A 57,671-nucleotide genomic window follows, 5' to 3' on the forward strand; every position below is an offset into this window, starting at 1 on the left:
ACGGACTTCACGTCGGTCCAGGTCTCGGCGTCGTCGGACACCTGGATCACGTACGTCTTCGGGTAGGCCGACTCCCACAGCACGGCCACGCGGTCGAACTTCCGCACGGAGCCGAGGTCGACCTGGATCCACTGGTCGTCCTCGTAGGCGGAGGACCAGCGGGTGGCCGGGTCGCCGTCGGTGGCGTGGGAGGCCGGGTGGTCGGACTCCTCGGTGGAGGCGTTCGCCGTCCGGCGCAGGGCGAGGTCGGTGCCCGGGGCGGCGCTGTCGATGACGCCGAGGGACCACAGGGAGTTGCCCCAGCTGGTGTTGCGCACCCCGCAGGCGAGGCGCACATAGCGGGCGCTGCGTGCGGCGAAGTCCTCCACCTGGAGGCTGGCGTTGCCGCTGTTGAAGGGCAGGGGGACCGCGCTGTGGTCCACGGACGCCACGTCGTTCCAGGTGGTGCCGTCGGCGGAGACCTGGACGACGTACGTCTTCGCGTACGCCTGTTCCCAGACCAGGTCGACCCGGTCGAAGGACTGCACGGACCCCAGGTCGACCTGGATCCACTGGTCGTCCTCGTAGGCCGAGGACCAGCGGGTGGCCGGGTCGCCGTCGGTCACGTTGGCCGGGCCGTGGTCGTCGCCGTCCTTGCTCGACGCGTCGGTCGCCGCGTGCAGGGCGAGGTCGGTGCCCGGCCGGGCCGTGTCCAGCACGGACAGGGACCACAGCGAGCTGCCCCAGCCGGTGGCGCGGGTCAGGCACGTGATCCGTACGTGTCGGGCCTGCTGCCGGTCGAGGTCCACGGACTCGGTGTACGCGTCGCCCGTGGCCTCGAAGGGCAGCGGCACCTCGTACTCGTAGCCGAACTGGCGTATGCCGAACCGGGAGTTGCGGCGGTCGCTCTCGGTGCCGCCGACCGACGCGACCAGGGTGAGGTCGTGCAGGACGGGGTCGCCGAGCCCGTTGGGCCACCACAGCTGCGGGTCGCGCAGCCGGAGCCGGCCGAAGGCGCCGGGGGTGAACGTGACGTCCGTGCTCCCGCCGGCCGGCACGGTGACGACCTTGCTGACCCGTACGTCGCCGAAGGCCGCGGAGACCGTCGTCCGGTGGTCGGCGGAGTCGGCGTTGCGGACGGGCACGACGACGGTCAGCTCGGCGACCGACACATCGGGCAGGTCGGGGAGCACGGTGTCGACGCGCGGGTCGCCGATCACGACATGGCCGGTGGATCTGAGCCGGACGTGGTTCCAGATGCCGGCGGACCGGTCGCGTACCGCTGGCATCCAGTCCCAGCCCGAGGCCGCCAGGTAGGTGGGCGAGTTGAGGTTCATCTGGCCGGCGCCCGCGTCCACCCAGGCCTCCCCGGCGGGTCCCTTGTCGCCCGGGCTGCCGGGCACCGGGATCGGCGTGATCCGTACCGCGAGCGCGTTCGCTCCTCGTGTGGAGAGCAGTTCGGTCACGTCGTGGGCCGAGCGGGCGAAGGGGAAGGTGAGATCGCCGACCCGACGGCCGTTGAGCCAGATGTCGGCCGTGTGGTTGATCCCGTCGAACTCCAGCCAGATCCGTCGGCCGGCACCGGTGCGCAGCCCGCGCGGGACCTCGAAGTCCCGCTTGTACCACCAGGAGTGCCGCGACAGGGCCTCGGGGACATGGAGGTTGTTGAGCCCGGCGACGGGGTCGGGGAGCTTGCCCTGGTCCACGAGCGAGGTGAGCACCGTGCCGGGAACCGTGGCGGGCAGCCAGCCGCTGGTGTCGACGGACGTCCTGGAGAGGCCGGCGCCGTCGGCGCCCGCCCAGTCGTCCAGGGTGAGCCGCCAGCCGGACTCCAGCGGGACCGTGCCGTCGTCGGCGACCGTCAGCCGCGGTGCCGGCTCGCGATGGGTGCCCCAGTCGGTCCAGCCGGTGGCCGAGGGCCGGTGGCCCCCGGCGGTGCCGTACACCTCGAAGGCGTTCAGCCCCAGCGGCAGCGGGCTGGAGCGTCTGCGGGAGGTCATGCGCACCCAGCGGGCCGGCACCGGGCGGGTGGGCTCGATCTCCACCACACCGCCGGTACCCGCGGTCGTCCGGTGCACGGTCGTCCAGGACTTCCCGTCCAAGGACGCCTCCACCACGAAGTCCACCGAGTAACTCGACCGGATCTCCTTGCCGGTGGTGCCGCTGTGCACATTGCCGCTGGTGGGAGGGGTGTACACCGGATCGCTCGCGTCCCCCTCGAAGGTGAGGCGGATCGCGGTGACGGTGCAGGCGGCCTCAAGGTCGACGGCGATCCACTGCGGGTCGCCCGCCTCCGCCCGCCATCCGCTGCCCCGCACGCCCGGCGAGGCGAGCCGGTCGACCACGAACGAGCCCGGAGTGGGGGCGTAGTCGGTCGACGAGACCGAGACCGGGCGGTGGAGCGCGAGTTCACGGGGTGCGGAGGACGCCGCCGGGGTGTCGGCGCCGGCGGCGGAGGCGGTGGACACGGGAAGCAGGGAACCGAGCCCGAATCCGGCGAGCAGAGTGGAGCCGGTGGTGACGACGGAACGGCGCGACGGGCGCGGTGAACTCGACTGATCTGTCATGCGTGGTGATGTCCCATCAGAACACAGCGTCGCGGGCCGGTGAGTGCGGGTGCGCGTGACGCCAACGGAATGACAACGTTGCCAAAGGCTCGGACGCGGGGGAAGCTGTGTCAACCCCCGAGGCGGGAGAACGGCGGCCGCGCGGCCGCCGCCTTCGGCGACTTCGGGGAACGGGGACAGCCAGGTCGGCCCTGGGGATGACGGCCGACCACGGCCCCCTCCCGGACGGCGCCCCCATCGCGCACCTCCCGGACCTGCCGGAGGACGAGGGGTGGCGACGGGCGACCAGGACCGTCGGCCGGCAGGGGCGCGGCGCCCGACAGCGCCGCACCGGGGACCCGCCGCGACCGATCGCCGTCACCCTCGCCACGCCACGTCCTCGCGACACGGCACCCCCGGGCCGTGCGCGGACCTGGCTTCGTTCGACCAACCGGCCCAGGCATACTCGGGCTCTGCGCGCGCACCGGCGTTCGCACGAAGCAGGAGGTGGGCGATGGTGCCGACATCGGGGACGGAGCCCCGGAAGATCACGATCAACGACGTCGCCAGGTCTGCCGGAGTGTCCCGTCAGACCGTGTCACGGGCGCTCAACGACAAGGGCGAGATCGACAGTGACACGAAACAGCGTGTGCTCGACGCCGCTCGGGCGCTCGGCTACCGGCCGAGCCGCTTCGCCCGCGGTCTGGTCCGCCAGGACACCATGACCATCGGGCTGGTCATCCCCGACCTGCTCAACCCGTTCTTCACCGAGGTCGCCGCCGCCGCGCTGGAGGCGGCCCGGACCCGCGGCTGGCACGTGGTGGTGTACGACACCGCGGACCGGGCGGAGGAGGAGCGCGGCACGCTCCAGGTGATCAGTTCGCAGGTGGACGCGGTCATCGGCTACTTCAGCTGCTCCGAGAGCGAGCTGGAGGCGTCCACCCGCGGCATGCCGGTGGTCCTGATCGGCCGGGAGGGCGGCAGTACGCGGTTCAGCTCGATCCGGATCGACGGCGAGGAGGGGGTCCACGCCGCGGTCGCGCACCTGGTCGCGCAGGGGCACACCCGCATCGGCATGCTCGACCACCACACCCGCGCCGAGCCGAGCATCCGGTACGAGTGGTTCACGGCGGCCGCGGTGGCGCACGGGATCGACGCCGGTCTGGTGGTCGGTGCGGATCAGACGGCCGACGGCGGAGGAACCGCGCTCAGGACCCTGCTCGCCGCTCATCCCGAGGTCACCGCGGTCTTCACCTTCAACGACATCATCGCGATCGGCGTGCTCCGCGAGGCGCGCCGGCTCGGCCGGAGCGTCCCGCGGGATCTGGCGGTGATCGGCTTCGACGGCCTCCAGCTCGGTGCGCTCGTCGAACCCCCGCTGTCCAGCGTCGCCCTCGACACCCGGCAGCTCGGCGCGCTCGCCGTCGAGCAGGTCGCCCGGCTCCTGTCGGGGCTGGAGACACTCGGCGCCGAGGACCTCGTCGTCCGCGCCGAGCTGCGGCTGAGCGGGTCCGCCTGAGGTGACGCACGGGCATCCGATTCGCATGTCTTGACATGGGACCGCGCCGGAGCGCAAACTTCCGAACATTCCGCCCCGCACTTCGAGATCAACCCGTAAGAACCCTTTTGAGCAGTACCGTGAGCGCTCCCGTGAACGTTCACGGGAGCGCTCACGGAAGCCGCGCGAAGGGTCCCTCTCCCCCGGAGGGCCGCCAGCCCGAGGGAACAGCATCGAGCCGCCTAGCACCGTCGCTAGTCGTTGTCTGGAACGGAAACCATGAGCAGCACAGTCACGCGTATGCGCCTCGCCGCCGTCGCCACGGCCGCCAGTGTCGCCGTCCTCGCCGGATGCTCGTCGCCCGCACCGGCGGACGGGACATCCGCAGCGTCCTGCGAGCCCGCGAAGGGCAAGGTCACGCTCCAGTACTGGAACACCGTTCCGGGCATGGACAAGGTCGTCGACCTGTGGAACAAGAAGAACCCGGACATCCAGGTCGAGACGAAGAACATCTCCAACGACCAGTACGGCACCCTCGGCAACGCCCTCAAGGCGGGCAAGGCGCCGGACCTCGCCCAGGTCGGCTACGACGAACTGCCCAACCTGCGCACCCAGAACGCCTTCGTCGACGCCTCCGCCTGCTCGGCCGCCACCGCGGCCAAGTCCAAGTTCGTGCCGTGGACCTGGTCGCAGACCAGCTTCGGCGGCACCGGCGTGTTCGCCCTCCCGCAGGACACGGGCCCGATGGCGCTCTACGTGCGCAGCGACCTCTTCGAGAAGCACGGCATAGCGATCCCCACGACCTGGGACGCGTACGCGGCGGCCGCCCAGCAGCTGCACAAGGCGGACCCGGACCTCTCCATCACGTTCTTCGACCCGAACAACGCCGAGTGGTTCAACGGGCTCCTCTGGCAGAACAGCTCCGAGATGTACAGCTACTCCGGCGACCAGTGGCACGTCACCGTCGAATCCGACCAGAGCAAGCAGGTCGCCGGGTACTGGCAGAAGCTGATCTCCGACAAGCTCGTGCGCACCGACCTCGCCAACGGTTCGACGCAGATGTACGCCGCGTACCAGAAGGACCAGGTCGCCAGCTACGTCGGCGCCGCCTGGGGCTACAGCATGTTCCGCGACAACCTGCCCAAGCAGGCCGGCAAGTGGTCGATCGTCCCGATGCCGACGTGGGGCTCGAACGGTGCTTCCGGTGACTGGGGCGGCTCGACCGTCGCGTTCATGAAGGGCGGCAAGCACCTCCACGAGTCGGTGAAGTTCAACACCTGGCTGAACAGCGACCCCGAGGCCCTCGCGATGGAGAACGAACTCGGCGGTCTCTACCCGGCCGCCGACGCCGGCCTCCGGCTTCCCGCGCTCTCCAAGGGCGTGCCGTACTACAACAACGAGAAGATCTTCGACGTCTTCGCCGACTCGTCCAAGAAGATCGACACCAGTTTCACCTGGGGTCCCACCCAGAAGACGGTGAACCTCGCCCTCCAGGACGCGATGGCCAAGGCGGCCGCGGGCGACGGCACGCTCGACGACGCGCTGGCAGCCGCTCAGGCGGCCGCGCTGAAGTCGATGAAGGACCAGGCGATCCCGGCCGCGGCGGGCAAGTGACCGCGGGATGACCGACACCGCAACCCGCGCGGCCCGCGTGGTGGCTTCGACCGGGGCCCGCCGTCGTCCAGGCGGCGGCCCCCGGGCGGGCACCATCACCGCGTTCGTGACCCCCTTCTTCCTGCCGTTCGTGCTGTTCTACCTGGTACCGGTCGGCTACGCACTCTGGCAGAGCTTCCTCGCGGTACGCCGCACCGGCGGACAGTACGGCACCTCCTACACGACCTTCGGCGGCTTCGAGCAGTACGAGAAGGTGTTCCAGAACACCGAGTTCTGGTCCAGCATCGGGCGCATCGCACTGTTCGGCATCGTGCAGGTGCCGGTCATGCTGTTCGTCGCCCTGATCATGGCGCTGCTGCTGGACACCCCCCTGCTGAAGCTCAAGTCGGTCTTCCGCATCACCGCGTTCATGCCGTACGCCGTACCCGGAGTCATCGCCGCGATCATGTGGTCGTACCTCTACTCCCCACAGCTCAGCCCCCTCGTCGAGCTGCTGAACGCCATCGGCCTGCGACCCGACTTCCTCGGCCCCGGCGCCGTGCTGTGGTCGGCGGCGAACGTCTCCACCTGGCTGTGGACCGGCTACAACATGCTCATCATGTTCTCGGCCCTGCAATCGATCCCGCAGGAGCTGTACGAGGCCGCCAAGCTCGACGGCGCGAGCAACTGGACGATCGCCTGGCGGATCAAGGTCCCGATCATCGCCCCGTCGATCGTCCTCACCACGGTGTTCTCGATCATCGGCACCCTCCAGCTGTACGCCGAGCCCGCCGTGCTGCGGCAGATCTCGTCGAACATCTCGAGCACCTTCACCCCGAACATGCTCGCCTACGCGGTGGCCTCCGGGAACAACTACCAGCAGGCCGCGGCCATCTCCGTGGTCATCGCCGTCATCACCTTCGTCCTGAGCTTCGGGTTCATGCGACTGACCTCGAAGAAGGCAGGACTGTGAGCACCCCCTCCGTGAACCGGGAAAGCGGCCTCAGCCGCACGGCCGCCATGGCCGTGATGCTCCTCCTGGCGGTCTACTTCCTGCTGCCGATCTACTTCCTGATCGTCGCGGCCACCAAGCCGCAGGGAGACCTCGCCTCCACCAACGGGCTGACGTTCTCGCACTTCGACCTGTTCGACAACCTGCGCGTCCTGTTCACCCGCAGCGACGGCATCTTCGGCCGGTGGGCCGTGAACACCGTGCTCTACGCCGTGCTGGGCGCCGCCGTCGGAACCATGATCTCCGCGCTGTGCGGCTACGCGCTCGCCAAGTTCCGCTTCCGCGGCCGCGAGTTCCTGTTCTCCGTCATCCTCGGCGGCGTCCTCGTCCCCACCACCGCGCTCGCGCTGCCGTTGTTCCTGCTGTTCTCGGCGACCGGGATCGTCAACACGTACTTCGCGGTGTTCCTGCCCAGCATCGTCAGCCCGTTCGGCGTCTACCTCGCACGGATCTTCGCCAACGCCGCCGTCCCGCAGGAACTCATCGAGTCGGCGCGCCTGGACGGCGCCGGCGAGTTCCGCACCTTCTTCTCGGTGGCGTTCAAGCTGATGACGCCGGCGCTGGTGACCATCTTCCTGTTCCAATTCGTCGCCATCTGGAACAACTTCTTCCTGCCGATGGTGATGCTCCAGAAGGAGTCCCTCTTCCCGATCACCCTCGGCCTGTACCAGTGGAACGGCCAGACCGCCCGCGCCCCGCTCCTCCAGGAGTCCGTGATCACCGGCTCACTGGTGTCGATCGTGCCCGTGATCGTCGTGTTCGTCCTCCTCCAGCGGTTCTGGCGCACCGGGCTCGCCGCCGGCTCCCTCAAGTGACCACCCCTGTACAGAAGGTGCCTTACGCCATGCCCAACTCCGCCGTCTTCGTGCCCCATTTCCACTGGGACCGGGAGTGGTACGAGCCGTTCCAGGTGTTCCGGCACCGGCTCGTCGCCGCCCTCGACACCGTGCTGGAGACGGCCGAGGCGAACCCGGACTTCCGGTTCACCGTCGACGGGCAGATGGCCGCGGTCGAGGACTACCTGGAGATGCGCCCGGAGAACCGCGACCGTGTCGCGGCCCTGGTCGCCGACGGACGCCTCGCCGTCGGCCCGTGGCTCATCCTGCTCGACGAGTTCCTCTGTTCCGGCGAGACCATCGTGCGCAACCTCCAGATGGGCTGGGCGGCCGCGGCCGAACTCGGCGGCGCGATGCCCGTCGGCTATCTGCCGGACATGTTCGGCCACGTCGCACAGATGCCGCAGATCCTGGCGCGCGCCGGCATCGAGCACGCGGCGCTGTGGCGCGGTGTCCCCGGCACGGTCGACGGCCATGCCTTCCGCTGGCGCGCGCCCGACGGCTCCGAGGTGCGCACCGAGTTCCTCTTCGACGGTTACGACAACGGCCTCGACGTCCTGCTGGTACCCGACCGGATCGGCCGCGCGCTCGGCGAGTACGCCGAGATGACGGCCGGCCGATGGGGCGGCGACCCGGTACTGGCGATGGCCGGCACCGACCACCACGCGCCGGACCCGCGCCTCGCCGATGGGCTGCGGCGCGCCTGCGGCGAGGGCCGCGCCATCACCATGGCCACGCTCGACGAGTATCTCCGCGAGTACGTCCGTGACGAGGTGTCCGCCGTCGTCACCGGTGAGCTGCGCAGCCATGTGCGCGGCAACATCCTCCCGGGTGTGCTCTCCGTGCGGCTCGGGCTCAAGCAGCGGATGGCCGTCGCCGAGCGCACGATCGACCACGCCGAGCGCATGAACGCCCTCTGGTCCGGCCGCGACGACGCGCCGTTCCTCACGCTCGCCTGGCACAAGATCATCGAGTCGACCGCACACGACTCCGTCGTCGGCTCCGGCACCGACGAGACCTGCGACCAGGTCGCCGCACGGCTCGCCGAGGCCGCGCAGACGGCGCGTGCCGTACGGGACGCGGCGCTCGCCGAGCCCGCCGCCCGGATGCCGAGCGACGGCCACCTCGTCGCCAATCCGCTGCCGTTCGACCGCACGGCACTGGTCGAGGTGGACGTCGCCGCCCCCGGCGGGGGAACGGCCCTGGTCGCGTCCGCCGCCGACGGTTCGACGCGTCCCGTCCAGCTGATCTCCGAGGCGCCCACCGTGCTCAGCGACGAGCGCATGGACGCCTCGCAGCTCGAACGCGTACTGCGCCGCATCCACCGCCGAGAACTCTTCGGCCGGCTGATCGACCACTACGAACTCACCCCCGGCTCACTCGTCTTCCATCTCGCCGAGGTGCCGGCCGGGGGGCCCTTCGACCTGCTGATCCTGCGCCGCGAAGTCGCCGCCGCGGCCGCCGCGCACCCCGGTGAGTGGCGGGTACTGACCCTGGAGGAACCCCGGGCCACCGCACTCGTGGCCGTGAACGTTCCCGCCTGCGGACTGACCGGCTTCCGCGTCGGGCCGGGCGACCGCACCGCGCCCGCGGTGACGTCGCGGGCGCCGGCGACGGCGACGGAGAGCACGCTCGCGAACGGGCTGGTCGAGGTCACGGTCGCCGCCGACGGCACCCTGGACCTGACCGGGCCCGACGGCACCGTGCTGTACGGCGTCGGCCGCCTCGTCGACGGCGGTGACCGCGGCGACAGCTACAACTACGCGCCCCCGGCACAGGACGTCCTCGTGTCGGAGCCGACACGGATCACCGTCGAACGGCTCGAGAGCGGCCCACTGCGCGCACGGCTGCGCGTCACGCGCGTGTACGCATGGCCCACCGGGCTCTCCGGCGACCGCGATCTGCGCGACGACCGGACCGCGCCGACACCGGTGGAGACCGTCGTGGAAGTACGTGCGGGGGAGCCGTTCGTACGGATCTCCACCTCCTTCCTGAACCGGTCCGCCGACCACCGCCTGCGCTTCCATGTGCCGCTGCCCGAGCCCGTGGCCACGTCCGCGTCCGCCGGACAGTTCGCCGTCACCGAGCGCGGACTCACGGCCGAGGGCGGCTGGGGCGAGTATCCGCTGCCGACCTTCCCCGCCGGGACGTTCGTGTCGGCAGGCGCCGCCACCGTCCTGCTGGACCACTCCTGCGAGTACGAAATCGTCGGCGACGGCTCCGAACTCGCCGTCACCCTGCTGCGCGCGATCGGCTCGATCAGCGTCAACATCCATCCCCTCCGCGACGAACCCGCGGCGAGCGAGATCCCCGTCCCGGGCGCGCAGGATCTCGGCATGCGCGTCGAGAACCGGTTCGCCGTCGTCCCCTCGGCGACCGGCTGGCAGGGGGCGAACGCGGTCGCTCTCGCCGAGGAGTTCCGCAACGACGTCCTCGTCACCCGCGGGACCGCGCCCGCCGGAGCCCCCCTGCCGCCGGACACGGCCGGCGTGCGGGTCGACGGCGAGGACGTCCTCGTCTCGGGCCTGCGCCGGGTCACCGACGACGAGCGCGGGGCCGGTACCGAGCTGCGGTTGGCCGCGATGCGCGACACCGCGTCGACCGTCCGCGTGACGGGTGCGTTCACCGAGGCCACCACCGTCGATCTGCTCGGCCGGCCGATCTCCCGCACCCAGGTCCGCGACGGACTCGAACTCGCCCTCGGCCCCTGGGAGATCCGCACCGTCGTCCTCCGGTGACCCGTACCGCCCTCGCCCGCACCGCCCGCACCCGGGTCGGCGGACCGCCGCCGGCATCCGGTCCCGTTCGCCATCAAGAAAGTGTCGTGACCTCTTGCACACCGAGTTCTCCCCCCATGTTTCGGACACCGCACCCGGGCGTGGCGCGCTCCGCCCGGCCCGCTCGTGGCTGCACTCCGACGCGCCGGCCCGCTCGCTGAACGGCCCCTGGCGATTCCGGCTGTCACCCACGGCGTCGGTGGCGGAGGACTTCGCGGCCGAGGGCTTCGACGATCACCGCTGGGACAGCATCCCCGTGCCCTCCCACTGGGTACTGGAGGGCGAGGGGGCCTACGGCCGCCCGATCTACACGAACATCCAGTTCCCGTTCCCGATCGACCCCCCGCACGTCCCGGACGAGAACCCCACCGGCGACTACCGCCGCCACGTCGACCTCCCCGCCGACTGGGCGGACGCCGAGCGCGTCGTGCTGCGGTTCGAGGGCGTCGAGTCACTCTTCAGGGTGTGGGTGAACGGCGTGGAGATCGGCAGCGCCGCCGGCAGCCGCCTCGCCCACGAGTTCGACGTGACGTCCGCCGTACGCCCGGGCGACAACGTCGTCGCGGTGCGGGTGCACCAGTGGTCGGCGGCCAGTTACGTCGAGGACCAGGACCAGTGGTGGCTGCCGGGCATCTTCCGTGACGTCACCCTGATCGCCCGGCCGGCCGGGGGCATCGAGGACGTCTGGCTGCGGACCGGGTTCGACCACGGGCGCGGCCGCCTCGACCCGGAGATCACCGCCGACCCGGCGGCGTACCCGGTCACCCTGCGCATCCCCGGACTCGGCGTCGAGCAGGTCTGGGCGACACCGGCCGACGTGGCCCCGCTCGACGTGGCCGACGTGGAACCCTGGTCGGCCGAGCGGCCTCACCTGTACGACGCCACCGTGTCGACGGCGGCGGAGACCGTCACCCTGCGCGTGGGTTTCCGCACGGTCGAGATCCGCGGGGACCAGTTCCTGGTCAACGGCCGCCGCGTCGTTTTCCACGGCGTGAACCGCCACGAGGCCCATCCGCTGCGCGGCCGCGTCTTCGACGAGGAGCACGCCCGCGAGGACCTGGCCCGCATGAAGCGGTTCAACGTCAACGCGATCCGCACCAGCCACTACCCACCGCACCCACGGCTGCTCGACCTCGCCGACGAACTCGGCTTCTGGGTCGTCCTCGAGTGCGACCTCGAGACGCACGGCTTCGGAAAGGTCGACTGGGTCGGCAATCCCAGTGACGACCCGACCTGGCGCGAGGCGTACCTCGACCGCATCGAGCGCACCGTCGAACGCGACAAGAACCATCCCAGCATCGTGATCTGGTCGCTCGGCAACGAGTCGGGAACCGGCGGCAACCTCGCCGCCATGTCGGCCTGGGTCCACGCCCGCGACGCCGAACGCCCCGTGCACTACGAAGGCGACTACACCGGCGAGTACACCGACCTCTACTCGCGCATGTACGCGTCGGTACCGGAGATCGAGCGGATCGGCGCCGACGGCTCACGCTCCGCACTGCTCCACTGCACCCCGGCGCAGAGCGCCCGGCAGCGCACCAAGCCGTTCCTGCTGTGCGAGTACGCCCACGCGATGGGCAACGGGCCGGGTGGGTTCGACCAGTACGAGGAACTCGTCCACCGGTACCCGCGGGTGCACGGCGGCTTCGTCTGGGAGTGGCGCGACCACGGCATCCTGACCACGACCCCGGACGGAACGCCGTACCACGCCTACGGCGGCGACTTCGGAGAGGTCGTGCACGACGGCAACTTCGTCATGGACGGCATGCTGCTGAGCGACGACGTCCCGACCCCCAGCCTCCACGAGTTCAAGGCCGTCGTCCAGCCGCTCCGCTTCACCTTCGACGGCGACAAGCTGGCGATCGCGAACCTCCGGCACAGCTCCGACACGTCCGACCTGCGCTTTCGCTGGCGCGTGGAGCACGACGGGACGCCGGTCGACTCCGGGGACCTGGAGGTTCCCGTCGTGGCGGCGGGCGACTCGGGACGGGTGCCGCTGCCGAGGATCCCGGTGTCGCCGGACGCCGAGACCTGGCTCACGATCGACGCGGTGCTGGCGGCCGGGACCGCCTGGGCAGGTGCGGGACATGTGGTCGCGACCGCCCAGCTGGACCGCTCGCTCCCCTGTCCCGTGCCGGGTGTCCGGGCCAGGACCGGCTGGCGGCCCGGCGACGGAACACTGACTCTCGGCATCGCCGAGTTCGTCGACGGTTCCCTCGTCCGCCTCGGCGGCCGTGACGTGACGGGCCCGCGGCTGGAACTGTTCCGCGCGCCGACCGACAACGACGAAGGCGCGTCGGACGAGGTCGGGGAGAGCGACGCGAGCGTCGCCGGAGTGGCCAACGCCGAACTGTGGCGGCGCGACGGACTCGACCGGCTCACCACGCGCCGCGTGACCGTGGAGCGCACCGAGGCGGCCCTGCGCACCGTCGACAGGGTCTCCGCCGCGAACTCCGGGCAGTGGGTGACGGTCGAGTCCCTCTGGTCGCTGGAGGGCGACGAGCTGGAACTGCGCGTGGAGATCGAGCCCTCCAGCGGCTGGCGGACCGTGTGGCCGAGGATCGGCGTCCGCTTCGAACTGCCCGACGGGGACGCCCCCGTCGACGGCGCTCAGTGGTTCGGCCTCGGCCCGCACGAGTCCTACCCCGACAGCCTGCGCGCGGCCCGCACGGGCCGCTTCTCCGCCACGGTCCGCGACCTGTCGGTCGACTACGCGCGCCCCCAGGAGACCGGGCACCGTTCCGGTCTGCGTCGGCTGGCCCTGACGAGCGCCGACACCGAGGTGCTGCGCGTCGAGGCGCTCCCCGACCGGCACGGACGCCGCCCCGGCTTCACCCTCGGCCGGCACACCCCCCAGCAGATCGCCCGAGCCGCACACCCCTTCGAGCTACCGGATTCGACGACCGGTCACCTGATCATCGACGCCGCCCAGCACGGGCTCGGCTCGCGGGCGTGCGGTCCGGACGTGTGGCCCGAGTTCGCGCTCCGCCCCGAATCCCGCACGATCAGGCTGCGCATCACGGCGGGCGGCCCGGGCGACCCCACGGATTCCGGCCGCACGGGCATCGGCTGATCCACCACGGTCGGGGCACGCCCTCCGCCGGCGTGCCCCGACCCCGGACGGACCTTCGACGTCCCGCCGCCGGTGCGGTGGTCCCGCGCCGGGCGGCCCGTCGCTCGATGTCCCTCCCGGTCGCCGTGTGCGCGTCGGCACGTCCTAAGGTCATCCGGTGACGACGAGCCGCGCGCCCCGTTCCCCCGTTTTCGACGGCACCCCCGCGAGGACCGTGCCCCGCGACTGGCCTGGCCGGCTGCGCCTGTTCGGGTACACCGCAAGCCGAGGGGCCGAAAGCCCCGGGCCCGGAGTCCGCGAGCGCCTGGTCCCGCCCTTCCCCGAGCCGTCGACCCGCCTCCTGGAGCGCATGGGCCTCGGCCCCGCACCGGCGTACCGCGTCGCCGGGGCGATGGGCTGGCTGGGGCCGCTGCTCGTCGCCGTCCTGGCCGGAGCGCTCCGCTTCTGGCGCCTCGGCCGGCCCCGGGACCTCGTCTTCGACGAGACCTACTACGCCAAGGACGCCTGGTCCTTGCTGCGGCTCGGCTACGAGGGCACCTGGCCGGACCGCAAGATCGCCGACCCGCAGGTCCTGGCGGACCCTCAGGTCGTCCCGCTCTCCGACGCCGGAGCCTTCGTCGCACACCCGCCGACGGGCAAGTGGGTCATCGCCCTCGGCGAGTGGATGTTCGGCCTCACCCCCTTCGGCTGGCGCTTCATGACGGCGGTCCTGGGCACGCTGTCCGTCCTGATGCTGTGCCGCGCGGGACGCCGCCTGTTCCGGTCGACGGCGCTGGGCTGCCTGGCCGGCGCGCTGCTGGCGGTGGACGGCCTGCACCTCGTGATGAGCCGCTCCGCCCTCCTGGACCTCGTCGTCATGTTCTTCGTCCTGGCGGCGTTCGGATGCCTGCTCATCGACCGGGACCGTGCGCGCGCACGCCTCGCCGCCGCCCTGCCGACGGACGAGGACGGTCACACGCGCCCGGACGGGCACACCGGCGACCGCGCCGGGACGGGGTTGCGTCCATGGCGGCTCGCGGCAGGCTTCTTCCTGGGACTGGCGGCCGCGACCAAATGGAACGGCCTGTACTTCCTGGCCGCCTTCATGCTCCTCACCCTGCTCTGGGACGTCGGCGCCCGCCGTGTCGCGGGCGCGCACCGCCCTTACCTGGCGGTGCTGCGCAAGGACCTCGGCCGGTCGGCGCTGTCCGTCGCCCCGGTCGCCGCGGTGACCTATCTGGCGACCTGGACCGGCTGGTTCCTGTCCGACGACGGCTACGGCCGCCACTGGGCGGACGGCCGCGGCGGCACCTGGTCGTGGATACCGGCCCCGCTCCGCAGCCTGTGGCACTACGAGTACCTGGTCTACCGGTTCAACGTGGGGCTGCACACTCCGCACAAGTACGAGTCCAACCCGTGGAGTTGGCTGGTCCTCGGCCGCCCCGTGCTGTTCTCCTACCAGTCGCCGAAAACCGGGCAGGACGGCTGCGACACCGCGCGTGACTGCTCACAGGCGATCCTCGCCCTCGGAACACCGTTGCTGTGGTGGTCGGCCTGCTGCGCACTCGTCTTCCTCCTCCACCGCTGGGCCCTGCGCCGCGACTGGCGCGCGGGCGCCGTCCTGTGCGCGGTCGGCGCCGGCTATCTGCCCTGGTTCCTCTACCAGGACCGCACGATCTTCTCCTTCTACGCGGTCGTCTTCGTGCCGTACCTGTGCCTGGCCGTCACGATGATGCTGGGAGCCCTCCTGGGTTCTCCACGGGCGTCCGAGAAACGCCGCATCGGGGGTGTGGTGGCGGTGGGCGTGATCGTCCTCCTCATCACCTGGAACTTCATCTACTTCTTCCCGATCTACACGGGCCTGACGATTCCGTATCCCGACTGGGGCGCCCGGATGTGGCTCGACAGCTGGATCTGAGCACCGGCTCCGGCGGATGGCGGCGCCGTCCCCCGGCCTTGACCGGTCGTCGGCGCTCCACGATGCTTGTTGCGACACATGAGATGTGTGCCGTAATGAGCAACATCAGACTCAGGTCTCGCACCAACCGAGGAGTGGTCATGGCTCACCAGGTCCGTGCTGTCGTCGCCCGGGGGAAGGGCGCCCCCGTCAGCCTGGAAACGATCGTCGTGCCCGACCCGGGGCCGGGTGAGGCGCTGGTGAAGGTCGAGGCCTGCGGGGTCTGTCACACCGATCTGCACTATCGCGAGGGCGGCATCAACGACGACTTCCCCTTCCTGCTCGGCCATGAGGCCGCGGGCGTGGTGGAGTCGGTGGGGGAGGGGGTCACCGACGTGGCACCCGGAGATTTCGTCATCCTCAACTGGCGTGCGGTGTGCGGGCAGTGCCGGGCCTGTCTGCGCGGACGGCCGTGGTACTGCTTCGACACCCACAACGCCAGGCAGAAGATGACCTTGGCCGATGGGACCGAGCTGTCGCCCGCCCTCGGCATCGGTGCCTTCGCGGAGAAGACGCTGGTGGCGGCGGGGCAGTGCACGAAGGTCGACCGGGCGGCCTCGGCGGCCGTGGCCGGTCTGCTGGGGTGCGGGGTGATGGCGGGCATCGGCGCGGCCATCAACACCGGCAACGTCGGACGCGGCGACAGCGTGGCCGTCATCGGCTGCGGCGGTGTCGGCGCGGCGGCGGTCGTCGGATCGCACCTGGCGGGCGCGGCGAAGATCATCGCCGTGGACATCGACGGCCACAAGCTGGAGACCGCCGCGAAGCTGGGCGCGACCCACACCGTCAACTCCAGGGAGACCGATCCGGTCGAGGCGATCCGCGAGCTGACCGGCGGGTTCGGTGCCGACGTGGTCATCGAGGCGGTGGGCCGCCCGGAGACGTACAAGCAGGCGTTCTACGCCCGAGACCTGGCGGGCACGGTCGTCCTCGTCGGTGTGCCGACCCCGGAGATGAAGCTGGAGCTGCCGTTGCTGGACGTCTTCGGGCGGGGCGGCGCGCTGAAGTCCTCCTGGTACGGCGACTGCCTGCCCAGCAGGGACTTCCCCATGCTCATCGACCTCCACCTCCAGGGCCGGCTGGACCTCGACGCGTTCGTCACGGAGACCATCGCCCTGGACGAGGTCGAGAAGGCCTTCGAGCGGATGCACCACGGCGACGTGCTGCGCTCGGTGGTGGTCCTCTGATGGCCGGTGCCCGCATCGAGCGTCTCGTCACCTCGGGGACGTTCTCGCTGGACGGCGGTACCTGGGACGTCGACAACAACGTCTGGATCGTCGGTGACGACAGTGAAGCGCTCGTCATCGACGCCGCGCACGACGCCGAGGCCATCGCCGAGGCCCTGGGCGGGCGCACCCTGCGGGCCGTCGTGTGCACCCACGCCCACAACGACCACATCGACGCCGCACCGGAACTCGCGGCGCGCACCGGTGCCCCGATCCTGCTCCACGCCGGCGATCTGCCGTTGTGGAAGCTGACCCACCCGGAGCGGGCCCCCGACGGCGAACTGGCCGACGGCCAGGTGCTCGCGGTGGCCGGTGTCGAGCTGACCGTGCTGCACACTCCGGGACACGCGCCGGGTGCCGTCTGCCTGTACGCGCCGGCCTTGACGGCGCTCTTCGGCGGCGACACGCTCTTCGCGGGCGGGCCCGGGGCGACGGGAAGGTCGTACAGCGACTTCCCCACCCTCGTCGACTCGATCCGGGACCGGCTGCTGACCCTGCCGGGCGACACCGTCGTGCACACCGGACACGGGGAGGCCACCACCATTGCCGCGGAGGCCCCGCACCTTCAGGAGTGGATCGACCGAGGGTTCTGAACCGCCCGGCACGCCCCGGTCGGCGCGCGCCCGTCTCCCGGCCCCGCAGGGGCCCCGAGGCGGGCCGCCTTCATATGTTCCGCGCGGGCCCGAACCCTCCCGTCGTGTTCTGCATGACGCACTGCGTTGCGCAGACAGAAACAGCTTCCCTTGCGTCGCCCCGGCCCGTGAACACCTTGACAAGGGGTTCTGGGCAACTCCAGACTGATGTTGCGCTTACCGCAATCCGTTTCGCTATACGCACCGAGGTGTCATGATGATTCCCGCGTGCCGTCTCGCGGATCTCCCGCGAGGCGAGGCCCTCCGGCTCGACATCGATCCGCCGGTCTCGGTGTTCCATACCGACGACGGCGAGATCTTCGCCATCGACGACACCTGCACCCACCAGGACGCCTCGCTCGCCGACGGCTGGCTGGAGGGCTGTGAGGTGGAATGCCCGCTGCATGCCTCGAAGTTCGACCTGCGGACCGGCGCCGTCGACGCCCCGCCCGCCAAGCTCCCGGTCCGGACGCACGAGGTCCTCGTCGAGGACGGCATGATCTACGTCCGGGTCTCCACGCAGGCTCCCAACCTGCCGCCCTGCGTCGCGGCCCGGCTCGCCGGGGGTCCCGCGTGAGGACGGTGGCCGTGGTGGGAGCCTCGCTGGCCGGCCTGTCGGCGGCGCGGTCCCTGCGGAAGCAGGGCTACGACGGACGGCTGGTCGTCATCGGCGACGAGCTGCACCGCCCGTACGACAGGCCGCCGCTGTCCAAGGAGTTCCTGGCCGGCACCGTCGGCGAGGCGGAACTCGCGCTGGAGGCGGACGGCGAGGATCTGCGGGCCGAGTGGCTGCTCGGCTCCCGCGCCACGGGCCTCGGCCGCGCCGACCGCGCCGTCCGGCTGGCCGACGGCCGGGAGGTCCGCGCCGACGGCGTCGTCATCGCGACCGGCGCCGCCGCGCGCACCCTGCCCGGCAGCGAGGGCCTCGCCGGAGTGCACGCCCTGCGCACCCTGGACGACGCCCGCGCCCTGCGGGACGAACTGGCCCGCGGCGGGCGGCTGGTGGTGATCGGCGGCGGGTTCATCGGCGCCGAGGTCGCGTCCACCGCGTACGCCCTCGGCCTGGAGGTGACGGTCGTCGAGGTGGCCGCGACCCCGCTCGCCGGGCCCCTCGGGGAGGCCATGGGCGGCGTCGTCTCGGCGCTCCACGCGGACCACGGCGTACGGCTGCTGTGCGGGGTGGCGGTGAAGGGGCTGAGCGGCGAGACCCGGGTCGACGCCGTCCTGCTCGAGGACGGCCGCAGCATCCCCGCCGACATCGTCGTCGTCGGCGTGGGAGCCCGGCCGTGCGTCGAGTGGCTGGAGGGATCCGGCGTCCTGCTCGACAACGGCGTCAAGTGCGGCGCGGACGGGCGTACCAGCCTGGCCGGTGTGGTCGCGGTGGGCGACTGCGCCAACTGGTACGACCCGCGCGCGGGCGCCCACCGCCGCGTCGAGCACTGGACCGGCGCGCGGGAGCGGCCCGACGCCGCCGTGGCCGCACTGCTGGCGGGCGGCGCGGTGGAACCGGGCGTGCCCCGGCCGCCCTACTTCTGGTCGGACCAGTACGGCGTGAAGATCCAGTTCGCCGGTCACGCGGCCGGCGCCGACAGCGTGACCGTCGAAGAGGGCGCCGCGGGCGACCGCAACGTCCTGGCCGTCTACCGGCGTGCCGGACAGCCGGTCGCCGTGCTCGGGATGAACCAGCCCCGGCTGTTCACCCGCTGGCGCAAACAGCTCGGCGCTCCGCTGTGAGGACCGTGACGGGCCGTTGTCGCTCCGCGGCGCCATCACGGCCGGCCGCGCCCCGCGGCGGAGCCGCATGTCGATACAGGCCCGCGCCCCTGTAGGGCGCTTTCTCAAGCCGGCTGCGCATGCACACGGCACGCAGCGCCGCCCCCTCCACGACGTCTCCCGAGGAGTGCAACGTGACCTCGACCAGCCTGCCGGACAGCCTGATCGCCACCCTCCCCGGCACCTCCTACACCGATCCCGGGATCTTCGCCCAGGAGCAGGAGCACATATTCGAGACCATGTGGTTCTGCGTCGCGCGCTCCTCCGAGCTGGCGAAACCCGGTGCCTTCCGCACCGTCGACGTGGGCCGCGAGAGCATCCTTCTCACCCGCGCCCGCGACCACTCGATCCGCGCCTATTTCAACGTCTGCCGGCACCGTGGGGCCAAGCTGTGCACGGAGGAGTCCGGCGAGGTCAAGCGGGCCTTCCAGTGCCCGTACCACGCCTGGACCTACGGTCTGGACGGCAAACTGGTCGCGGCGCCCAACCTCACCAAGATGCCCGACGTCGGCCGCACCGAGTACGGCCTGGTGAGCGTGGCCACCCGCGAGTGGCTCGGCTATGTGTGGGTCTGTCTGGCGGAGAACCCGCCCTCCTTCGAGGAGGACGTCGTCGGCGAGGTCGTCGGCCGCCTCGGGGACGTCGAGTCGATCGAGCACTACGACATCGACCATCTGTCGGTCGGCCGGCGGATCGTCTACGACGTCAGGGCGAACTGGAAGCTCATCATCGAGAACTTCATGGAGTGCTACCACTGCGCCACGATCCACCCGGAACTGACGGAGGTGCTGCCGGAGTTCGCGGACGGCTACGCCGCCCAGTACTACGTCGGTCACGGCGCGGAGTTCGGCGAGGAGGTCCAGGGGTTCACCGTCGACGGCTCGGAGGGCCTGGACCGCATCCCGGGCGTCGCCGAGGACCAGGACCGCCGCTACTACGCGATCACCGTCAAACCGCAGGTGTTCATCAACCTCGTGCCCGACCATGTGATCTTCCACCGGATGTACCCGGTGGCCGTCGACCGCACGATCGTCGAGTGCGACTGGCTCTACCTCCCGCACGTCGTCGAGAGCGGCAAGGACGTCAGCCGGTCCGTGGAGCTCTTCGACCGGGTCAACCGGCAGGACTTCGAGGCGTGCGAGCGCACCCAGCCCGGAATGAGCTCCCGGCTCTATGCCAAGGGGGGCGTACTGGTGCCGAGCGAGCATCACATCGGCGCCTTCCACGACTGGGTGAACGAGCGCCTGGGCATCGCCCAGCCGTAGCGGGGGAGCCGGTCAGCCCAGGTAGCCCATCCGGTGGCTGATCTCCTCCGCGCCCGTGAGCAGCACGGGAGCGAGCTCGTGCAGCCGCTCCTCGGTGAACCGGTACGAGGGCCCGGAGGCGCTCAGCGCCGCGATGACTTGGCCGTCCCGGTCGCGGACCGGCGCGGCCATGGCGTGCAGGCCGATCTCCAGCTCCTCCAGGGTCCAGGCGTAACCGCGCTCCCGTGCCTCGGTGAGGTTCTTCTCGAGCTTCGTGCGGGCGGTGATGGTGTGCGGGGTGACCTTCTTCAGGCCGGCCTCGGTCAGCAGCGCGGTCCGCTCCTTGGCGGGCAGATGGGCCAGCAGGATCTTGCCGCTGGACGTGGCGTGCAGCGGGGTCAGCTGGCCGACCCAGTTGTGCGCGGTGACGGCTCCCGGCCCGCGCACCTGGTAGAGGTTGATCGCGTAGTGCTCCTGCATCACGGCGATGTTGACGGTCTCGCCGATCTCCTCCGCGAGGCGCTCGCAGATCGGGCGGCCCTGCTGGGTGATGTCGATACGGCCCGTGACCGCGCCGGCCAGGCGTACGATGCCGAAGCCGAGCCGGTACTTGCCGCGCTCGCCCGCCTGCTCCACCAGACCGCGCGCCTCCAGGGCGCCCAGAAGGCGGAAGGCGGTGGACTTGTGAACATCGATCTCGGCCGCGACCTCGCTGACGCCCGCCTCGCCGCGCTGGGCGAGAATCTCCAGGACGCTGATGGCCCGGTCCACCGACTGGACACCGCCGGCCTGCGGATTCGACGTTTCTGTGTCAGTGCTGTAGTTGCTCACAGTGAAACTATACGCGTAGTAAACAACGCGATCGCAAGTAACCGTGCCGAAATGAAGTACTTGCAAGTTGCGTGTTCCGCAACCTAGTGCACATAGCGATACCGGTACTAGCATGCCTCGCGTATCTACGGCGCGAGTGAGACGAGGCACCATGGCTCCCTTGCAGTACGACTTCGTCATCGTCGGCGGCGGATCGGCCGGCAGCGCACTGGCGAACAGACTCTCCGCGGACCCCGCGAACCGGGTGCTGGTCCTGGAAGCCGGCCGGTCCGACTACCCGTGGGACGTCTTCATCCACATGCCCGCGGCGCTGACCTATCCGATCGGCAGCCGGTTCTACGACTGGAAGTACGAGTCCGAGCCCGAACCCCATATGGGCGACCGGCGCATCTATCACGCACGCGGCAAGGTGCTGGGCGGCTCCAGCAGCATCAACGGCATGATCTTCCAGCGCGGCAACCCCATGGACTACGAGCGCTGGGCGGCCGACCCCGGCATGGAGACCTGGGACTACGCGCACTGTCTGCCCTACTTCCGGCGGATGGAGAACTGCCTAGCGGCCGACCCCGACGACGAGTTCCGCGGCCACGACGGCCCCCTCGTCCTCGAACGCGGCCCGGCCACCAACCCCCTCTTCGGCGCCTTCCTCGAAGCCACCCGGGAAGCGGGCTACGCCCCCACGGACGACGTCAACGGCTACCGGCAGGAAGGCTTCGCCAAGTTCGACCGCAACGTCCACCGCGGACGCCGGCTGTCGGCCTCCAAGGCCTACCTCAAGCCCGCGGCGAAGCGCCCCAACCTGACCGTGCGGACCCGTGCCCTCGTCACCCGCGTCCTCTTCGAGGGCAAGAAGGCGGTCGGCGTCGAGTACCGGCGCGGCAAGGGGGCGCCCCAGCAGGTCCGCGCGAGGGAGGTCATCCTCTGCGGCGGCGCGATCAACTCCCCGCAGCTGCTCCAGCTCTCCGGCGTCGGCAACGCGCAGGAGCTGAGCGCCCTAGGCATCGACGTCGTCCACGACCTCCCGGGCGTCGGCGAGAACATGCAGGACCACCTGGAGGTGTACGTCCAGTACGCCTGCAGACAGCCGGTCTCCATGCAGCCGTACATGGCGAAGTGGCGTGCCCCCTTCATCGGGCTCCAGTGGCTGTTCCGCAAGGGCCCGGCCGCCACCAACCACTTCGAGGCCGGCGGGTTCGCCCGCAGCAACGAGGACGTCGAGTACCCCAACCTGATGTTCCACTTCCTGCCCATCGCGGTCCGCTACGACGGCTCCTCGCCGGCCGGCGGCCACGGCTACCAGGTGCACGTGGGACCGATGTACTCCGACGCCATCGGCTCGGTGAAGATCAGGAGCAGGGACCCGCGCGAGCACCCGGCGCTGCGCTTCAACTACCTCTCCACCGAACAGGACCGCCGCGAGTGGGTGGAGGCGATCCGGGTGGCCCGCAAGCTCCTCAACCAGCCCGCGCTCGCCCCCTACAACGACGGCGAGGTCTCGCCCGGCCCGCAGGTGGAGACGGACGAGGAGATCCTCGCCTGGGTCGCCAAGGAGGGCGAGACGGCCCTGCACCCGTCCTGCACCTGCAAGATGGGCACCGACGAGATGGCCGTCGTCGACCCGGCCAGCATGCGGGTCCACGGGCTGGAGGGCCTGCGGGTCGTCGACGCGTCGGTGATGCCGTACGTCACGAACGGCAACATCTACGCGCCCGTGATGATGATCGCCGAGAAGGCCGCCGACCTCATCCTCGGCAAGGAGCCCCTCGCGCCGTCCAAGGCCGCGTACTACCGCCACCGTGACGCCCGGCAGCAGGCGGACTAGGCGTTGGCCGCCGGACTCCGGTCGCTGCTGAGCAGCGTCCGCTACGAGGTGCTGCCCGCGAGGACGACCGAGGAGAAGGTGCTCGCGCATGTCCCGCGCGACGTCGTCGTCACCGTGACGGCGTCGCCGGTCAAGGGCCTGGAGCCGACCCTCGTCCTCGCCACCCGGCTCGCCGCGCACGGCTACCGCGTCGTCCCGCACGTGCCGGCGCGGCTGCTGCGCGACGACGCGCATCTGAAGGAGGTCGCGGGCCGGCTCCGCGAGGCGGGCGTGGACGACGTCTTCGTCCCGGCGGGCGACGCCGACCCGCCGGCCGGGGCCTACGACGGGGCGCTGCCGGTGCTGCGCCGGCTGAGCGAGCTGGGCAGGCCCTTCACCCACGTCGGCGTCACCGGCTATCCCGAGAGCCATCCCCTCATCCACGACGACGTCACCATCCAGGCGATGTGGGACAAGCGCGAGCACGCCACGTACGTCGTGAGCAACCTCTGCTTCGACCCGCGGGTGCTGGGGGAGTGGATCGCCCGGATCCGGCGGCGGGACGTCGCCCTGCCGCTCCACCTGGGCGTGGCCGGGCCCGTGCAGCGGACGAAGCTGCTGGCCATGGCGACGAAGATCGGCGTGGGGGAGTCGACGCGCTTCCTGACGAAGCACGCCTCCTGGTTCCTGCGCTTCGCGGCCCCCGGGGGCTACTCGCCCGAGAGGCTGCTGACCCGCACCGAGGAGGCGCTCACGGCGCCCGCGGCGGGAGTGGCGGGCCTGCACGTGTTCACGTTCAACCAGATCGCGGAGACGGAGGCGTGGCGCCGGGCGCTGCTGGAGCGGCTCGGCGGCTGAGCGCGGCGTCCCGGCCCGCCGGCCGCACCACCGGCCGATCTCCGGCAGCGGCCCGGCAGGCGGCCGCCGCCCCCCGGCGCCCGCCTCGACCGTCGTGCGGCGACCGGGTCCGCACACACACGCCGGACGGGCTGATCCAGCCCGTCCGGCGTCCGTATACGACAGGGGTGCTCAGCGGAAGACCACCGTACGGTTGCCGTCCACCATCACACGGCTCTCGCTGTGCCACTTCACCGCGTGCGCGAGGACCTGTGCCTCCACGTCCCGGCCGACCGTGACCAGCTCCCCGGGGTCGAGCGAGTGGTCCACCCTGACCACGTCCTGCTCGATGATCTGCCCCTCGTCCAGCTCCGGCGTCACGTAGTGCGCCGTGGCCCCGACGAGCTTCACCCCGCGGTCGTAGGCCTGGTCGTAGGGCTTCGCGCCCTTGAAGCTCGGCAGGAAGGAGTGGTGGATGTTGATCGCGCGTCCCTCCAGCTGCTTGCACAGGTCGTCGGAGAGGATCTGCATGTAGCGGGCCAGCACCACCAGATCGACGTCCAGGTCGCGCACCAGCTCCAGCAGCCGCGCCTCGGCGTCGGCCTTGGTGTCCCGGGTGACGGGGAGGTGGTGGAAGGGGATGCCGTAGCTCTCGGCCAGGCCCTCGAAGTCCCGGTGGTTCGAGACGATCGCGGGGATCTCGATGTTGAGCGCGCCGGCGCGCCGACGGAAGAGCAGGTCGTTCAGGCAGTGGCCGAACCGGGACACCATGATGAGCGTCCGGGTCGGGGTGGACGCGTCCCGCAGGCTCCAGGAGATGCGGTAGGCCTGGGCGACGGGACCGAACCGGTAACGCAGATTTTCCAGATCGACGTCCGGATCGGAAACGTCGAAGTGAACCCTCATGAAGAAGCGGCCCTGGAGCCGGTCGTCGAATTGCTGGCTTTCCAGGATGTTGCCGGAGTTCCTGACGAGAAAGCCGCTCACAGCGTGGACCAGTCCGGCGCTGTCGGGACAGGAGAGGGTGAGGACGTACTCGCGGCCGGGCTGCGGTCGAGGGGAGTTAGGGGACACGTCGGCCTCCGTCGGTGCGTATTGCACAACATGGTGAGCGATACGCAACATGGTCGGGTCGACTCCGCTCGCGGTCAAGGGTGGCCGGGCAAGTCCTCGCATGGCTGAATCGTCATCCGCCAACCCCTTGACGTCTGTCAGGACATTCGCCAAGGTGTTCCACCACAAGCAATTGGATGCACAATGCGCAACGCACTTCTGTTGAAAGGCTCGGCGCGTGGCAGACCTGTATGTGGATGGTGAATGGCGGGATCCGGTGGCCGGCGGTCACCGGGAGATCCGATGTCCCGCCGACGGCACGCTCGTGGCGACCGTCTCGGAAGGAACCCGGCCCGACACGGAGGCGGCGATCGCCGCGGCCCGCCGCGCCTTCGACGAAGGGCCCTGGCCTCGCGTCCCCGAGCGCGAGCGCGGCGCCCTGCTGCTGCGCACCGCCGACCTCGTCGAGCGCGACGCCAAGGAGTTCGCCCGCGCCGAATCGCTCGACACCGGCAAGCGGCTCGTGGAGAGCGAGTACGACATCGCCGACGTGGTCTCCTGCCTGCGCTACTACGGCGGCATCGCGGGCACCGACGCCGGCCGCGTGATCGACACCGGCCGCGACGACGCCGTCAGCCGCGTCGTGTACGAACCGATCGGCGTGTGCGGGCTCATCACCCCGTGGAACTACCCGCTGCTCCAGGCGTCCTGGAAGGTCGCGCCCGCACTCCTGGCGGGCAACACGGTCGTCCTCAAGCCCAGTGAACTGACCCCCTCCACCGCCATCCTGCTGATGAAGGCCCTGGAGGAGGCCGGACTCCCGGCCGGTGCCGCCCAGCTCGTGCTGGGCGCCGGGCCCGAGGCCGGCGCACCGCTCTCCGAGCACCCGGCCGTCGACATGGTCTCCTTCACCGGAGGCCTGGAGACCGGCAGGCACATCATGGCCACCGCCGCGCGGAGCGTGAAGAAGGTGGCCCTGGAACTCGGCGGCAAGAACCCCAACGTCGTCTTCGCCGACGCCGACTTCGAGACAGCCGTGGACTTCGCGCTCACGGCCGTCTTCCTGCACTCGGGGCAGGTCTGCTCGGCCGGCGCCCGTCTGATCGTCGAGGACTCCCTCCACGACCGCTTCGTCGACGAGGTCGTCCGCCGCGCCCGGCGCATCCGCCTCGGCGGCCCCTTCGACCCGGAGGCCGAGACCGGGGCGCTGATCTCCGCACAGCACCGGGAGAAGGTCGAGGCGTACGTCGCGGCCGGGCTCGCCGAGGGCGCCGTACTGCGCTGCGGCGGGGAACGCCCCGACGACCCCGCCCTCGCGGGCGGCCACTACTTCCCGCCGACCGTCCTCGACGAGTGCCGGCAGGACATGCGCGTGGTGCACGAGGAGTCCTTCGGGCCCGTGCTCACCGTGGAGCGCTTCACGGACGAGGACGACGCCGTACGCATCGCCAACGACACCGAGTACGGACTCGCCGGGGCCGTCTGGACACAGGACGCCGGAAAGGCCCAGCGGGTCGCCCGGCGGCTGCGCCACGGCACGGTGTGGATCAACGACTACCACCCCTACGTGCCGCAGGCGGAATGGGGTGGCTTCGGACACTCGGGCGTGGGCCGGGAGCTGGGACCGACCGGCCTGGACGAGTACCGAGAACCCAAACACATCTGGCAGAACATCCAACCCCGGCCGCAGCGCTGGTTCCGCGGCTGAACGCCGAAAAGAGGTCGATCGTGACCCCAACACAGGCCGAGGTCCCACAGCGGCACGGCACGCCGCGGGACTCGGACTCCACCCCGGTCATCTCCGTGCGAAATCTGTGGAAGGTGTTCGGGCCGAAGGCCGAGCGGGTGCCGGACTCCGAGGAGCTGTGCGGCCTCACCCGCCGCGAGCTCATGGACCGCACCGGATGCACCGCCGCCGTCCGCGACGTGCACTTCGACGTCTCGCCCGGCGAGGTCTTCGTCGTCATGGGACTGTCCGGCTCCGGCAAGTCCACCCTGGTGCGCTGTCTGACCCGGCTGATCGAACCCACCGCGGGCGAGATCGTCTTCGAGGGCGAGGACATCCGCGACGCGGACCCGGCCCGCCTGCGCGACCTGCGCCGCCGCAAGTTCTCCATGGTCTTCCAGCACTTCGGGCTGCTGCCCCACCGCCAGGTGGTGGACAACGTGGGCTTCGGCCTGGAGATCCGCGGCATGAGCAGGGCCGAACGCACCAGGCGCGCCCAGGAGGTCGTCGAGCTGGTCGGCCTCGCCGGCTACGAGAACTCCTACCCCGACCAGCTCTCCGGCGGCATGCAGCAGCGCGTCGGCCTCGCCCGGGCCCTGGCCGGCGATCCGGACGTGCTCTTCTTCGACGAGCCGTTCTCGGCGCTCGACCCGCTGATCCGCCGGGACATGCAGAACGAGGTCATCCGGCTGCACCACGAGGTCGGCAAGACGATGGTGTTCATCACCCACGACCTCTCCGAGGCCCTCAAACTGGGCGACCGCATCCTCATCATGCGCGACGGCAAGATGGTGCAGTGCGGCACCGGCGACGAACTGGTGGGCGCCCCGGCAGACGACTACGTACGCGAGTTCGTGAAGGACGTGCCGCGCGGCGACGTCCTCACCCTGCGCTGGATCATGCGCGCCCCGGAGGACGGCGACGCCCTGGACGGCCCCGAGCTCGGCCCGGACGTCGTGGTGCGGGAGGCCACGCGGGTGGTGCTCGCGGCCGACACGCCGGTGAAGGTCGTCGAGAACGGCACACTGCTCGGCATCGTCGGCGACGAGGAGATCCTCGCGGTGGTCGCCGGGCGGGAAGGCGACGTGTGATGACCGTCGTCATGGAGAAACCGGAGCGGACGGGGGCCGAGGAGCCGGCCGCCCCCGCCCGGAGCGTGCGCCGGGTCGGCAGGCCCGTGCTGGTCGCCGCGATCCTGGCCGGCTGGCTGGTGCTCTTCGCCGTGCTGCGCGGACGCCAGACCCTGTCCCTGGCGGCGGCCGACCTCACCGATCTGCACCGGTGGTTCAACGACGTCAACGACTCGATCGGCGCGAACCGCGACTCCAACCCGCTCTTCCTCTACTTCTTCAACGAGATCCGCCTGGTCATCGACACCCTGGTGACCTTCGTCCAGGAACTGATCTCGCAGCCGTCCGCCGACCGTCCCCTCCCGCAGATCGGCTGGCTCGGTGTCGTCGGCATCGCCGGCTATGTCTCCTGGGCCGTGGGCAACTGGCGGGTCGCGCTGCTGGCGGTGGCCGGCTTCACCTTCCTCGGGCTCCAGGGCCTGTGGCAGGAGAGCATGGACACCCTCGCACTCACCCTCTCCGCGGTCCTCGTGGCGCTGCTGTTCGCGATCCCGCTCGGCGTGTGGGCGGGACTGTCCGACCGGGTCAACCGGATCGTGACGCCCTTCCTGGACTTCATGCAGACCATGCCGACCTTCGTCTATCTGGCCCCGCTGACGCTGTTCTTCCTCATCGGCGGAGCCTCCGCCACGATCGCCACGGTGATCTACGCGGCCCCGCCCGCGATCCGTATCACCGCGCACGCCATCCGGTCCGTCCCCGAGACCACCGTCGAGGCGGCCGAGTCCCTGGGGGCGACGCGGCGGCAGGCCCTGCTGAAGGTCCTGCTGCCGATGTCCAAGCGGACCGTCGTGATGGGCGTCAACCAGTCGATCATGGCCGCCCTGGCCATGGTGACCATCGCCGCCCTGATCGACGCGCCGGGCCTCGGCAAGACCGTGGTCCAGGCGCTCCAGTCGCTCGACGTCGGTACGGCCTTCAACGCGGGCCTGTCCATCGTCGTCCTGGCGATCGTCCTCGACCGGGTCACCACCGCGGCCAGCGTGCGCGAGGAGACGGCCCGGCGTTCCAAGGGCCGGTTCCGCACCTGGCGGCGGCCGCTGCTGGGCGCGGGCGCGGTGATCGCGGTGGTCCTGGCCTATCTGTCGCACACCTATGTGTGGGCGGCGGAGTTCCCCGGCGAGGGGAGCGTCGGCAGTTCCGTGGCGAGCGCCGCGGACACCACCACGACCTGGGTGCAGGACAACCTCTCGGGCCTCACCAACGCCGTCCGCGACGCCCTCACCAACGGTCTGCTCAACCCGTTCCAGTCGCTGCTCACCGACTCCCCGTGGTGGCTGGTCGGCGCGGTGCTGATCGCGCTCGGCACGGTGCTCGGCGGCCGGCGCGCCGGCGTCACCACGGCCGTGTGCGTGGGCCTGCTGGTCGGCACCGGTCTGTGGTCGGACGCCATGACGACGCTGGCGTCGACCCTCGTGGCCACGGTGCTGGTGATGCTGTTCGGGGTCGTCGTCGGCGTGTGGATGGGGCGCAGCGCCCTGGTGGACCGGCTGATCCGGCCCACCCTGGACGCGGCCCAGGTCATGCCGCCGTTCGTCTATCTCGTGCCGTTCCTCGCACTGTTCGGCGCGACCCGCTTCACCGCGATCGTCGCCGCCGTCGTCTACGCGGCTCCCGTCGCCATCAAGATCATCGCGGACGGGGTGCGGAACGTGCCCGCGACCACCGTGGAGGCGGCCACCGCGGCCGGGTGCAACACCTGGCAGCTCATCACCAAGGTCCAGCTGCCGATGGCACGCGGCGCCCTGACCCTCGCGACCAACCAGGGCCTGATCTACGTGCTGTCGATGGTTGTTGTGGGCGGCCTGGTAGGCGCGGGCGCCCTCGGCTACGACGTCGTGGCCGGCTTCTCGCAGGGGCAGCTGTACGGGAAGGGGCTGGCCGCGGGGCTGGCCATCGTCCTTCTCGGAGTCATGTTCGACCGGATCACTCAGGCAGCGGCGCGGCGTGCCGGCGCGTAAGGAGCTACGGACCATGGCAAGGCAGGCAACACACTGGAGAGCCGGCGCGGCCGGCATCGCGGTCCTCGGACTCACCCTCACCGCCTGCGGCGGTGCGAAGGTCGGTGACAGTTCCTCGGGGTCCGGCAGTTCGGGCGGCTCCGGGACCTGCGGCACCTTCAACCTCGCGGTCAATCCGTGGGTCGGCTACGAGGCGGACGCGGCGGTCGTCGCGTACGTCGCCGAGCACGACCTCGGCTGCAAGGTCACCCAGAAGGACCTGAAGGAGGAGATCGCCTGGCAGGGCTTCGGGACGGGCGAGGTGGACACCGTCCTGGAGAACTGGGGCCACGACGATCTGAAGGCGAAGTACATCACCCAGCAGAAGACCGCCGTGGAGGCCGGCTCGACCGGCAACGAGGGCATCATCGGCTGGTACGTGCCGCCGTGGCTGGCGAAGGCCCACCCCGACATCACGGACTGGAAGAACCTCAACAAGTACGCCTCGAAGTTCAAGACCTCGGAGTCGGGCGGCAAGGGCCAGCTCCTCGACGGCGACCCGTCGTACGTCACCAACGACGAGGCGCTGGTGAAGAACCTGAAGCTGGACTTCAAGGTGGTGTACGCGGGCAGCGAGACGGCGCTCATCCAGGCCTATCGCAAGGCCGAGAAGAACAAGGAATGGGTGATCGGCTACTTCTACGAGCCGCAGTGGTTCCTGTCCGAGGTGCCGCTGGTGAAGGTGAACCTGCCCGCGTACAAGGACGGCTGTGACGCGGACGCGGAGAAGGTCGCGTGCGACTACCCCGTGTACGACCTGGACAAGATCGTCAGCGCGAAGTTCGCCAAGTCGGGGAGCCCCGCCTATGACCTGGTGAAGAAGTTCACCTGGACGAACGACGACCAGAACGTCGTGGCGAAGTACATCGCGGTGGACAAGATGACCCCCGAGGCGGCCGCGAAGAAGTGGGTCGAGGCCAACCGCGACAAGGTGGAGGCCTGGATCAAGTAGCCCGGTTCGAGGCCGGTCGGACGAGCCCGGCGGGCGGTGCGCACCTGTGCGCACCGCCCGCCGGGCATTGTCGTGTTCCGGCCTGTTCGCCGACCTCACGGACCCCTTGACACCCCCTTCCCGAGACGGGCACATTGAGTTGCGCAACCTGAATCACGTTGCGTAGACAGCAACTGGACCGGCTGGGCAGATTTTCGAACCGGAGGTGCGGCGATGGCGGGACCCCGAGTGGTCATCATCGGAGCGGGGGTCGTGGGCGCGGCACTCGCGGACGAGATCTCCGCGCGAGGCTGGACCGAAGTGACCGTGGTCGACCAGGGCCCGCTGCCCGCCACCGGGGGCTCCAGCTCACACGCCCCGGGCCTGGTCTTCCAGACGAACTCCTCCAAGACCATGACCGAGCTGGCCCGCTACACCGTCGAGAAGTTCTGCTCCCTCGACGTCGACGGCAAGCCCTGCTTCCTCCAGGTCGGCGGCCTCGAAGTGGCCACCACCCCCGAGCGCCTCACGGAACTCCGGCGCCGGCACGGCTGGATCACCGCCTGGGGCATCGAGTCCCGCCTGCTGACCGCCGACGAGTGCGTCGAACAGCACCCGCTGGTGAACCGCGACCGGGTCCTCGGCGGCCTCCTGGTCCCCACCGACGGCCTCGCCAAGGCCGTCCTCGCCGTCGAGGCGCAGATCCGCCGGGCCACCGGACGCGGCGTCCGCTTCCTGGCCCGCCACGAGGTCCTCGACGTGCTCCGGACCGACGGCGAGGTGACCGGCGTCCGCACCGACCAGGGCGAGATCCCCGCCGACATCGTCGTGTGCTGCGCCGGCATCTGGGGCCCGAGGATCGCCCGCATGGTCGGCATGAACCTCCCGCTCACCCCGCTCGCCCACCAGCTCGCCTGGACCGGCCCGGTACCGGCACTGGCCGGCCAGACCGAGGAGGCGGTCCGCCCGATCCTGCGCCACCAGGACGCCGACCTCTACTACCGCGACCGCTTCGACGGCATCGGCATCGGCTCCTACGGCCACCGTCCGATGCCCATCACGGCCGACGAGATCCTCTCCTTCGACGAGGCCGACGAGATGCCGTCCGTCCTGAAGTTCACCGAGGAGGACTTCGAGCCGGCCTGGACCGAGACGCGGTCGATCCTCCCCGCGACGAAGGACGCCAAGATCGAGGAGGGCATCAACGGCCTCTTCTCCTTCACCACCGACAACTTCCCGCTGCTCGGCGAGTCGAGGGACGTCAAGGGCTTCTGGGTCGCCGAGGCCGTCTGGGTCACCCACTCCGCGGGCGTCGGCCGGGCCATGGCCGAATGGCTGGTCGACGGCCACTGCTCGTCCTTCGACCTGCACGAGTGCGACGTCAACCGCTTCGAGCCGCACCAGCTGTCCCCGGAGTACGTCCTGGCCCGCGACTGCCAGAACTTCGTCGAGGTCTACGACATCCTCCACCCCCTCCAGCCGTCGGGCGACCCGCGCCCGATCCGCAAGAGCCCCTTCCACGCCCGCCAGGAGGAGCACGGCGCCTTCTTCCTCGAGGCGAACGGCTGGGAGCGCCCCCAGTGGTACGAGGCCAACGCGGGCCTGGTGGAAGGCCGTTCCGTCCCCACACCCAACGACTGGGCCGCGCGGTACTGGTCGCCCATCGTCGGCGCCGAGGCCCAGGTCACCCGCGAGACCGTCGCGATGTACGACATGACGGCACTCAAGCGCCTGGAGGTCGCCGGACCCGGCGCCGCGGACTTCCTGGAAGGGCTGGTCACCGGCAAGGTGGCCAAGTCGGTCGGCTCGGTGACCTACACCCTGCTGCTGGACCACGACGGCGGCATCCGCAGCGACATCACCGTCGCCCGCCTCGCCCGCGACCTCTTCCAGGTCGGCGCCAACGGCAACCTCGACCTCGACTGGCTCACCCGCCGGCTCCCCGCCGACGGCACCGTCCAGGTCCGCGACATCACCCCCGGCACCTGCTGCATCGGCCTGTGGGGTCCGCTCGCCCGCAAGGTCCTCCAGCCCCTGACCGACGAGGACTTCAGCAACGACGGCCTGAAGTACTTCCGCGCCAAGCACGCCTACATCGGCAGCGTCCCGGTCACCGCGATGCGTCTGTCCTACGTCGGCGAACTCGGCTGGGAGCTCTACACCACCGCCGACCAGGGCCAGAAACTCTGGGACACCCTCTGGCGGGCCGCGAAGCCGCTCGGCGGGATCATCGCGGGCCGCGGCGCCTTCAACAGCCTCCGCCTGGAGAAGGGCTACCGCTCCTTCGGCACCGACATGACCTACGAGCACGACCCCTACGAGGCCGGCGTCGGCTTCGCCGTCAAGGCCGACAAGGACGACTTCATCGGCAAGGCCGCACTGGAACGCCGCAAGGCCGACCCGCGGCGCAGGCTCACCTGCCTCACCATCGCCGACCCGCACTCGGTCGTCATGGGCAAGGAACCGGTTTACGACGGCGACCGCGCGGTCGGCTACGTCACCAGCGCCGCCCACGGCTACACGATCGGCAAGGGCATCGCCTACGCGTGGCTCCCCGCCGAACTCGCCACCCCCGGCACGACGCTCCACATCGGCTACTTCGAGCAGCGGGTCGAGGCCGTCGTCGCCGAGGAACCCCTGTTCGACCCGACCATGTCCCGACTCCGTGGCTAGCCGTGAAGGGGTTCCACCAGGGACCGCCTACCTCCTCGACGGCAGGGCGACCGCCGCCGCCGTCCGCCGCGAACTCGCCGAACGCGTGGCCAAGCTGACCGCGACGGGCGCCCGCCCGCCGGGACTCGGCACGGTCCTGGTCGGCGACGACCCCGGCAGCCACGCCTACGTCGGCGGAAAACACCGCGACTGCGCCCAGGTCGGCATCGCCTCGATCCGCCACGACCTGCCCGCCGACGCCTCGCAACGGCAGGTCGAGGACGTCATCGACGAACTGAACGCCGACCCTGCCTGCACCGGCTACATCGTCCAGCTCCCCCTCCCGCGCCACCTGGACGCGAACGCCGTACTCCAGCGCATGGACCCGGCCAAGGACGCCGACGGCCTGCACCCCGTCAACCTCGGCCGGCTCGTCCTCGGGACGGACGCCCCGCTCCCGTGCACCCCGCGCGGGATCGTCGAACTGCTCCGCCGGTACGAGGTGCCGCTCGCCGGAGCACGCGTGTGCGTGATCGGCCGCGGCATCACCGTCGGACGGCCGATCGGACTCCTGCTCACCCGCAGGTCCGAGAACGCCACCGTCACCCTCTGCCACACCGGCACCAAGGGCCTGGCCTGGCACGTCCGCGAGGCGGACATCGTCGTCGCGGCCGCCGGCTCGCCCGGACTGATCACCAAGGACATGCTGCGCCCCGGCGCGGCCGTCCTGGACGTCGGCATCACCCGCACCGACCGGGGACTCGTCGGCGACGTGCACCCGGACGCCGCCCAGGTCGCCGGATGGCTCGCGCCGATGCCCGGCGGCGTCGGCCCCATGACACGGGCCATGCTGCTCGCCAACGTCGTCGAGGCCGCCGAGAGGAACGCCACCGTCGTCGAGGCCGCCGAGAGGAACGCGAACGCCGTATGACACCGAGCGAACGCCGCAGGAGACCCAGCCGACGTCGTACGAGGCCGAGCGAACGCCGTTCGAACGCCCCGTCCCCGCAGTACCCGCCGCATCCGCACCCTTCAGAAGACGGAGACGTCCGATGAGCCCCCGCACACCCGGCGCAGAGCTCCCCGAGCACCCCGACTGGCTGTGGCGCACGCCCGAGCCGAAGCGCTCCTACGACGTGATCGTCGTCGGCGGCGGCGGTCACGGCCTGGCCACCGCCCACTACCTGGCGAAGAACCACGGCATCACGAATGTCGCGGTGCTGGAGAAGGGCTGGCTGGCGGGCGGCAACATGGCCCGCAACACCACGATCATCCGCTCCAACTACCTCTGGGACGAGAGCGCCGGAATCTACGAGCACGCGCTCAAGCTGTGGGAGGGCCTGGCGGAGGAACTCGACTACCCGATCCTCTTCTCCCAGCGCGGCGTGCTGAACCTCGCCCACAGCCTCCAGGACGTCCGCGACAGCGTGCGCCGCGTCGAGGCGAACCGCCTCAACGGGGTGGACGCCGAGTGGCTCGACGCCGAGCAGGTCGCGGAGGTCTGCCCGATCGTCAACATCTCACCGGACGTGCGCTACCCGGTGCTCGGCGGCACCTACCAGCCCCGCGCCGGCATCGCCAAACACGACCACGTGGCCTGGGGCCTGGCGCGCTCCGCCGACGCCGCCGGCATCGACATCATCCAGAACTGCGAGGTCACCGGCCTGGACCTGGTCGGCGGCCGGGTGGTGGGAGTCCAGACCACACGGGGCCCGATCGCGGCCGGCAAGGTGGCCCTGTGCTCGGCCGGCCACACCTCGGTCCTCGCCGCCATGGCCGGCATCGAACTCCCCCTCCAGAGCCACCCGTTGCAGGCGCTCGTCTCCGAACTGCTCGAGCCCGTGCATCCGACGGTCGTCATGTCCAACGCGGTCCACGTGTACGTCAGCCAGGCACACAAGGGCGAACTGGTGATGGGCGCGGGCATCGACGCGTACAACTCCTACACCCAGCGCGGCGCCTTCCACATCATCGAAGAGCAGATGTCCGCCGCCCTGGAGCTCTTCCCGGTCTTCGCCCGCGCCCACGTGCTGCGCACCTGGGGCGGCATCGTCGACGTCAGCCCCGACGCCTCGCCGATCATCGGCCTCACGCCCGTCGACAACCTCTACCTCAACTGCGGCTGGGGCACCGGCGGGTTCAAGGCCACCCCGGGCGTCGGCTGGGTCTACGCCCACACCATCGCCCACGACACCCCGCACGCCCTCAACGCCCCCTTCTCGCTCGACCGTTTCACCACCGGCGCGCTCGTCGACGAGCACGGCGCGGCCGCGGTGGCCCACTAGGGACCCTCAAGGGAGCCGAAACCCATGCTGCTCATCCCCTGCCCGTGGTGCGGGCCCCGCGACGAGGCCGAGTTCCACTACGGCGGCCAGGCACACGTCCCGTATCCGGAGAACCCGGCCGCCCTCACCGACGAGGAGTGGGCCCGCTACCTGTTCTTCCGCGACAACCCGAAGGGCCCGTTCGCCGAACGCTGGAGCCACGCGTCCGGCTGCCGCCGCTGGTTCAACGCCGTGCGGGACACGTCCACGAACGAGATCATGGCCGTCTACCGGACGGGGGAGGAAGGGCCCGAAGCGATCGAGGCGCGACCCTTCACCCCTCAGCCCGGCCAGGCGATTCCGGCCCGTCCGGCGGTTGAGGACGGTGCCGTTGAGGCCGAAGGGGGGCCTGGGGGCGCGGCTCCCGGCGGGGTCGCAGGGGCGGAACCCCTTCAGGACGGGACGGGTAGGGGCGGCGGGGGCGGGAATCTGCCGTTTCGCCACCCCACCCGCGGCCGCGTCGACCGCGACACCCCCCTCACCTTCACCTTCGACGGCACCGAGTACCAGGGCCACCGAGGCGACACCCTGGCCTCGGCCCTCCTCGCCAACGGCATCGTCCAGGCCGGCACCGGCATCAAGCTCGGCCGCCCGCGAGGCATCTTCTCCGCCGGCGTGGAGGAACCCAACGCGGTCGTCCAGATCGAGGCCCCGTTCCCCGAGCCGATGCTCCCCGCGACCACGGTCGAGCTGTACGACGGCCTGGTCGCCCGTAGCCTCCCCGGCCAGGGCCGCCTCGCCACCGCACCGGACCCCGCCCGCTACGACGCCGTACACGCCCACTGCGACCTGCTGATCGTCGGCGCGGGCCCGGCCGGCCTCGCCGCCGCGGCCGCCGCGGCCGGAAGCGGCGCCCGCGTCATCCTCGCCGACGACCGGCCGGAGCCCGGCGGCAGCCTCCTGGGCACGGCCGAACACCTCGACTGGGTCGCGGAGGTCACCGAGCTGCTCGCCGCCGCCCCCGACGTCCGCGTCCTGCCCCGCACCACCGTCTTCGGCCACTACGACGACAACCATCTCCTCGCCGTCGAACGCCGCACCAACCACCTCGGCGCCGACGCCCCCGAGAACGTCTCCCGCGAACGCGTCTGGCGCATCCGGGCCCGCCGCGTCGTCCTCGCCACCGGCGCCCACGAGCGCTCACTGGCCTTCGCCGACAACGACCGCCCCGGCGTGATGCTGGCCGCCTCGGCCCGCACCCACCTCAACCGCCACGGCGTCCTGCCCGGCCGGCGCGCGGTCGTCCTCACCACCAACGACAGCGCCTACGCGGCCGCACTGGACCTGCACACGGCCGGCGTGACGGTCGCGGCCATCGTCGACACCCGCCCCGCACCGGGGGAGTGGGCACAGCGCGCCCGGGACGCCGGCATCCAGGTGCTGCCCGGACACGCCGTCACCGGCACCCGGGGCGACGCCCGCCTCACCGCCGTGACGGTCGCCCCGTACGGAGAGTCCACCGGGCAGCGGGAGTTCGCCGCCGACCTGCTGCTGGTCTCCGGCGGCTGGAACCCCGTGGTGCACCTGTTCAGCCAGGCGGGCGGCACACTGCGCCACGACGAGACGCTGGGCTCCTTCGTGCCCGACACCTGCCGCCAGGCGGTCGAGGTCGCCGGCAGCGCCAACGGCGCCCTCGACCCGGCCGCGGTCCTGGCCCAGGGCGCGGCCGCCGGCGCCCGCGCCCTGACGGCCGAGGGCTACACCCCGCGGACGCCCCGCCTCCCGACCCCGGCCGCGCAGCCGCGCACGACACCCCCCATGCACGTGTACGTCCTCCCCGGCGCCCCGGACGCCCCCCACTTCGTCGACCTCCAACGGGACGTCACCGTCGACGACCTGGCCCGGGCGACCGGCGCCGGCATGCGCTCGGTCGAGCACACCAAGCGCTACACCACGGCCGGCACCGCCAACGACCAGGGCAAGACCTCGGGCGTCCTGGCCGGCGGCGTCGTCGCCGAACTCCTCGGCGTGGACATCTCGGCGCTCGGCACGACGACCTTCCGCCCGCCCTACACCCCGGTCTCCTTCGCCGCCCTCGCGGGCCGCGACCGCGGCGCGCTCCACGACCCCGTCCGCACGACAGCCCTGCACCCGTGGCACGTCGCCCACGGCGCCCTGTTCGAGAACGTCGGCCAGTGGAAGCGCCCCTGGTACTACCCCCAGGACGGCGAGGACAGGGAAGCGGCCGTACTGCGCGAATGCGCCGCCGCCCGCGACAGCGTGGCCTTCATGGACGCCTCCACCCTCGGCAAGATCGACGTACAGGGCCCGGACGCCGCCGTCTTCCTCGACCGGCTCTACACCAACATGATGAGCACCCTGAAGGTCGGCATGATCCGGTACGGCGTGATGTGCCGCCCGGACGGCATGGTCTTCGACGACGGCACGGTCATCCGCCTCGCACAGGACCGCTTCCTGGTCACCACCACCACGGGCAACGCGGCCGCCGTACTCGACTGGATGGAGGAGTGGCTCCAGACCGAATGGCCGGAGCTGCGCGTCCACTGCACATCCGTCACCGAACAGTGGGCCACCGTCGCCCTGGTCGGCCCGAAGTCCCGCGCGGTCCTCGGCGCCCTCGCACCACAACTGGCCGTGGCGAACGAGGACTTCCCCTTCATGGCCTGGCGGGACACGACCGTCGCCGGCATCGACGCACGCGTGTGCCGGATCAGCTTCTCCGGCGAACTGGCGTACGAGATCAACGTGTCACCGTGGGAGGCCCTCGCCCTCTGGGAGGCGCTGCACGAGACCGGAGCCCCGTACGGCATCACCCCGTACGGCACGGAGACCATGCACGTCCTGCGCGCGGAGAAGGGCTACCCGATCATCGGCCAGGACACCGACGGCACGGTCACCCCGCAGGACCTCGGCATGGGCTGGGCGGTGTCGAAGAAGAAGCCCGACTTCATCGGCAAGCGCTCCTACGCCCGCGCCGACACCGTACGCCCCGACCGCAAGCAGCTGGTCGGCCTGCTCCCGGAGGACCCGGCCGCCTTCCTCCCCGAAGGCACGCACCTGGTGGCCGACAGCGAACTGCCCGCCCCGCCCGTCCCGATGCTCGGCCACGTCACCTCCAGCTACCGCAGCGCGGCGCTCGGCCGGACCTTCGCGCTCGCCCTGATCAAGGGCGGCCGCGACCGCATCGGCGAACGCCTCTACGCTCCCGTGGGCGACCGCCTGCTCCCGGTGACCGTCGCAAGCCCCGTCCTCTACGACCCCGAGGGAGCCCGCCGCGATGGCTGACACCGCACTCACCGCCCCGCCCCGCAGCCCCCTGTCGCACGCCGCCGCCCGCCTGGCCGCCGCCACCCGCACCTCCGGGGGCGCGATCCGGCTCGCCGAACTCCCGTTGCTGGCCCAGCTCGACGTGCGCCTCGACGCCAAGGGTCCGGCCGCGGACACCGTAGGACTCGCCCTGGGCCTGCAACTGCCCCTCGCGCCCAACTCCGTCGTCCACACCGACCGGGCGACCGCACTGTGGCTCGGCCCCGACGAATGGCTGCTGCTGGGCCGGCCGGGAACCCAGCGCGACCTGGAGAACCGGATCCGGACGGCCGCCGGGGACGAGCATGTCTCCGTCACCGACGTCTCCGCCCAGCGCACCACCCTCCTCGTCACGGGGCCCCGCGCCCGCGACCTCCTCTCCCGCGGCTGCTCCCTCGACCTCCACCCCCGAGCCTTCGGCCCCGGCCGCTGCGCCCAGACCACCCTCGGCCGCACCCAGATCGTCCTGGTCGCCCGAGACCGGCCCAGGGCCGGATTCTGGCTACTGGTCCGCTCGTCCTTCGCCGGCTACCTGGTGGACTGGCTCCTGGACGCGGCGACGGAGTACATCTGAGCCGACGCCCGCCCCGGCCCGCGGGAGCCACCGAGGGGCTCCCGCACGGGCCGCACCCGGGCCTCTCGAGATCCGCGATCACCCGCTCCTAAGGAGTGGGAATGCCCGCCGGGCGGGCCGGGCGGCCGAGGCGGACCGGTACGCCGGGGGAGTAGAGGACGCTGACCGGGTCGCCGCACGGCGCGGGGAGGCCGGCCGCCGCGATCAGGTTCTCCTCGCAGGAGAGCAGCTCGGCGCGGTACAGGGGCCAGCGCGGGTGCTGGTTGGGCAGGTAGCCCACTCCGCCGAAGAACGCGTTGTGCATGCCCCATCGAGCCGTGAGGAAGTGCTCCGACTCGGTCGGCTCCACGATGCGTTCACCGGGCCGCACGGTGACTCGGCTGTACGCTCCACGGGGACCGGGCCAGCGGCGCGAGCTGGTGTAGGTGACGGTGTCGCCGACGGCCCGGACACGCATCCGGGACCACAGGTACGGCAGCCGGAAACCGACCCGCCCCATCACCACGGGTATGAGCCGTGAGGCGTCCATCGACCGGAAGACGACACCGCGGCGGCCGTGCGCGTCGACCGAGTACAGGCGCACGTTCGTTTCCGGGAAGGACCCGAGATACGGCACCCCGGGCATCCGCAGCCACCCGACGCGGTGCATCCGGAAGGCGACGAGCCCGACGTACGTGACCCCGTCGTGCGTGTCGGGAACCGTCCCGCGGGGCAGGAGCCCCGCCACGAGATCCGGTTCGACGGCCCAGTGGACGAAGCAGAGGTCCAGCCACTGCTGGGTGAGCAGCGGGACATGTACGGCGTCGGGGGCGTCGGGACTGACCGAAGCGGGCTTCTCCACAGGTGCCAGGATGGCAGCAGCCGGCTCACCCCGGCCAACCACAGGGCGGGATGATCAGGCGTTCCACCACTCGTCGGTGCACAGCCGACTTCGTAGTGTCACCACCGGCCACCGATGACGGTTCCGGCCGTGGAGGGTGAGGGGTGATCGGCGGTCGGAAGTCTTGACAACCGAATTGGTCTGGACCAAATTGGGCGCGCTCTCCAAATCCCCCCTGCCCGGAGGCACTTGTGGACCGCACCAGACCTGTCCTCGCCCTGCTCACGGCTGCGGCGCTGGCCGTACCCGGCATCACCGCGCTCTCGTCGCCCGTCCAGGCGGCCGACGCCGACCTCTCCCGCAACGGCGGTTTCGAGGCAGGCCTCGACGGCTGGACCTGTACGGCCGGCAGGACGGTCACCAGCCCCGTCCGCACCGGCGGCTCGGCGCTCCAGGCGACCCCGGCCGGCAGCGACCACGCACAGTGCTCGCAGACGGTGACCGTACAGCCGAACTCCCAGTACACGCTGTCCGGTTACGTCCGCGGCTCGTACGTCTACCTCGGCGCGAGCGGCACCGGCACCACCGATGTCTCCACCTGGACCCAGTCCGCCACCGACTGGCAGCGGCTCCAGACCGGCTTCCGTACCGGCGCGTCCACCACCAGGGTGACGATCTACACGCACGGCTGGTACGGCACCGGCGCGTACTACGCCGACGACGTCTCCCTGATCGGCCCCGGCGCCTCGACCGGCCAGCCGCCCGCCGCGCCGACCGGCCTGAAGGCCGGCACCGTCACCTCCTCCAGCGCCGCCCTGTCCTGGTCGGCGGCGAGCGGCGCCACGAGCTACGCCGTCTACCGCGACGGCGCCAAGGTGCAGACGGTGAGCGGGACCTCGGCCACCGTCACCGGCCTGGCCCCCTCGACGGCGTACAGCTTCCAGGTCACCGCCGCGAACGACGCCGGCGAGTCCGCGAAGTCGGCGGCGGTGACGGCGACGACGACCGCCGGCTCGGGCGGCGGCTCCACCGACCTGCCCACCCACGCCCTGGTCGGCTACCTCCACGCGAGCTTCGCCAACGGCTCCGGCTACACGCGCCTGGCCGACGTCCCCGACAGCTGGGACGTCATCGACCTGGCCTTCGGCGAGCCCACCTCCATCACCTCGGGTGACATCCGCTTCACCCGCTGTCCGGTCACCGAGTGCCCGAACGTGGAGAGCGACGCCGACTTCAAGGCCGCGGTCAAGGCCAAGCAGGCGGCCGGCAAGAAGGTGCTGATCTCGATCGGCGGCCAGAACGGCCAGGTCCAGCTCACCACGGCGGCGGCCCGCGACACCTTCGTCTCCTCCGTCTCGAAGATCATCGACGCGTACGGCCTCGACGGCCTGGACATCGACTTCGAAGGTCACTCGCTGTCGCTGAACGCCGACGACACCGACTTCAAGAACCCCAGGACGCCAGTGATCGTGAACCTGATCTCGGCACTGAAGACCCTGAAGGCGAAGTACGGCTCCACGTTCGTCCTCAGCATGGCCCCCGAGACGTTCTTCGTGCAGATGGGCTACCAGTTCTACGGCACGGGCCAGTGGGGCGGCCAGGACCCGCGGTGCGGGGCGTACCTGCCGGTGATCTACGCGCTCCGTGACGACCTGACCCTGCTGCACGTCCAGGACTACAACTCCGGCCCGATCATGGGCCTCGACAACCAGTACCACTCCATGGGCGGCGCGGACTTCCACATCGCCATGACCGACATGCTGCTCTCCGGCTTCCCGGTGGCCGGCAACGCGAACAACGTCTTCCCGCCGCTGCGCCCGGACCAGATCGCGATCGGCATGCCGGCGTCGGTCAACGCGGGCAACGGGTACGTCGCTCCGGCCGAGGTCACCAAGGCCCTCGACTGCCTGACGAAGAAGACGAACTGCGGCTCCTACACGACTCATGGCACCTGGCCCGCCCTGCGCGGCCTGATGACGTGGTCGGTCAACTGGGACCGCTTCGCGGGCTGGGAGTTCCAGCGGACGTTCGACAGCTACTTCGGCTGACGGCTGAGGGTCACATCCGTCCGCGGCCGGTCCGGACCAGGGCCGGCCGCACCGATCAGGTCAAGCCACCGTCTCGTCGTGCTGAGTGGCTCACAGGTCGTCGCAGCGGTGCCGGTTCGCGCACCAGAGGCGGAAGGTGAAGCGCCACTCCCCGCTGTTGTCCCCGATGTTGTCGTCGTTGATCTGGGTCCCCCAGCGCGCGGGGATCGAGGGCGCGCGCTTGCAGCGGGCCAGTTCCCGCAGGGAGTGCGGGTCGTGGTTGCCGACCCAGCCCCCGGGGTTGTTGTTCCAGCGGAAGAAGTTCGCGTACTTGTTCCAGCCGGGGAAGGGGTAGCCGTTCCCGGCGGGCTCGGACTTGCCGTCCACGTCGTAGGGCTCGTAGGCCCAGCCCTGGACGTTGACCTCGTAGCGGTCGTTGACGGTCACCTTCACCACATCGCCGGGGAAGACCGCGTTCGCCGGGTCGGGGCCCCCGGGGAAGCCCACCCCGGCGGTGCCGCCGCCCTGCCGGAAGTGGCGTACGACGTCCGCGCCGGCGCCGCTGCGGCACCGTTGCAGCGGGGACGGGGCGGCCTGGGCGGTCTGGGCGGGGACGACCAGCGCGGTGAGGGCGAGCGCGCCGACCGCGGCGAACGTGCTGAGAGTGCGGGATGTACGAGTCACGGGACACCTCTCCGGGACGGGATACCGGAACTCAGCATGGGGAGGCCGTCGCGCGGTGTCGAAGACCTGTCCGTCATGCCCCCTGCCTGCCGGGCATGACCCCAGGCAGCGGCGGGTGGCGCAGGATCGCCACGACGAAGTCGCAGAACAGACGCGGCAGTTCGCGCCGGTCGTCGCGCCGTCGCACCACACCGCACTCCGCGTCCGTGACGCCCGTCAGCGGCAGCACGCGCAGGCCTTCTGGCAGCTGCACCTGATATGTGTACAGCGGGCCGGGGCAGACCACGCCGTTGAGCCGGATCGCCAGCAGCAACTCGGTTACGGTGGCGGACGGTTCACCCGGCGCCAGGGGCGGCTCGCCGTCGCGTTCGGCCCACATCTGCCAGTAGCTGCACATCCGGGTCGACACCTGGTGCACCGGCGCGAGCGGCAGCGTGAGCGCGTCGGACAGCGGGACGGACTCCGCGTCCCAGAGGGCATGTCCCCGGGGCACCGCGAGTCCACGCGGCTCGGACGCCAGGGGCACGGCGAGCAGGCGCTCGGGGTCGACGGGCAGCCACATCAGGGCGACGTCCACCTCGGCGTCCAGCAGGGGCTGTTCGTACTCGGCGAAGCCGATCTCCCGCCAGCGGAGGTGGACTTCGGGGTGTGCGTGGCCGAAGGCCGTGAGCAGGGAGATGTGCAGGCCGCCGGGGAGCGGGAGCCAGACACCGACCCGCAGCGTCCGCTGCCCTTCGGCCGCACGGCGGGCGGCCCGCCCGGCCTCGTCCACGGCCGCGAGAACGTGTCGGGCGCGTTCGTAGAACACCTCGCCCGCCGGGGTGGGGAGGACACCCACCGGCCCGCGGATCAGCAGTTGGACGCACAACTCCCGTTCCAGATCGCGGATCTGGCGGCTGAGCGCGGGCTGGGACAGATGCAGCAGGGTGGCCGCCCGGGTGAAGCCGCCCTGCTCGGCCACGGCCACGAAGTACCGCAGGTGCCGCAACTCCATACCGGGCCCGTCCCCTCGTCCAGCACGCCGGCCATGTCGGGCCCGGTCACGCTATCGCCGGAGGCAGCCGTGCGGACCTGGCGTGCGGGGGCTCGGCAGGCGACCGCCGCGCGGTCACACGCCCCTCGTGGGCTCCGGCGGCGCCGAGGGCGGCGCGCGGGCGGGGTGGGTGCCAGGTCGGTGTGCCGGACCTGGACTCCTGCTCCGGGGATGCGGTGAGCAAGCGCTTAGTAATATGGTGAGGGTGCAGCTCGCCACAGACGGAGGGAAGGCCTACCGGTGTCAGAAGCAGAGGCTTTCTACGAGCGGGCGGACCAGGGCCGGTTCCTTCCCACCGACTGCACCCGGGGGCCGTGGGACGCGGGCTCCCAGCACGCCGGCCCTCCGGCCGCGCTGCTCGGTCTGGCCGTCGAGCAGCGGCCCGGCGGCCGGCCGGACATGAGGGTCGCCCGACTCACCTACGAGATCATGCGCCCGGTCCCCATACGGCCGCTGACCGTGGCCACGCGCGTCCTGCGCAGCGGGCGCAGCACCGAACTCGTGGAGGCCACGCTGACGCCCGACGGCGGCGAGGAGGTGATGCGGGCGACGGTTCTGCTGATGAAGACCGCCCCGCACTCGGTACCCGAGGTGTCGCCCGGCCCACAGGTTCCCGGGCCCGCGGCCGCACCCCTCAAGGCCTTCTTCCCGGTGCCGTGGGACCGCGGCTACCACACCGCCATGGAAGTCCGTTTCGCCGCCGGTTCCTTTCTCGAACCCGGCCCGGCGACGGCGTGGATGCGGATGCGGGTCCCCCTGGTCGCGGGAGAGGAGACCACGCCGCTCAGCAGGGTGCTGACGGCCGCCGACTCGGGCAACGGCGTCAGCGCCGAGCTCGACTTCCGCCGGCACGTCTTCATCAACACCGACCTCACCGTCAACCTGCATCGCCACCCCGAGGGCGAATGGGTCTGCCTGGACGCCCGGACGCTGGTGGACGGCGCCGGCCTCGGCCTCGCCGAGTCCGCCCTCCACGACGAGAAGGGCCCGCTCGGCCGCAGCACCCAGAGCCTGTACGTGTCCGCACGCGACTGAACCGGCCGCGCGCCACGGGGGAGGCCGACGGCGTCCGGTGCGCCGACGGCCCGCCTCCGCACCCGCTCGACACCACCGCGACGCCCAGGAGGCCTTCAGGTCGTGTCCGCGAGCGTCAGGCCGCCTTCCTCGCGACGAGCCGGACGGGTATCTCCGCGTACGTGTTGAGCAGGGAGTTCTCCGCGATGACCGGATCACCGGTGAACTCGATGCGCTCGACGGACTCGAGAAGCGCGTGGATCAGGGTGTGCAGCTCGATGCGGGCGACGCCTTGACCGACACAGTGGTGCGCGCCGTATCCGAACCCGAGGTGATCGACCGGATTGCGGCGGAAGTCGAACTCGTCCGCACGCTCCCACTTCCTTTCGTCACGGTTCGCGGAGGCGAAGAGGGCCCACACCCGAGCACCCTCCGGGATCGCCGCCCCACCGAGCGTCGTGTCGCGCGCCGCGACGCGGGTGAGGCCCCGGATCGGACTCTCGAACCTGAGCAGTTCGTTGATCGTCGACAGCACGAGCCCCGGCTCGGCACGCAGCGCGGCCCACTGGTCCGGGCGCTCGGCGAAGACGACGAGCAGGTGGCCGATCGCCGCGGCCGTGGTCTCCAGTGACGGGCCGATGAAGTCGACGAGGAGGAGCGGGCACTTCTCCTTGGGGATGACACCCTGATCGGCCGCCTCGAGCATGGCGGCCCCGGGGCTTCCGGGCGCGAGTTCTCGGTTCGCCGCGAGTTCGTGGGCGAACTGGAAGAGACGCTGCGTCATCTCCATGTTGTGCGGCGTGCGTTCCGTGGCCGGGCCCAGCAGGTCGTTGCCCACCTGCCCCCACGCGTAGAGGTGCTCGCGGTTACGGTCGGGCAGTCCGAGGAAGTCGGGGATGACCAGCATCGGCATCGCCTGGGCCAACTCCGTGACGCCGTCGATCTCGCCCTTGGCGACGACGTCGGCGACGAGGGTCCGCGCCTTCAGGGCGATCTCCTCCCTGCGACCGCGCAGGGCGCCGGGCCGCAGCCCGGCGCCGACGACGGAGCGCAGCAGATCGTGCTCCGGCGGATCGCTGACGAGAGTGACGCCCCGCATGATCTGGTTCACGCCGGGATCGAAGCCCACGCCCTCGCCGGAGACGAAGGTGCCGTGATCGGCGAGCGCGGCCCTCACCTCGTCGTAACGCGTGACCGCGTACACATCCGGTTCACGCAACCGGACGACGGCGCCGAGCTCTCGCAGGTGTGCGTACTGCTCGTAGCGAGTGCGCCGGTCCGAGGTGGCGAACATGTCGATCTCTGTCATGGGTACGACGGCCACGGCTCCCCCTCGAGGTACTGGTCGGCCACGGCCGCGCTGCGCGGGACCCGCTCCGGGGCGTGGCCCGGGAGGAACATCGTGGTTCGTTTTCGCTTCCGTGTTCGCATCGCATGCATCTGTCTGATCTTGCTCGGTGAAAGCGTTTGCAAACCACGGTGTCAGCAGGGGCCTGTGGGGCGGGCGTCCCCTTCCGCCCCGCCTCCGTCGACGCCGGGCCCCGCCGCCCCGCCCGGCGGGGCCGGGCGGCGGGGCCGCTCGTCACTGGCCGGGCGCCAGCACGTAGGTGTTGAGGGTGCCGACGGTGCTGAGGGGCGAGGGAGAGCCCGTTTCGTAGCGGTCCACGGCCAGGTAGTTGGGCTTCTTGCGGGCGGCGGGCGTGCAGAAGTTCTGTACGCGGTTGAGGAGCTTGCCGTTGTCCGTCTGGACGGTGGAGCCGATCGGGTAGTCCCGGAAGTGGTTCATCACGAACAGCGGGTGGAAGGCGGTGGAGTCCGCGGTGAGGGGGCGGCCGGTGCCCCAGCGGCTGTAGCAGGACCAGTCGGAGCCGCCGATCCCGCCTCCCATGGACCAGTAGTTCTCCACGGTCCACTCGCGCTGGTACATCACGCCGAAGGTGTCGCGGGTCGCCCAGCCGTCGGCGGTGTCGCCGGAGCGCGTCCGGTCGCTGAAGATCAGCAGCTGCTTGCCGCGTGCCGCGAGGTCCGCCATGGTCGGCCAGCCCTTGACCGCCACACCCTCCTGGTCGGGCCGGTACAGCACGTCGTTCAGCCCGCTGACGGACGCCAGGGAGGACCTGAGCACGTCGGAGGGCGCGTAGTCCTCCAGGAACACGCTGACGAACTGGCCCGGGTTGGCCTTGAGGAAGTCGACCATCCGCTGGAGGTCGGTGGCCAGCGGGACCGGGTTGCTCACGCCGGAGCAGCTGTTGTGGCAGAGGACGGCCCGGCCGGACACGGCGTAGTCGTCCAGCATGAAGGCCCGTACGCCGTCGCTGAGTTGGCGGCTGATGCCCTGGTTCTGGTTGGGGAACAGACTCACCGGGAACGACGCGAAGTTGCCGTCGGCGCCGTTGGCGTAGGCGTTGTGGGTGGTGAGGAACGTGACCTGGTCCAGGGTCCGGGTGTCGGTGGACGGCATCGCGGACGTCGCGTAGGACACCGGGGTGAGGTACCAGCGGGCGAGGTCGCCGGTCGAGCCGAGCTGGACGGCGGCGGAGTCGGAGGCGGAACCGGTGAGGTACTGGGAGGTGCCGGGGACGCTCACCGTCCAGGTGCGGTCCGCGCCGGCGGTGACCGTCCAGGTGGTGCCCGCCGCCCCGCAGGTGGCGGTCACCGCGGAGGTGCCGTTCCGGCCGAGGCAGACGCCCGACCCGTCGGTGCTGCGCAGTTGGTGACCGCCGTCGACGGCGACCGGGATCCACTGCTGGTGGTCCTCGTTGCCCTTCGGGTTGTGCGCGGCGACGGTGCCGCCGCTGTCGGCCGCGTTCAGACCGGTCGCGTAGTTCTGGAGATAGACCGAGACGGTGGGTACGGCCGCCGCGGCCCGGCCCGGGGACAGGACGGGCAGGGTGAGGGCGAGTGCGGCGGTGCCGCACAGGGCGCGCAGGGTGCGCAGGCGCACGAGGGATCCTTTCGCCGGCAGAGCGAGGGGGTGACAGAGGCATGACATACCGGAAAGCGGGTGCGGTGCCAGACTCTGGTCCCGAATTCCCGGTGAATCAGGGACGGTTCGGTGGCGCCGGGTATCGACGTCGCGTGTCCCGTACGTACCGGCATCGGAAGTGGTTCACCCGGTACTCGGCCCCCTGCCGCCGGTCGGTCCGCGTGTGTCGTCGCCCTGAACTCGGTTGCGCCGAGGGGCCGGTCGGCGCTGGTATTCCGGCATGAGCAGAATCGCTGACGTCATCGTGCTGGCGCAGCAGGCGGACGAGGTCATGGAGCCGCTGACGCGCGAGGACGACACCCGCACCTGGCGTGGCACCTTCTACGAGATGAGCCCCGGTGGGAACTGGGGGTTCGGCTGGGGTGCGGAGTTTGTGCGGATGCACTCCCGGTCCGGGCTGTTGAAGCACCTGGAGTCCTTGCCATGGCCCCGACCTGAGACGGTGCAGGTGCTGATCCACGACGAGGAGGACGACTGCTTCGGTCTCTGGATGATCCACGACGGCAGACTCGTGGAGATTCCTCTGCCGCGAACCCGGAGGGCCTACTGGAGCGGGCCGCACAACGAGGAACACCCTCCCGATCCCGGCATCCTGAGCCGGACGGACCATGCTCCCGTCGACTGGCCGCAGGAGACAGCGGGCGGCGACCACTCCCGGCCCCCCGCCTGGTGAACACGATCAGGTGCGGAGCCGGATGACGACGGCTGCGGCGGGAGCGGTTTCCAGCTGGTCGCCTCGACCGCCGACCGCACCGGGCCTGCGCGTCAGTCCGCGAAGACCTCGCGCAGCTTCGCCTCCTGCTCGCCGTCCAGGTTGGACTGGATCAGCTGGGCGTGACCGCCCGGGAACGCCGCCTTGACCCGCTCGACGACGGCATCCTGCGACAGCAGGAACAGCGCCGAGGTACCCGGTGTCACCTGGGACTTGACCGAGTCGATGAAGTCGTCGTCGATACCGACGTCCGCCATCTTTCCGCCCAGCGCGCCGGCCGCGGCTCCGACCGCGGCGCCGAGCAGCGGCATGAAGAAGATGAGGCCGAAGAGCATGCCCCAGAAAGTGCCGGACAGTGCCCCCGCGCCGGTGAGGTTGTGGAGCTGCTTGGTCTTCGGCTTCTTGGCGCCCTGCGGCCAGGCGGCGACGGCCGCGTCCAGAACCTTGATCAACTCCTGCTTCTGCAACTGCAGCAGGGCCTGCTCGGCCTCGGCTGCGCCGTCGGAGCTGTCGAACTTCCAGACGGTGAGCGTGGCCATGGGGACCTCCGGTGGCGCGGGGAGCGTCGGTGCCGTCAGTAAACGCCGGTGGGCCGACGGCCGCATTTCGAGCTGTCGCGGGCAGGCGGGCCGGGGCACCGCCCCATCCGGGGCACCGCCCCATCCGGGGCACCGCCCCACCCGGGGCTGGGCTGGACCACCGCCGGAGGCGCGGCGCCCGCTCGGCCCCGGGGCTGGGCCGGGCTGGGCCACCTGGTCGTTGACGTCGCAACCTTCCCGCGGGGATGCGGCATGTCGTCCCTCCCCACAGGATGGGGAGGCGACCGACCTTGCCCGGGACCGCAGGAGTAAGACAGTGAACGCTGAACAACTCCCGCCGCCATGGCTCTTTCCCCAGGCTCGGGCCCGGACACCGCAGGCCATGGGGAGCGAACCCTTCATCCCGTTGGCGGACGGTGCCCGGACGACCTGTGAGTGCGGGTTCCTCCGGGGGATCGTCGAAGGCACGACCGCTCCGGTCGTCATCCTCGACCGTCATCTGCGCTACCTGTACGTCAACCCGGTCTGGTCCCAGGTCACCGGTGTCCCCGCCGAGACGTTCCTGGGCAGGCGGTTCGGCGAGGTGCTGCCGGACGTCCAGACCCCCGACGACGTCCTTATCGAGGTGCTCGCCGACGGACAGCCCCGGGAAGTGACCCTGAACGGCACCACACGCATCCCCTCGCCCGTCGGCAGCAGACTCTGGCGTGCGGTCTTCCACCGGCTCGAGGTGGAGGGCCGTGTCGTCGGGGTGTGCGGGATCTCCGTCGAGGTCAGCAATCTGCGCCAGTATCTGGACGATCTGGAGAGCGCCCACCAGCGCCTCGCCCTCCTGGACGCCGCTGCCACCCGTGTCGGCACCACCCTCGACGTGAAGGCCACCTGCGCCGAGCTGGCGGACTTCCTCGCCCCCTCCCTGGCGGACGTGGCCGGTGTCGCGATCGTGGAGGAGGAGTTCTTCGGCATGCCCGCGCCGCCCCCCGGCATCCTCCGGTTGCGCAAGATGAAGCTGTCGGGACCGCCCGAGCTGCAACGACCCCTGATCGAGCTCGGCGGAGCGGAGCCGTACGTGGACTTCCCGCGGAACTCGGCGCCCCGGCGCTGCATCGACGGCGGCCGGCCGTGGCTGGGCAACCTGGCGTCCGACGAGACGCTCCAGAAGGTCATCGTCCATCCCGAGCGGGTACGGCTCTTCCGCACGGCAGGCGTCCACTCGGTGCTCATCGTCCCCCTGCCCACGGCCGGCCGCTGCGTCGGCATCGTCATGCTGATGCGGGCCGGAGCGTCACCGCCGTTCAGCGAGGACGACATCCTCACCGCGCAGGGTGTCGCCTCGCGCGCCGCCGTCTCCATCGACAGCGCCCACCGGTACAGCCACGAGCACACCATGACGCTGGAACTCCAGCGCGCCCTGCTGTCGGAGCCGGACGGACCGCACCGCACGGTCGAGGTGGCCACCCGCTATCTGCCGTCCGGCCGCAGCGCCCTCGTCGGCGGCGACTGGTACGACTCCGTCGCGCTCCCGGACGGTCGCACCCTGCTGGTCATGGGCGATGTGATGGGGCACGGCTTCCAGGCCGCCGTGGCGATGAGCCAGTACCGCTCGGTCCTGCGCACCGTCGCCGCCACCGGCCTCGCCGTCGACGCCATGCTCGACGAGGCCGATCGCACGGCCGCGCGCATCGGCCTCGACCGCCCCGCCACCTGTGTGCTCGTCCTCGTGGACTCCGAGGCCGGCACCTGCACCGCGGCCACCGCCGGGCACCTGCCGCCCCTGCTGATCAGGCCGAACGGCGACACCGGCCTGATCAGCCTGCCGGCCGGCCCTCCCATCGGGACGGAACTCGGCGACTACGAGGCGACGACGTTCGCCTTCGAGCCGGGCTCCGTCCTGCTGCTCTACACCGACGGGCTCGTGGAGCAACGCGGCGTGGACATCGACGACTCCGTGCGGGCCCTGACCGAACTGGGACTGTCGGCCGACGAACCACTGGAACACCTGCTCGACACCCTCCTGGCCCAGCTGACCGGCGGCATGTGCGACGACGACATCGCGCTTCTCGCCGCCCGGCTGCGCGCGGGCCCGACCGACGGCTCGGTACGACAGCCCGGACCCCCCGAGTCCTGACCGGGGAACGGCACCCGGGCGTCCTCGCGCGACCCCGCACCTCACCCGCGCCGCGCGGGAAAGTTTTCCGCACTCGACCCCCACTGTGTTCGAACACAAGGGCGAGAGGCGCTATGATCTTCGCGGCAAGGCTGTAGCGCAGTGGTCGTCGCGCCCAAGCATCGAGCTGGAGGACGTCGGTTCAAATCCGACCAGCCTTGCCGCCTAGAAAAGTCGATTGGCGTCGGTTCGTCCTGGGCGGGTGGAGGGCGATGCCGCCCTCGGCGAGCCGGGCACCGGCGATGAACCGGTGGAGTGGTGATGACGCAGCCGACGCCCGTACGCTGCCCCGCGATCGAGCACCCGGACATCGCGATCAGCGATCCCGCCGCTCTGGAGCCGCTGCTCGACCGGCTGCGGTCCGCGCAGCCCGTCGCGGCCGACGAGACCTTCCCGCTCGGCACCGTACGCGCGGACGGGCGGATCGACCTGTGCAAGCAGGGCCTCGGCACGGTCGGCGCCGCCCGGCTGATGCCCGTCGCCGCGGCCTCCGCGCACGCCACGCACATCCTGCTCGGCACCAACGCCGTCGGGGACGACGGCGCCCGCTCGGTCGCCGACGCACTGACGACGCACGGCCACGGCATCCACACCCTGTACCTCGGCTGCAACCGCATCGGCCCGGACGGCGTCACCGCGCTCACCGACGCGCTGACGACGGACGACACCGTCCACGCCCTGTGGCTCAAGCGCAACCCGGTGGGCGACGCCGGAGCCCGGGCGATCGCCGCGATGCTCCGCCGGAACACCACGCTGCGCACCCTCGACCTGGTCAACACCGGCCTCACCACCGACGGACTGCGGGCCCTGCTCGACGCCCTCACCGGCCGGCCCGGCCCGGTGGAACGCCTCTTCGTCGGAGGCAACGGCCTGACCGCCGACGCCGCCCCGCTGCTGGCGGCGCTCATCCGTGACGCGGGGGTGCGCGAGCTCTACCTCCCCGCCAACCACCTCGGAGACGAAGGCGCGGCGATCCTCGCCGCCGCGGCCGACCCCGCACGGCCGGTACGCCTCGGCCTCGGCGGCAACGGCATCGGCCCCGCCGGCGCCCGCGCCCTCGCCGACTTCCTCGACGGGATCGAGGCCCTCGACCTGGGCCGACCACTGTCGGAACGCAGCCTCGGCGCGCCCGCCAACACCACCGGCGACGAAGGCGCCCACGCGCTGGCCGCCGCACTTCCGGGCAGCCCGCTGCGCCGGCTGGAGCTCTGCCACACCGGACTGACCGGCCGGGGCGCGAAGACCCTGCTGGCGGCCGTGCCCGACCACTCGTCCCTGGAGTACGTCGGTCTCGGCCCCGGCCTGCCCCGCAAGGTGAAGCGCTCCTTCACCCTGCGCCTGCGGCCCGTCGGCCGGGCGCACCCCGACCTGCGCGCGATAGGGAGTGTCTACCGTTGAGCACGCGTGGCGAACTCCTCTGTTTCCCACCGGACGAGGCGTCGAGCCGACACCGGATCCGCCGCTACGCGGTGCCTCACTGGATGATCGAGCGGGCCACCGCCTGCCGTCTGGCCGGTGACTGGCGCGGCGCCTGCGCGGCGGCGAACGTCGACATCGCGTTCGACCTGTCCGAGGTCGCCGACCACTGCGGCGACGACGTCGTGGCGCTCCTGGAGGACGACCTCCGTCACCTCGTCCCCGATCTGCTGCGCTGGCACCTGCCGCGCACGCTCGGCGGGCGGACCACGCTCGCCAAGGACCGGACCGTCGTCCTCGCGCGCTACCGCCCGAAGACACCGGGCGAGGGCCGCCGGGCCACGCCGTACCTGCACGTCACCACTCCACCGATGATCGACGGACCCCAGCGGATCGCCCTGCGGTTCGAGACGCTCAAGGACGAGCAGGCCGCCGGCGTCTTCGGGCCGACCACGGACGACTGGCGCACCGCGCGGCACTTGTGGGACGCACGGCACACCGCCGAACTGCGCGAACGGTGCGCCGGCGACACCGGGAGGCCCCCGTTCTTCCACGCCGACGGCACCCCGCGCGGCGCGCACGAACTGCCGACCGCCGATCCCGGCGACGGCGACCCGGCGGCCCGTGCCGAGTGGGCCACCCTGCTGCACCAGAAGGGCGACGCACCGGCCGCGTTCGCCGCCGCCGGAATCGAGCTGGACCTGACGCCCCCGCAGAAATCGGGCTGGTACCAGGCGGACCCGGAGCCGCTGCTGGGCAGGATGGCGATCGAGCACACCCGCCTGGAGCCGGAGATCCGCCGTCTGGTGGCCGAGGGCGTGGGCGACCGCTTCCTGATCGCCGCCCACTGGCGGACCTACATCCTGCTGGAGCCCACGGACACCGGCGGGCTGCTCGCACGAGTCGCCGACCGGGACGACGTCAAGGGCGAGCCCTTCCTCGCCGAGGCGCTGTGGCGCAGGCTCCCCGACCTCGACCTGCTGCGGGCCGAAGGCGCCGCACCGGAGCAGCTGCATCCGCTCGTCCGCGAGGCGCTGTTCCCCGCCTTCCGGGCCCCGCGGAGCCCGGCCCGTCCGCAGGGGCCGACGGCACCCGCATCCGTGCGGGTCAGGTGCCGTGGCGAATGGCACGAGGTCGCCTTCCGCCCCGGTGGCCTGCTGCGCATGCCGCACAGCGACGAGGAACAGCAGCGCGAACGCGCCATGCGCGCCTTCGGCGGCGCCGTCGCCGGATGCTTCGCCGTGGAACAGACGTGGACCTCCGGACTGGGCCGCCTGCCGAAGGCGCTGCGCGCGCACCGCACCGAACTGTTCCTGCGTGCCCAGCACGGTGACACCCCCGGCGTGCTGGAACTCCTCGACGCCGGTGTCGATCCCCGCGTACGGGACGCCACCGGCCGCACCCTGCTGCACGTCCTCAACCTCCTCGACCACGAGACGCTGCTGCCACGGCTGCTGGCGGAGGGCCTGGACCTCGAAGCCCGCGACCGGCGGGAGCGCACCCCGCTGTTCGTCGCGGTCAACGACCTCGGTTCGACGGCGCTGGTCGAGGCCCTCGTCGCCGCCGGGGCCCGGCTCGACGTGATCGACGGGTCCGAGCTGTCGCTCGCCCAGATCGTCCGACGGTACAAGCGGCCCGACCTGACGTTCCTGCGAGAACGCGTCCAGGAGGAGCATCCGGGCATCGGTGCCGAGTGGTGGGACGAATGGATGGACGAGCAGGAGGAGTACTACGCGCAGGACCCCGCCGACCCCACCGACCCCACCGAACTCGACGACGAGGAAGAACCGTCCCCTTGAGCACCGACCCCACGGCCCCTGCCGCGCCTTCCGGCCCCCTGGCGGCCGCGGACGACCTCAACCGCAGGCTGCGGGCGCTACGGACGGAACCGGCGGCGAACCCCCAACTGGAGGCGCTCGCCCTCGCCGTGACGGCCAATCAGCCCGTGCTGCTGTGGGGAGAGCCGGGCATCGGCAAGTCGGCCGGTCTGGAGCAACTCGCCGCGGGGCTCGGCCTGCCGCTGGAGACGGTGATCGCCAGCGTGCACGAGCCGTCCGACTTCGCCGGGCTGCCCATCGTCGGTGAGGACCCGGCCGTGACCGGTGTGCCGATGGCCCCGCCGGACTGGGCGGTCCGCCTGGCCCGCGCCGGACAGGGCCTGCTCTTCTTCGACGAACTGTCCTCCGCACCGCCCGCCGTGCAGGCGGCCCTGCTGCGGGTGGTGCTCGAACGACGGGTCGGCAGCCTCGTGCTGCCGGACGCGGTGCGCATCGTCGCCGCCGCCAACCCGCCCTCCAGCGCGGCGGACGGCTGGCACCTCAGCCCGCCGCTCGCCAACCGCTTCGTCCACCTCCAATGGACCTACGACCCCCGGACGGTCGCCCGCGGCATGGCCGGCACCTGGCCGGAGGTGACCGTGCCCGTCGTCGACGCCGGCAAGGTGCCCGGCGCGGTCGCCCGGGCCCGGGGCGCGATCTCCGGCTTCCTCACCGCCCGGCCCGGCCTGGTCCACCACATCCCCGCCGACGCCGAGAGCCGGGGCCGGTCCTGGCCGTCCCCCCGGACCTGGGAGATGGGGCTGAAGCTGCTCGCCGCCGGGTACGCGACCGGCGTCGGACGCGAGGCGCTGGCCGCCGCGCTCACCGGGGCCGTCGGCGACGGCGCGGGCATCGAACTGCTGTCGTACCTCGAACACCTCGACCTGCCCGACCCCGACCGCGTCCTCGCCGACCCGGACGCCTTCGCCCTGCCCGAACGCGGCGACCGGCAACTGGCGTTCCTCATCGCGGTGGTCGCCGCCATCCAGAGCGACCTGACCCGGCCCCGGTGGGAGGCCGGCTGGACCGTCCTGGCCAAGGCCGTCGACGCGGGCGTACCGGACGTGGCCGCCCGGGCCGCCACCGACCTCGCGGCCATGCGCCACCTCGACTGGCCCGTACCGCCCGGCATCGACGGCTTCCTCGGCCTCCTCCAGATGTCCGGAGCCCTGCCCGGCGGCGGCCGGTGAGACCTACGGGGACGACGGAGGATGCCCGCCGCGCCCTGGACCTGACCAAACTGCTCGCCGCCCGCTACAAGGCGGCGAGCGACCGGCCCTATCTGGCGTCGGCGCTGTACGCCCTGACCGTCGTCCCGAGCCCGGACGTGCCGACGATGGGCGTGGACCGGCACTGGCGCTGCTACGTGTCCCCCGCCTTCGTCGACGCGACGCCGGTGCCCGAGCTCGCGGGCGTGTGGGTGCACGAGGCGGCGCATCTGCTGCGCGACCACCACGGCCGGGCGGACCGGCTCCCCGCCGCCGCCCAGCGCGACCACCACCGCGTCAACGTCGCGCAGGACTGCGAGATCAACGACGACCTGCTCTCCGACGGCCTGCGCCTGCCCGACGGACGCATGGAACCCCGCCTCTTCGGACTCCCCGAGGGCCGGCTGTTCGAGGAGTACCTCGACCGGCTCCCGCCCGAGGTGCGAACGCCGGACTGCGGATCCGGTGCGCACGGCCGGCCCGCGCCCTGGGAACTCCCCGAGTCCGGCGGTCCCGCCCGGCTCGGCGAGGTCGAGGCGCAGGCGCTGCGCCGGCAGACCGCCGAGGCGATGCGCGCCCATCAGCGCACCCGCGGCAACCTGCCCGCGGGCTGGCAGCGCTGGGCCGAGGAGGTTCTGGAACCCACGGTGGACTGGCGACGCGCGCTCTCCGGCGCGGTCCGGGAGGCCGCCGCCTGGGCCGCCGGCGCCGTCGACTACACCTACCGCCGCCCCTCGCGTCGCACCCCGGCGCTGCGCGGCGTCGTCCTGCCGAGCCTGCGCCGCCCGCTGCCCCGGGTCGCCGTCGTCATCGACACCTCCGGCTCGATGGGCGACGCCGAACTGGCCGCCGCCCTCGGGGAGGTGACGGGCGTCCTGCGCGAGGTCGGGATCCGCGGCAACCGCGTGACCGTGCTCGCCTGCGACGCCGACGTGCACGCCGTGTCCCGGGTGGTGGCCACCGAACAGATCACCCTGGGCGGCGGTGGTGGCACGGACATGCGCGTCGGCATCGAGGCGGCGCTCGCGACGCCCGATCGCCCGAGCATCGTCGTCGTCCTCACCGACGGCTACACCCCCTGGCCCGACGAGGCCCCGCCCTGCCGCATCATCGCGGCCCTGATCGGCCCTGCCGCACCAGAGCCACCGAACTGGGTGGAGACCGTGCGCATTCCCACCTGACACGGGCCTGGGGAGGGCCGATGTTCAGCCCCTGACCTGGGGCGATACGATCCCGCGTCATGAGACGATCGGTGATCGCGCTGTTGAGCGCAGGGGTAGTCGTGCTTGCGGGGAGTGGGTACGCCGTCGGCGCGGGCCACGACGACGGCGCGGCTGAGCGGTCCGCGAAGTGTGAACAGCCCACGCGGGATTTCGCCGAGCGCGCCGGTCGACTCCGCAAGCAGGTGCAGGGAGACGACGCGCGCTGGCAGGTGGTCACGGCACAGACCGAGATCCTCGCCGTGCTCGTGAAGCAGAACGCGACCTGCTTCGATGCCGGAACGCGCGCGGCGGCGACCGTCGTCCAGCGGCTCTCCGGGGGAGAACAGGATGCCGCCAGATGCGACCTCATCGGCATCAAGGCCGGGGACTGCGCGGTTCAGGTCTCCTGACAGGGCGCCGCGTGGCCTACGGCTCACCCCACTCAGGGACGCACATCATGCGGTGGGCGCCATCTGAAGGCCTCGGGGTGTCGTCGGGGCCGGGGTCCGGTCCGGGTGCGGTCGTGGCCCCGTCGGCTTGGCCTGATTCATCGAGCGCACATCGTTCCCGCGGACGCGTTGGGCCGTCCTGGGCTGTTCGGCCGACGAAGCGAGATGTCGTGCAGGGCGTCGCGAGCGTCAGGGGTCTTCGACCTGTGACCATGGAGCGTTCAGGGAAAGTGATCGACTAGGAGCTCCAGGTCGCGGGCCGCTGCGCCGCCGCCATGTGGCGCTCGCGGGAACGCGCTGTAGGTGATGTGGTGAACTGGTTGATCTCGCTGCCGGCGGTGGCGCT

General features: G+C 71.4%; 42 protein-coding genes and 1 tRNA gene (1 of these 43 running past the window's edge). 34 read left to right on the forward strand and 9 right to left on the reverse strand.

Annotated elements, in window-relative coordinates:
- A partial coding sequence (locus IE275_RS38495; RefSeq protein ID WP_189717336.1) for a discoidin domain-containing protein occupies nucleotides 1-2,546 on the reverse strand: 2,546 nt, incomplete at its 3' end.
- A gap of 493 nt (nucleotides 2,547-3,039) precedes the next feature.
- Between IE275_RS38495 and IE275_RS38500 the strand changes: the two genes are divergently transcribed.
- The 12 genes from IE275_RS38500 (at nucleotide 3,040) to IE275_RS38555 (ending at nucleotide 20,146) form a co-directional block, all read left to right on the forward strand.
- The gene (locus IE275_RS38500; RefSeq protein ID WP_189717337.1) at nucleotides 3,040-4,044 is read left to right on the forward strand and encodes a LacI family DNA-binding transcriptional regulator; all 1,005 of its coding nucleotides are present in this window, start codon (nucleotides 3,040-3,042) and stop codon (nucleotides 4,042-4,044) included.
- A gap of 258 nt (nucleotides 4,045-4,302) precedes the next feature.
- On the forward strand, nucleotides 4,303-5,637 hold the full coding sequence (locus IE275_RS38505) for an ABC transporter substrate-binding protein (protein ID WP_189717338.1): 1,335 nt from the start codon (nucleotides 4,303-4,305) through the stop codon (nucleotides 5,635-5,637).
- A gap of 7 nt (nucleotides 5,638-5,644) precedes the next feature.
- The gene (locus IE275_RS38510; RefSeq protein ID WP_189717339.1) at nucleotides 5,645-6,589 is read left to right on the forward strand and encodes a carbohydrate ABC transporter permease; all 945 of its coding nucleotides are present in this window, start codon (nucleotides 5,645-5,647) and stop codon (nucleotides 6,587-6,589) included.
- On the forward strand, nucleotides 6,586-7,443 hold the full coding sequence (locus IE275_RS38515; protein WP_189717340.1) for a carbohydrate ABC transporter permease: 858 nt from the start codon (nucleotides 6,586-6,588) through the stop codon (nucleotides 7,441-7,443). The genes IE275_RS38510 and IE275_RS38515 overlap by 4 nt, the downstream gene beginning before the upstream one ends.
- A 29-nt stretch (nucleotides 7,444-7,472) precedes the next feature.
- A complete protein-coding gene (locus IE275_RS38520; protein ID WP_189717341.1) occupies nucleotides 7,473-10,202 on the forward strand; it encodes a glycoside hydrolase family 38 N-terminal domain-containing protein in 2,730 nt (909 codons plus the stop codon).
- 94 nt (nucleotides 10,203-10,296) lie between these two features.
- Complete coding sequence (locus IE275_RS38525) at nucleotides 10,297-13,314, forward strand: glycoside hydrolase family 2 TIM barrel-domain containing protein (protein ID WP_189717342.1); 3,018 nt, start codon at nucleotides 10,297-10,299, stop codon at nucleotides 13,312-13,314.
- A gap of 214 nt (nucleotides 13,315-13,528) precedes the next feature.
- Complete coding sequence (locus IE275_RS38530; protein WP_189717405.1) at nucleotides 13,529-15,211, forward strand: dolichyl-phosphate-mannose--protein mannosyltransferase; 1,683 nt, start codon at nucleotides 13,529-13,531, stop codon at nucleotides 15,209-15,211.
- A 140-nt stretch (nucleotides 15,212-15,351) separates the two neighbouring features.
- Nucleotides 15,352-16,437, forward strand: coding sequence for an S-(hydroxymethyl)mycothiol dehydrogenase (locus tag IE275_RS38535; protein ID WP_189717343.1), 1,086 nt, complete (start codon nucleotides 15,352-15,354; stop codon nucleotides 16,435-16,437).
- Nucleotides 16,437-17,069, forward strand: coding sequence for an MBL fold metallo-hydrolase (locus tag IE275_RS38540; protein ID WP_189717344.1), 633 nt, complete (start codon nucleotides 16,437-16,439; stop codon nucleotides 17,067-17,069). Before IE275_RS38535 ends, IE275_RS38540 begins: the two co-directional genes overlap by 1 nt.
- A 253-nt stretch (nucleotides 17,070-17,322) precedes the next feature.
- Nucleotides 17,323-17,685, forward strand: coding sequence for a bifunctional 3-phenylpropionate/cinnamic acid dioxygenase ferredoxin subunit (locus IE275_RS38545; protein WP_189717345.1), 363 nt, complete (start codon nucleotides 17,323-17,325; stop codon nucleotides 17,683-17,685).
- A complete protein-coding gene (locus IE275_RS38550; RefSeq protein ID WP_189717346.1) occupies nucleotides 17,682-18,842 on the forward strand; it encodes an NAD(P)/FAD-dependent oxidoreductase in 1,161 nt (386 codons plus the stop codon). The genes IE275_RS38545 and IE275_RS38550 overlap by 4 nt, the downstream gene beginning before the upstream one ends.
- A 173-nt stretch (nucleotides 18,843-19,015) precedes the next feature.
- Entirely contained in the window at nucleotides 19,016-20,146 is a 1,131-nt protein-coding gene (locus IE275_RS38555) for an aromatic ring-hydroxylating oxygenase subunit alpha (protein ID WP_189717347.1), read from the forward strand.
- A gap of 12 nt (nucleotides 20,147-20,158) precedes the next feature.
- On the opposite strand, the gene IE275_RS38560 is transcribed toward IE275_RS38555, so the two are convergent.
- Nucleotides 20,159-20,956 (reverse strand): IclR family transcriptional regulator, encoded by a 798-nt coding sequence (locus IE275_RS38560; protein WP_189717348.1) that lies wholly within the window; start codon nucleotides 20,954-20,956, stop codon nucleotides 20,159-20,161.
- A gap of 151 nt (nucleotides 20,957-21,107) precedes the next feature.
- Between IE275_RS38560 and betA the strand changes: the two genes are divergently transcribed.
- Nucleotides 21,108-22,778, forward strand: a complete 1,671-nt coding sequence (gene betA, locus IE275_RS38565; RefSeq protein WP_189717349.1) for a choline dehydrogenase — start codon at nucleotides 21,108-21,110, stop codon at nucleotides 22,776-22,778.
- Nucleotides 22,779-22,781: 3 nt separating this feature from the next.
- Nucleotides 22,782-23,615 carry a methylenetetrahydrofolate reductase gene (locus IE275_RS38570; protein WP_189717350.1) on the forward strand — a complete coding sequence of 278 codons (834 nt, stop codon included), beginning with the start codon at nucleotides 22,782-22,784 and terminating at the stop codon, nucleotides 23,613-23,615.
- Between the two features lie 171 nt (nucleotides 23,616-23,786).
- On the opposite strand, the gene purU is transcribed toward IE275_RS38570, so the two are convergent.
- Nucleotides 23,787-24,668, reverse strand: a complete 882-nt coding sequence (purU, locus tag IE275_RS38575; RefSeq protein ID WP_189717351.1) for a formyltetrahydrofolate deformylase — start codon at nucleotides 24,666-24,668, stop codon at nucleotides 23,787-23,789.
- A 217-nt stretch (nucleotides 24,669-24,885) separates the two neighbouring features.
- On the opposite strand from purU, the gene IE275_RS38580 reads away from it, so the two are divergent.
- The 9 genes from IE275_RS38580 to IE275_RS38620 all read left to right on the forward strand — a co-directional run bounded on the left by IE275_RS38580 (nucleotide 24,886) and on the right by IE275_RS38620 (nucleotide 39,251).
- Nucleotides 24,886-26,355: an aldehyde dehydrogenase family protein gene (locus tag IE275_RS38580; RefSeq protein ID WP_189717352.1), complete on the forward strand. Its 1,470-nt coding sequence runs from the start codon at nucleotides 24,886-24,888 to the stop codon at nucleotides 26,353-26,355.
- 20 nt (nucleotides 26,356-26,375) lie between these two features.
- Nucleotides 26,376-27,464, forward strand: a complete 1,089-nt coding sequence (locus tag IE275_RS38585) for a quaternary amine ABC transporter ATP-binding protein (RefSeq protein ID WP_189717353.1) — start codon at nucleotides 26,376-26,378, stop codon at nucleotides 27,462-27,464.
- A complete protein-coding gene (locus IE275_RS38590) occupies nucleotides 27,464-29,464 on the forward strand; it encodes an ABC transporter permease (protein ID WP_189717354.1) in 2,001 nt (666 codons plus the stop codon). Before IE275_RS38585 ends, IE275_RS38590 begins: the two co-directional genes overlap by 1 nt.
- A gap of 13 nt (nucleotides 29,465-29,477) precedes the next feature.
- A complete protein-coding gene (locus IE275_RS38595) occupies nucleotides 29,478-30,455 on the forward strand; it encodes an ABC transporter substrate-binding protein (protein WP_189717355.1) in 978 nt (325 codons plus the stop codon).
- A 213-nt stretch (nucleotides 30,456-30,668) separates the two neighbouring features.
- Nucleotides 30,669-33,107 carry a GcvT family protein gene (locus IE275_RS38600; protein ID WP_189717356.1) on the forward strand — a complete coding sequence of 813 codons (2,439 nt, stop codon included), beginning with the start codon at nucleotides 30,669-30,671 and terminating at the stop codon, nucleotides 33,105-33,107.
- Nucleotides 33,100-34,017: a bifunctional methylenetetrahydrofolate dehydrogenase/methenyltetrahydrofolate cyclohydrolase gene (locus IE275_RS38605; RefSeq protein ID WP_189717357.1), complete on the forward strand. Its 918-nt coding sequence runs from the start codon at nucleotides 33,100-33,102 to the stop codon at nucleotides 34,015-34,017. The genes IE275_RS38600 and IE275_RS38605 overlap by 8 nt, the downstream gene beginning before the upstream one ends.
- A 121-nt stretch (nucleotides 34,018-34,138) precedes the next feature.
- Nucleotides 34,139-35,371 (forward strand): sarcosine oxidase subunit beta family protein, encoded by a 1,233-nt coding sequence (locus IE275_RS38610; RefSeq protein ID WP_189717358.1) that lies wholly within the window; start codon nucleotides 34,139-34,141, stop codon nucleotides 35,369-35,371.
- A 24-nt stretch (nucleotides 35,372-35,395) separates the two neighbouring features.
- Nucleotides 35,396-38,656: a sarcosine oxidase subunit delta family protein gene (locus IE275_RS38615; RefSeq protein ID WP_189717359.1), complete on the forward strand. Its 3,261-nt coding sequence runs from the start codon at nucleotides 35,396-35,398 to the stop codon at nucleotides 38,654-38,656.
- Nucleotides 38,649-39,251 carry a sarcosine oxidase subunit gamma gene (locus IE275_RS38620; RefSeq protein WP_189717360.1) on the forward strand — a complete coding sequence of 201 codons (603 nt, stop codon included), beginning with the start codon at nucleotides 38,649-38,651 and terminating at the stop codon, nucleotides 39,249-39,251. Before IE275_RS38615 ends, IE275_RS38620 begins: the two co-directional genes overlap by 8 nt.
- Nucleotides 39,252-39,339: 88 nt before the next feature.
- On the opposite strand, the gene IE275_RS38625 is transcribed toward IE275_RS38620, so the two are convergent.
- Nucleotides 39,340-40,092 (reverse strand): YqjF family protein, encoded by a 753-nt coding sequence (locus IE275_RS38625; protein ID WP_189717361.1) that lies wholly within the window; start codon nucleotides 40,090-40,092, stop codon nucleotides 39,340-39,342.
- Between the two features lie 230 nt (nucleotides 40,093-40,322).
- Between IE275_RS38625 and IE275_RS38630 the strand changes: the two genes are divergently transcribed.
- Nucleotides 40,323-42,119, forward strand: coding sequence for a chitinase (locus IE275_RS38630; RefSeq protein WP_189717362.1), 1,797 nt, complete (start codon nucleotides 40,323-40,325; stop codon nucleotides 42,117-42,119).
- Between the two features lie 90 nt (nucleotides 42,120-42,209).
- On the opposite strand, the gene IE275_RS38635 is transcribed toward IE275_RS38630, so the two are convergent.
- Nucleotides 42,210-42,782, reverse strand: a complete 573-nt coding sequence (locus IE275_RS38635; RefSeq protein ID WP_189717363.1) for a hypothetical protein — start codon at nucleotides 42,780-42,782, stop codon at nucleotides 42,210-42,212.
- Between the two features lie 73 nt (nucleotides 42,783-42,855).
- A complete protein-coding gene (locus tag IE275_RS38640) occupies nucleotides 42,856-43,776 on the reverse strand; it encodes a LysR family transcriptional regulator (protein ID WP_189717364.1) in 921 nt (306 codons plus the stop codon).
- 279 nt (nucleotides 43,777-44,055) lie between these two features.
- Between IE275_RS38640 and IE275_RS38645 the strand changes: the two genes are divergently transcribed.
- Complete coding sequence (locus IE275_RS38645; protein WP_189717365.1) at nucleotides 44,056-44,850, forward strand: thioesterase family protein; 795 nt, start codon at nucleotides 44,056-44,058, stop codon at nucleotides 44,848-44,850.
- A 115-nt stretch (nucleotides 44,851-44,965) separates the two neighbouring features.
- On the opposite strand, the gene IE275_RS38650 is transcribed toward IE275_RS38645, so the two are convergent.
- Nucleotides 44,966-46,138: a cytochrome P450 gene (locus IE275_RS38650; RefSeq protein WP_189717366.1), complete on the reverse strand. Its 1,173-nt coding sequence runs from the start codon at nucleotides 46,136-46,138 to the stop codon at nucleotides 44,966-44,968.
- 273 nt (nucleotides 46,139-46,411) lie between these two features.
- Nucleotides 46,412-47,767, reverse strand: a complete 1,356-nt coding sequence (locus IE275_RS38655) for a phosphoinositide-specific phospholipase C-related protein (protein ID WP_189717406.1) — start codon at nucleotides 47,765-47,767, stop codon at nucleotides 46,412-46,414.
- A 268-nt stretch (nucleotides 47,768-48,035) separates the two neighbouring features.
- On the opposite strand from IE275_RS38655, the gene IE275_RS38660 reads away from it, so the two are divergent.
- Nucleotides 48,036-48,488, forward strand: coding sequence for a hypothetical protein (locus IE275_RS38660; protein ID WP_189717367.1), 453 nt, complete (start codon nucleotides 48,036-48,038; stop codon nucleotides 48,486-48,488).
- A 92-nt stretch (nucleotides 48,489-48,580) separates the two neighbouring features.
- Here the strand turns inward: IE275_RS38660 and IE275_RS38665 are convergent, their stop codons facing one another.
- Nucleotides 48,581-49,066: a DUF1269 domain-containing protein gene (locus IE275_RS38665; RefSeq protein WP_189717368.1), complete on the reverse strand. Its 486-nt coding sequence runs from the start codon at nucleotides 49,064-49,066 to the stop codon at nucleotides 48,581-48,583.
- Nucleotides 49,067-49,448: 382 nt separating this feature from the next.
- Between IE275_RS38665 and IE275_RS38670 the strand changes: the two genes are divergently transcribed.
- The 8 genes from IE275_RS38670 to IE275_RS38705 all read left to right on the forward strand — a co-directional run.
- Nucleotides 49,449-51,194 carry a SpoIIE family protein phosphatase gene (locus tag IE275_RS38670; protein WP_189717369.1) on the forward strand — a complete coding sequence of 582 codons (1,746 nt, stop codon included), beginning with the start codon at nucleotides 49,449-49,451 and terminating at the stop codon, nucleotides 51,192-51,194.
- Nucleotides 51,195-51,321: 127 nt separating this feature from the next.
- Nucleotides 51,322-51,394 (forward strand) — tRNA-Arg (locus tag IE275_RS38675).
- 100 nt (nucleotides 51,395-51,494) lie between these two features.
- A complete protein-coding gene (locus tag IE275_RS38680; RefSeq protein WP_189717370.1) occupies nucleotides 51,495-52,631 on the forward strand; it encodes a leucine-rich repeat domain-containing protein in 1,137 nt (378 codons plus the stop codon).
- Nucleotides 52,628-54,448, forward strand: coding sequence for an ankyrin repeat domain-containing protein (locus tag IE275_RS38685; protein WP_189717371.1), 1,821 nt, complete (start codon nucleotides 52,628-52,630; stop codon nucleotides 54,446-54,448). The genes IE275_RS38680 and IE275_RS38685 overlap by 4 nt, the downstream gene beginning before the upstream one ends.
- Nucleotides 54,445-55,656, forward strand: a complete 1,212-nt coding sequence (locus tag IE275_RS38690) for an AAA family ATPase (RefSeq protein WP_189717372.1) — start codon at nucleotides 54,445-54,447, stop codon at nucleotides 55,654-55,656. Before IE275_RS38685 ends, IE275_RS38690 begins: the two co-directional genes overlap by 4 nt.
- Entirely contained in the window at nucleotides 55,653-56,855 is a 1,203-nt protein-coding gene (locus IE275_RS38695) for a vWA domain-containing protein (protein ID WP_189717373.1), read from the forward strand. The genes IE275_RS38690 and IE275_RS38695 overlap by 4 nt, the downstream gene beginning before the upstream one ends.
- Before the next feature lie 59 nt (nucleotides 56,856-56,914).
- Nucleotides 56,915-57,286, forward strand: a complete 372-nt coding sequence (locus IE275_RS38700) for a hypothetical protein (protein WP_189717374.1) — start codon at nucleotides 56,915-56,917, stop codon at nucleotides 57,284-57,286.
- Nucleotides 57,287-57,636: 350 nt separating this feature from the next.
- A protein-coding gene (locus IE275_RS38705) for a bestrophin-like domain (protein WP_229871040.1) crosses the window boundary here: on the forward strand, nucleotides 57,637-57,671 show its 5' end (the start). The gene runs 766 nt beyond the window's last position; 35 of the gene's 801 nt are visible here — the first part of the coding sequence; the start codon lies at nucleotides 57,637-57,639; its stop codon lies beyond the right edge, outside the window.

It is taken from the genome of Streptomyces phaeofaciens (assembly GCF_014648915.1).
Lineage (GTDB): Bacteria > Actinomycetota > Actinomycetes > Streptomycetales > Streptomycetaceae > Streptomyces > Streptomyces phaeofaciens.

What these genes read in the sequence shown, in the direction of transcription:
- IE275_RS38500 (WP_189717337.1), top strand. Translation starts at nt 3,040, where the DNA reads ATGGTGCCGACATCGGGGACGGAGCCCCGGAAGATCACGATCAACGAC.
- IE275_RS38505 (WP_189717338.1), top strand. Translation starts at nt 4,303, where the DNA reads ATGAGCAGCACAGTCACGCGTATGCGCCTCGCCGCCGTCGCCACGGCC.
- IE275_RS38510 (WP_189717339.1), top strand. Translation starts at nt 5,645, where the DNA reads ATGACCGACACCGCAACCCGCGCGGCCCGCGTGGTGGCTTCGACCGGG.
- IE275_RS38520 (WP_189717341.1), top strand. Translation starts at nt 7,473, where the DNA reads ATGCCCAACTCCGCCGTCTTCGTGCCCCATTTCCACTGGGACCGGGAG.
- IE275_RS38535 (WP_189717343.1), top strand. Translation starts at nt 15,352, where the DNA reads ATGGCTCACCAGGTCCGTGCTGTCGTCGCCCGGGGGAAGGGCGCCCCC.
- IE275_RS38540 (WP_189717344.1), top strand. Translation starts at nt 16,437, where the DNA reads ATGGCCGGTGCCCGCATCGAGCGTCTCGTCACCTCGGGGACGTTCTCG.
- IE275_RS38545 (WP_189717345.1), top strand. Translation starts at nt 17,323, where the DNA reads ATGATGATTCCCGCGTGCCGTCTCGCGGATCTCCCGCGAGGCGAGGCC.
- betA (WP_189717349.1), top strand. Translation starts at nt 21,108, where the DNA reads ATGGCTCCCTTGCAGTACGACTTCGTCATCGTCGGCGGCGGATCGGCC.
- IE275_RS38590 (WP_189717354.1), top strand. Translation starts at nt 27,464, where the DNA reads ATGACCGTCGTCATGGAGAAACCGGAGCGGACGGGGGCCGAGGAGCCG.
- IE275_RS38595 (WP_189717355.1), top strand. Translation starts at nt 29,478, where the DNA reads ATGGCAAGGCAGGCAACACACTGGAGAGCCGGCGCGGCCGGCATCGCG.
- IE275_RS38600 (WP_189717356.1), top strand. Translation starts at nt 30,669, where the DNA reads ATGGCGGGACCCCGAGTGGTCATCATCGGAGCGGGGGTCGTGGGCGCG.
- IE275_RS38610 (WP_189717358.1), top strand. Translation starts at nt 34,139, where the DNA reads ATGAGCCCCCGCACACCCGGCGCAGAGCTCCCCGAGCACCCCGACTGG.
- IE275_RS38615 (WP_189717359.1), top strand. Translation starts at nt 35,396, where the DNA reads ATGCTGCTCATCCCCTGCCCGTGGTGCGGGCCCCGCGACGAGGCCGAG.
- IE275_RS38620 (WP_189717360.1), top strand. Translation starts at nt 38,649, where the DNA reads ATGGCTGACACCGCACTCACCGCCCCGCCCCGCAGCCCCCTGTCGCAC.
- IE275_RS38640 (WP_189717364.1), bottom strand. Translation starts at nt 43,776, where the DNA reads ATGGAGTTGCGGCACCTGCGGTACTTCGTGGCCGTGGCCGAGCAGGGC.
- IE275_RS38650 (WP_189717366.1), bottom strand. Translation starts at nt 46,138, where the DNA reads ATGACAGAGATCGACATGTTCGCCACCTCGGACCGGCGCACTCGCTAC.
- IE275_RS38660 (WP_189717367.1), top strand. Translation starts at nt 48,036, where the DNA reads ATGAGCAGAATCGCTGACGTCATCGTGCTGGCGCAGCAGGCGGACGAG.
- IE275_RS38665 (WP_189717368.1), bottom strand. Translation starts at nt 49,066, where the DNA reads ATGGCCACGCTCACCGTCTGGAAGTTCGACAGCTCCGACGGCGCAGCC.
- IE275_RS38670 (WP_189717369.1), top strand. Translation starts at nt 49,449, where the DNA reads ATGGGGAGCGAACCCTTCATCCCGTTGGCGGACGGTGCCCGGACGACC.
- IE275_RS38680 (WP_189717370.1), top strand. Translation starts at nt 51,495, where the DNA reads ATGACGCAGCCGACGCCCGTACGCTGCCCCGCGATCGAGCACCCGGAC.
- IE275_RS38700 (WP_189717374.1), top strand. Translation starts at nt 56,915, where the DNA reads ATGAGACGATCGGTGATCGCGCTGTTGAGCGCAGGGGTAGTCGTGCTT.